Origin of the sequence: Methylobacterium sp. 285MFTsu5.1, from assembly GCF_000383455.1 — a bacterium.
In the GTDB taxonomy this organism is placed as follows: domain Bacteria; phylum Pseudomonadota; class Alphaproteobacteria; order Rhizobiales; family Beijerinckiaceae; genus Methylobacterium.
Map to the genome: position 1 here is coordinate 98,603 of NZ_KB911283.1, position 57,671 is coordinate 156,273.

Annotated in this window: 39 protein-coding genes, 1 tRNA gene and 1 pseudogene (1 of these 41 cut by a window edge); 18 read left to right on the top strand and 23 right to left on the bottom strand. The window is 74.2% G+C overall.

All coding sequences use genetic code 11. From position 1 onward, the window contains the following. Nucleotides 1-2,591 precede the first annotated feature (2,591 nt). The 7 genes from H288_RS0119930 to H288_RS0119960 form a co-directional block, all read right to left on the bottom strand. The gene (locus tag H288_RS0119930; protein ID WP_020094338.1) at nucleotides 2,592-9,158 is read right to left on the bottom strand and encodes a non-ribosomal peptide synthetase; all 6,567 of its coding nucleotides are present in this window, start codon (nucleotides 9,156-9,158) and stop codon (nucleotides 2,592-2,594) included. Further along, the gene (locus H288_RS32540) at nucleotides 9,155-12,310 is read right to left on the bottom strand and encodes an amino acid adenylation domain-containing protein (RefSeq protein ID WP_020094339.1); all 3,156 of its coding nucleotides are present in this window, start codon (nucleotides 12,308-12,310) and stop codon (nucleotides 9,155-9,157) included. The genes H288_RS0119930 and H288_RS32540 overlap by 4 nt, the downstream gene beginning before the upstream one ends. Then, on the bottom strand, nucleotides 12,307-16,791 hold the full coding sequence (locus H288_RS0119940; RefSeq protein ID WP_020094340.1) for a TauD/TfdA family dioxygenase: 4,485 nt from the start codon (nucleotides 16,789-16,791) through the stop codon (nucleotides 12,307-12,309). Before H288_RS0119940 ends, H288_RS32540 begins: the two co-directional genes overlap by 4 nt. Next, nucleotides 16,788-18,485, bottom strand: a complete 1,698-nt coding sequence (locus tag H288_RS0119945) for a cyclic peptide export ABC transporter (protein ID WP_020094341.1) — start codon at nucleotides 18,483-18,485, stop codon at nucleotides 16,788-16,790. Before H288_RS0119945 ends, H288_RS0119940 begins: the two co-directional genes overlap by 4 nt. Then, complete coding sequence (locus H288_RS0119950) at nucleotides 18,485-19,468, bottom strand: TauD/TfdA family dioxygenase (RefSeq protein ID WP_020094342.1); 984 nt, start codon at nucleotides 19,466-19,468, stop codon at nucleotides 18,485-18,487. Before H288_RS0119950 ends, H288_RS0119945 begins: the two co-directional genes overlap by 1 nt. A gap of 62 nt (nucleotides 19,469-19,530) precedes the next feature. Continuing rightward, complete coding sequence (locus H288_RS0119955; protein ID WP_199778774.1) at nucleotides 19,531-20,247, bottom strand: alpha/beta fold hydrolase; 717 nt, start codon at nucleotides 20,245-20,247, stop codon at nucleotides 19,531-19,533. Nucleotides 20,248-20,249: 2 nt separating this feature from the next. Continuing rightward, a complete protein-coding gene (locus tag H288_RS0119960) occupies nucleotides 20,250-20,483 on the bottom strand; it encodes an MbtH family protein (RefSeq protein ID WP_020094344.1) in 234 nt (77 codons plus the stop codon). Nucleotides 20,484-20,923: 440 nt separating this feature from the next. Here H288_RS0119960 and H288_RS32545 point away from each other — a divergent pair, with 440 nt between their 5' ends. From H288_RS32545 to H288_RS0119990, 6 genes are all read left to right on the top strand, one after another. Then, the gene (locus H288_RS32545) at nucleotides 20,924-22,297 is read left to right on the top strand and encodes a lysine N(6)-hydroxylase/L-ornithine N(5)-oxygenase family protein (RefSeq protein WP_020094345.1); all 1,374 of its coding nucleotides are present in this window, start codon (nucleotides 20,924-20,926) and stop codon (nucleotides 22,295-22,297) included. 103 nt (nucleotides 22,298-22,400) lie between these two features. Further along, the gene (locus H288_RS0119970; protein ID WP_106735926.1) at nucleotides 22,401-23,345 is read left to right on the top strand and encodes an ABC transporter substrate-binding protein; all 945 of its coding nucleotides are present in this window, start codon (nucleotides 22,401-22,403) and stop codon (nucleotides 23,343-23,345) included. Then, nucleotides 23,342-25,354, top strand: coding sequence for a Fe(3+)-hydroxamate ABC transporter permease FhuB (gene fhuB / locus H288_RS0119975; protein WP_020094347.1), 2,013 nt, complete (start codon nucleotides 23,342-23,344; stop codon nucleotides 25,352-25,354). The genes H288_RS0119970 and fhuB overlap by 4 nt, the downstream gene beginning before the upstream one ends. Beyond that, nucleotides 25,351-26,148, top strand: a complete 798-nt coding sequence (gene fhuF, locus H288_RS32550; RefSeq protein WP_020094348.1) for a siderophore-iron reductase FhuF — start codon at nucleotides 25,351-25,353, stop codon at nucleotides 26,146-26,148. The genes fhuB and fhuF overlap by 4 nt, the downstream gene beginning before the upstream one ends. Next, nucleotides 26,145-26,993, top strand: a complete 849-nt coding sequence (locus tag H288_RS0119985) for an ATP-binding cassette domain-containing protein (protein WP_020094349.1) — start codon at nucleotides 26,145-26,147, stop codon at nucleotides 26,991-26,993. The genes fhuF and H288_RS0119985 overlap by 4 nt, the downstream gene beginning before the upstream one ends. A gap of 435 nt (nucleotides 26,994-27,428) precedes the next feature. Further along, nucleotides 27,429-28,418 carry a helix-turn-helix domain-containing protein gene (locus H288_RS0119990; protein ID WP_026605115.1) on the top strand — a complete coding sequence of 330 codons (990 nt, stop codon included), beginning with the start codon at nucleotides 27,429-27,431 and terminating at the stop codon, nucleotides 28,416-28,418. A gap of 390 nt (nucleotides 28,419-28,808) precedes the next feature. Here H288_RS0119990 and H288_RS0119995 read toward each other — a convergent pair whose 3' ends face one another. Then, nucleotides 28,809-29,087, bottom strand: a complete 279-nt coding sequence (locus H288_RS0119995; RefSeq protein ID WP_020094351.1) for a hypothetical protein — start codon at nucleotides 29,085-29,087, stop codon at nucleotides 28,809-28,811. A gap of 414 nt (nucleotides 29,088-29,501) precedes the next feature. Continuing rightward, a complete protein-coding gene (locus H288_RS0120010) occupies nucleotides 29,502-30,140 on the bottom strand; it encodes an isochorismatase family protein (protein ID WP_020094354.1) in 639 nt (212 codons plus the stop codon). A 124-nt stretch (nucleotides 30,141-30,264) separates the two neighbouring features. Between H288_RS0120010 and H288_RS0120015 the strand changes: the two genes are divergently transcribed. The 5 genes from H288_RS0120015 (at nucleotide 30,265) to H288_RS0120040 (ending at nucleotide 35,703) form a co-directional block, all read left to right on the top strand. After that, complete coding sequence (locus H288_RS0120015) at nucleotides 30,265-31,176, top strand: LysR substrate-binding domain-containing protein (protein WP_020094355.1); 912 nt, start codon at nucleotides 30,265-30,267, stop codon at nucleotides 31,174-31,176. A 186-nt stretch (nucleotides 31,177-31,362) separates the two neighbouring features. Then, the gene (locus tag H288_RS0120025) at nucleotides 31,363-32,241 is read left to right on the top strand and encodes a pirin-like C-terminal cupin domain-containing protein (protein ID WP_020094357.1); all 879 of its coding nucleotides are present in this window, start codon (nucleotides 31,363-31,365) and stop codon (nucleotides 32,239-32,241) included. Between the two features lie 103 nt (nucleotides 32,242-32,344). Then, nucleotides 32,345-33,289 (top strand): alpha/beta hydrolase, encoded by a 945-nt coding sequence (locus H288_RS0120030; RefSeq protein ID WP_020094358.1) that lies wholly within the window; start codon nucleotides 32,345-32,347, stop codon nucleotides 33,287-33,289. A 32-nt stretch (nucleotides 33,290-33,321) separates the two neighbouring features. Next, a complete protein-coding gene (locus H288_RS32555) occupies nucleotides 33,322-34,848 on the top strand; it encodes a GMC family oxidoreductase N-terminal domain-containing protein (protein WP_020094359.1) in 1,527 nt (508 codons plus the stop codon). A gap of 438 nt (nucleotides 34,849-35,286) precedes the next feature. Further along, a complete protein-coding gene (locus H288_RS0120040) occupies nucleotides 35,287-35,703 on the top strand; it encodes an ester cyclase (RefSeq protein ID WP_020094360.1) in 417 nt (138 codons plus the stop codon). On the opposite strand, the gene H288_RS32560 is transcribed toward H288_RS0120040, so the two are convergent. The 3 genes from H288_RS32560 to H288_RS0120055 form a co-directional block, all read right to left on the bottom strand. Then, nucleotides 35,700-35,882, bottom strand: coding sequence for a hypothetical protein (locus tag H288_RS32560; RefSeq protein WP_020094361.1), 183 nt, complete (start codon nucleotides 35,880-35,882; stop codon nucleotides 35,700-35,702). The two genes, H288_RS0120040 and H288_RS32560, sit on opposite strands and share 4 nt — an antisense overlap. A gap of 179 nt (nucleotides 35,883-36,061) precedes the next feature. Then, nucleotides 36,062-36,790, bottom strand: a complete 729-nt coding sequence (locus H288_RS0120050) for a phosphatase PAP2 family protein (RefSeq protein WP_020094362.1) — start codon at nucleotides 36,788-36,790, stop codon at nucleotides 36,062-36,064. Nucleotides 36,791-36,864: 74 nt separating this feature from the next. Beyond that, nucleotides 36,865-38,091 (bottom strand): MFS transporter, encoded by a 1,227-nt coding sequence (locus H288_RS0120055; RefSeq protein ID WP_020094363.1) that lies wholly within the window; start codon nucleotides 38,089-38,091, stop codon nucleotides 36,865-36,867. Between the two features lie 278 nt (nucleotides 38,092-38,369). On the opposite strand from H288_RS0120055, the pseudogene H288_RS35960 reads away from it, so the two are divergent. After that, nucleotides 38,370-38,432, top strand: a pseudogene (locus H288_RS35960) (hypothetical protein); the annotation flags it as partial. 144 nt (nucleotides 38,433-38,576) lie between these two features. Here the strand turns inward: H288_RS35960 and H288_RS0120060 are convergent. From H288_RS0120060 to H288_RS0120100, 9 genes are all read right to left on the bottom strand, one after another. Further along, complete coding sequence (locus H288_RS0120060) at nucleotides 38,577-41,120, bottom strand: HWE histidine kinase domain-containing protein (RefSeq protein WP_020094364.1); 2,544 nt, start codon at nucleotides 41,118-41,120, stop codon at nucleotides 38,577-38,579. A gap of 184 nt (nucleotides 41,121-41,304) precedes the next feature. Next, nucleotides 41,305-41,544, bottom strand: a complete 240-nt coding sequence (locus H288_RS0120065; RefSeq protein ID WP_042671726.1) for a CsbD family protein — start codon at nucleotides 41,542-41,544, stop codon at nucleotides 41,305-41,307. Between the two features lie 697 nt (nucleotides 41,545-42,241). After that, nucleotides 42,242-42,333 (bottom strand) — tRNA-Ser (locus H288_RS0120070). 12 nt (nucleotides 42,334-42,345) lie between these two features. Further along, nucleotides 42,346-43,206 (bottom strand): glycosyltransferase family 2 protein, encoded by an 861-nt coding sequence (locus H288_RS0120075; protein ID WP_020094366.1) that lies wholly within the window; start codon nucleotides 43,204-43,206, stop codon nucleotides 42,346-42,348. Next, complete coding sequence (gene lysA, locus H288_RS0120080) at nucleotides 43,203-44,471, bottom strand: diaminopimelate decarboxylase (protein ID WP_020094367.1); 1,269 nt, start codon at nucleotides 44,469-44,471, stop codon at nucleotides 43,203-43,205. Before lysA ends, H288_RS0120075 begins: the two co-directional genes overlap by 4 nt. Nucleotides 44,472-44,636: 165 nt before the next feature. Next, nucleotides 44,637-44,984, bottom strand: a complete 348-nt coding sequence (locus H288_RS0120085; RefSeq protein ID WP_020094368.1) for a hypothetical protein — start codon at nucleotides 44,982-44,984, stop codon at nucleotides 44,637-44,639. Nucleotides 44,985-45,152: 168 nt separating this feature from the next. Beyond that, a complete protein-coding gene (locus H288_RS0120090) occupies nucleotides 45,153-45,455 on the bottom strand; it encodes a hypothetical protein (protein WP_020094369.1) in 303 nt (100 codons plus the stop codon). 143 nt (nucleotides 45,456-45,598) lie between these two features. Next, nucleotides 45,599-46,321: a hypothetical protein gene (locus tag H288_RS0120095; protein WP_042671737.1), complete on the bottom strand. Its 723-nt coding sequence runs from the start codon at nucleotides 46,319-46,321 to the stop codon at nucleotides 45,599-45,601. Between the two features lie 168 nt (nucleotides 46,322-46,489). Then, nucleotides 46,490-47,116, bottom strand: a complete 627-nt coding sequence (locus tag H288_RS0120100; protein ID WP_020094371.1) for a DUF1134 domain-containing protein — start codon at nucleotides 47,114-47,116, stop codon at nucleotides 46,490-46,492. Between the two features lie 157 nt (nucleotides 47,117-47,273). On the opposite strand from H288_RS0120100, the gene H288_RS33540 reads away from it, so the two are divergent. Further along, entirely contained in the window at nucleotides 47,274-47,852 is a 579-nt protein-coding gene (locus H288_RS33540) for a YHS domain-containing (seleno)protein (protein ID WP_020094372.1), read from the top strand. Here H288_RS33540 and H288_RS0120110 read toward each other — a convergent pair. Both H288_RS0120110 and H288_RS0120115 read right to left on the bottom strand, forming a co-directional pair. Beyond that, nucleotides 47,833-48,705: a 3'(2'),5'-bisphosphate nucleotidase CysQ gene (locus H288_RS0120110; RefSeq protein ID WP_020094373.1), complete on the bottom strand. Its 873-nt coding sequence runs from the start codon at nucleotides 48,703-48,705 to the stop codon at nucleotides 47,833-47,835. The two genes, H288_RS33540 and H288_RS0120110, sit on opposite strands and share 20 nt — an antisense overlap. A gap of 72 nt (nucleotides 48,706-48,777) precedes the next feature. Further along, nucleotides 48,778-51,783, bottom strand: coding sequence for a bifunctional [glutamine synthetase] adenylyltransferase/[glutamine synthetase]-adenylyl-L-tyrosine phosphorylase (locus tag H288_RS0120115; RefSeq protein WP_020094374.1), 3,006 nt, complete (start codon nucleotides 51,781-51,783; stop codon nucleotides 48,778-48,780). Between the two features lie 407 nt (nucleotides 51,784-52,190). Here H288_RS0120115 and H288_RS0120120 point away from each other — a divergent pair, with 407 nt between their 5' ends. From H288_RS0120120 to cheB, 5 genes are all read left to right on the top strand, one after another. Then, complete coding sequence (locus tag H288_RS0120120) at nucleotides 52,191-52,901, top strand: histidine phosphotransferase family protein (RefSeq protein WP_020094375.1); 711 nt, start codon at nucleotides 52,191-52,193, stop codon at nucleotides 52,899-52,901. Between the two features lie 104 nt (nucleotides 52,902-53,005). After that, nucleotides 53,006-55,762 (top strand): hybrid sensor histidine kinase/response regulator, encoded by a 2,757-nt coding sequence (locus tag H288_RS0120125; protein ID WP_020094376.1) that lies wholly within the window; start codon nucleotides 53,006-53,008, stop codon nucleotides 55,760-55,762. Between the two features lie 133 nt (nucleotides 55,763-55,895). Further along, nucleotides 55,896-56,414: a chemotaxis protein CheW gene (locus H288_RS0120130; protein ID WP_020094377.1), complete on the top strand. Its 519-nt coding sequence runs from the start codon at nucleotides 55,896-55,898 to the stop codon at nucleotides 56,412-56,414. 11 nt (nucleotides 56,415-56,425) lie between these two features. Further along, nucleotides 56,426-56,818 carry a response regulator gene (locus H288_RS0120135; RefSeq protein ID WP_012320961.1) on the top strand — a complete coding sequence of 131 codons (393 nt, stop codon included), beginning with the start codon at nucleotides 56,426-56,428 and terminating at the stop codon, nucleotides 56,816-56,818. 58 nt (nucleotides 56,819-56,876) lie between these two features. Then, nucleotides 56,877-57,671 carry the 5' portion of a chemotaxis-specific protein-glutamate methyltransferase CheB gene (gene cheB / locus H288_RS0120140; RefSeq protein WP_020094378.1) on the top strand. 417 nt of this gene lie beyond the right edge of the window, so the window shows 795 of its 1,212 coding nt (coding positions 1-795); it begins with the start codon at nucleotides 56,877-56,879; its stop codon lies off the right edge, out of view.

Below are 57,671 nucleotides of genomic sequence, written 5' to 3' on the forward strand. Positions count from 1 at the left end.
GGGGCGTCCGAGATAGCCGCGGGCGAGGCCGGTGCCGCCGATGTAGAGCTCGCCCACCACCCCCACCGGCACCGGGTGCAGCGCGTCGTCGAGGATCCAGGCGGTCCGGTCGCCCACCGGGCTGCCGATCGGCGCGTAGGGCGTGTCGCAGGTCGTGCCGGCGGGGACCTTCCAGACGAGCGGCGTCACCACGGTCTCGGTCGGCCCGTAGCCGTTGATGAGGCGGCGCGGCCCGAGGGCGCGGTTGACGCGCGCGAGCTCGTCGCGCGGCATCGCCTCGCCGCCGAAGGAGAGCAGGTCGAGGGTCGGCGCGCCGCCCTCCTGCTCGGCCCAGCGCGTCAGTTCCCGGACGTAGCTCGGCGGGAAGCCGGCATTCGTCACGCCGTGCCGGCGGAACGCCGCGAACACCTCCGCCGGCGACCAGAGCGCGTCGTCGCGGAGCACGAGGCTGGCGCCGCAGGCGAGCGCCGTCAGCCAGCGCTCGTGCCCGCCGTCGAAGTTGAAGGTGATGAAGTGGAACTCGCGGGAGTCCGCGTCCATCTCGTAGTGCGGCGCGGTCGCGCGGACGTGCATCGCGAGCGGGCCGTGCGCGACCGCCACCGCCTTCGGCTTCCCCGTCGAGCCGGAGGTGTAGATCAGGTAGGCGAGGTTCTCCGGGTGGAGCGCCACCGGGGGTGGAGGCCCCGCGCCCGCGTCCGGCGCGTCCGCGTCGATCAGGATCCGCGGGACCGCGGCCGGCCCGCGGCCGGCATGGGCGCGATCCGTGACGAGGACGCGCGCGCCGCTGTCGGCGACCATCGCGGCGATCCGCGCGTCCGGCAGGTCGAGCCCGAGCGGCAGGTAGGCGCCGCCCGCCTTGAGCACGCCGAGATAGGCGGCGAGCAGGCCGGGCGAGCGGGGCAGCATCACGGCGACGACCGTGTCCGGGCCGATGCTGGCCTCGGCGAGACGGTGCGCGAGGCGGTTCGCCTCGGCGTCCAGCGCGCCGCGGCTCGTGGCGCGATCGGCGAAGATCACCGCGGTCCGTTCGGGGTCCGTGCGCGCGAACCCCGCGATGGTCACGTGAACGGGCTGCCCGTCGACCTCGGACGGCGCGGAGGGCGGGTTCAGCCGCGCGATCTCGCCCGGTGTGAGCAAGGGCGCCCCGTGGATCGGCGCGTCCGGCGCCGCGACGAGGCTGCCCAGCAGGGTCAGGAAATGGTCGCGCCAGCGCGCGACGGTGGCCGCGTCGAACAGGTCGCGGGCGTAGGTGAGGTGCGCGGTGAAGCCGCCCTGCGCGTCCTCCAGCGTGGTCAGGCCGAGATCCACGTGGGCGCTGCCGGTGGCGCGGGGGACGCGCTCGACCGACAGGTCGCCGAGGCGGATCGTGGCGAGCGGGCGCTCCTGCAGGTGCTGGACGATCGCCTGGAACAGGGGATTGCGGCCCGGATGCCGGTCGGGGCTCAGGGCGCTCACGAGCCGCTCGAACGGCACGGATTGATGGGCCTGGGCTTCCACGAGGAGCGCCCGCGTCGCCTCCACGCACGCGGCGAAGCTGTCCAGCGGGTCGAACGCGAAGGGCAGCACCAGGGTGTTGGCGAAGCTGCCGATCACGCCCGCGGTCTCGGGCCGGGTGCGGTTCGCCACCGGCACGCCCAGGCGGAGAGCGCGCTCGCCGCCGAGGCGCTGGAGCAGGATCGCGAAGCCGGCGGCGAGGACGTGGAACGCGGTCGCGCCGCCGCGGCGGGCCAGGGCGCGGATGCCCGCCGCGGTCGCGGGCGGCAGCGGGAAGGTCAGCGTCTCCCCGGTGAAGCTGGGCACGTCGGGGCGCGGCCGGTCGGCGGGCAGGGCGAGGACGGGGTGCTCCGTGCCGAGGAGGTCCGTCCAGAACCCGAGGCTCGCGGCCTGGGCGCCCGCGTCCAGCATCCGCGCCTGCCAGGCGGCGTAATCCGCGTAGGTGATGGCGGGGGCCGCGCTCTCCGGCGCGTCGGATCCGTAGCCGGTGGCGACCGCGTCGATCAGCAGGTCCATCGACACGGCGTCGCCGACGATGTGGTGCAGGGTCAGGAAGACGACGTGCCGATCCGGCGCCTCGCGCACCAGGGCGGCGCGCAGCAGGGGCCCGCGCGCGAGGTCGAAGGGCGCCCGCTCGACGGCCGCCTCGATCGCGGCGCGACGCGCCCGCGCCTCGGCCGCGTCGCAGCCGGTCAGGTCGTGGCGGACCATCGCGAAGGTGCCCGCCGGGTCGACCTGCTGCACCGGCTCCCCGTCGCGCAGGGGGAAGCGCGCGCGCAGGCCCGCGTGACGGGCGACGGCGCCGGCGAACGCCCGGTCCAGCGCCTCGGGGTCGAGCGGACCGGTCAGGCGCAGCGCGCCGACGATGTGATAGGCCGGGCTCTCCGGGTCGAGCTGCCAGAGGAGCCAGAACCGGCGCTGCGCGTCGGAGAGCGGTCCCGCGTCGCCGCCCTCCGCGGGCAGGATCGGCAGGCGGTCCGCCTCGAGGCCGCGCGCGGCGAGGTCCTGCACGAACCGGCGGCGCTTGCCGTCGGGCAGCGCGGAGAAGCGCGCCGCCAGGGCGCGCAGCTGGTCGTCCCGCGAGGGGCCGGTGTCGGTCATTCGGCGTGTTCCAGCGCGTCGAGGAGGTCGCTCATCGCGTCGATGTCGGCGTCCGCGCCACCCGCGTCCCGGCCGTCGATCGCGACCGCGAGATCCGCCAGGGTGCGCGCCTCGAAGACGGCGCGCAGGGGCAGGACGATGCCGTGCGCCTCGCTCAGGCGCGCGACGACCCGGGCGACGAGGAGCGAGTGCCCGCCCAGGGCGAAGAAGTTGTCGCCGCGCCCGACCGAGGGGAGGTTCAGCACCTCGGCCCAGACAGCGGCGAGGCGGCGCTCCGTCCCGGTCCGCGGCGGGTCGGCGGCCGGGTCGGCGACCGGCTCCGGCGCCGGCAGGGCGGCGCGGTCGACCTTGCCGTTGGGGGTCAGCGGCAGGGCATCGAGCGTCACGACGGCCGCGGGCACCATCGCGTCCGGCAGCGTCGCGGCGAGCGCCCGGCGCAGCTCCGCGGGGTCGAGCGCCGCCCCGGGGCCGGGGACGACGTGGGCCACCAGCCGCGCGTCGCCGGGCCGGTCCTGCCGCGCGGTCACGACGGCCTGCGCGACGCCGGGTTGCGCGATCAGCGCCGCCTCGACCTCGCCGGGCTCGATGCGCACGCCGCGGATCTTCACTTGGTGGTCGACGCGGCCGCGGTAGTCGAGGGCCCCGTCCGCGCGCCAGCGCGCGCGGTCGCCGGTCCGGTACATGCGCGCGCCGGGCGGCCCGAAGGGGCAGGGGACGAAGCGCTCGGCCGTGAGCCCCGGCCGCCCGAGATACCCGCGGGCGAGCCCGGCGCCCGCGAGGTAGAGTTCGCCGACCGTGCCTGGCGGGACCGGCCGCAGGCCGCCGTCGAGGATGTAGGCCTGCGTGTTCCACAGGGGCGCGCCGACGGTGACGGCCTCCGCGCCGGGCACGATCTGGGCCGCCGTGGACCAGATCGTGGTCTCGGTCGGGCCGTAGAGGTTGGTGACCCGCGCCGCCCGCGCGCTCAGGGCGCCCGCGAGGTCGGGCGGCAGCGCCTCGCCGCCCACCAGCACCCGCACGCCGCGCAGGGCGTCCGTCTCCGCGAGGCCGCGCCACAGGGTCGGCGTGGCCTGCATCAGCGTGATGCCCGCCTCGCGGACGAGCCGCGCCAGACGCCCGGGATCGAGCAGGTCGTCCCGCCCGGCCAGCACCACGCGCGCGCCGCGGAGGAGCGGCCCGAACAGTTCGAGGCCCGCGATGTCGAAGCCGACCGTGGTGACGGCGAGCAGCCGGTCCGCCGGCGTCACGCCGAGGCGATCGACGAGGTCGTGCAGCAGGTTGGTCAGGCCGGCATGCGGGACCACGACCCCCTTGGGCCGGCCCGTGGAGCCGGACGTGTAGATCACGTAGGCGGGATGGGCCGGCACGAGCGGGCGCGCCCGATCCCGGTCGGTCGGCGCGCGGGCCGGCGCGGCCGCGAGCGCCGCGCGCCCGTCCGGGGCGTCGAGCACCAGGGCGGGCAGGCCGTCCGGCCGCGGCCACGCGTCGACGGTCACGAGGCCGGCGGGCCGGGCATCGGCCAGCATGAGGGCGAGCCGCTCCGCGGGGTAGCCCGGGTCGAGCGGCAGGTAGGCCGCCCCGGCCTTGAGCACACCCAGCAGCGCCGCGACGAGGTCCGGCCCGCGCGGCAGCGCCACCGCCACGATGTCCTCCGGTCCGATCCCGCGGGCGATGAGCGCGTGGGCGATCCGGTTGGCGCGGGCCTCGAGCTCCGCGTAGCGCAGCACCTCCGATCCGGCCACGAGGGCGACGGCTTCCGGCGCGCGGGCCGCCTGCGCGGCGACGAGCGCCGGCAGGGTCTCGCGCGGCACCGCCCGCGCCGTCGCGTTCCAGTCCGTCAGGATCTGCCGCCGCTCGCCGGCCTCGAACAGGTCGAGATCCCCGATTGCCCGGTCCGGCTCGGCCGCCAGGGCCGCGAGCAGCCGCGCGAACCGGTCCGCGAGGCGGATCGCGCCGGCTTCTTCGAAGAGGTCCGTGGCGTATTCGAGGTGGCCGACGACGCCCGCCTCCGTCCCGTCGGCCCCGCGCCGCTCGACGAGGTCGAAGGCGAGGTCGAACCGCGCGGCCCCGGCGCCGACCGGATCCGGGACGGCGCGCAGGCCGGCCAGATCGAACGAATCCGGCACGCCGTCCTGAAGCGCCAGCATGACCTGGAACAGGGGATGGCGCGCGAGCGAGCGCGGCGGGTTCAGCACCTCCACGAGGCGTTCGAAGGGCACGTCCTGGTGCGCGTAGGCCTCGAGCGCGACGGCGCGGGCCCGTCCCACGAGGTCGCGCCCGCTCGGGTCGCCGGACGTGTCGGTGCGCAGCACCAGCGTGTTGACGAAGCAGCCGACGAGGCCGTCGAGGGCCTCGTCCGTGCGGCCCGCGATCGGGCTCCCGAGCGGGATGTCCTCGCCCGCGCCCAGGCGGGTCAGGAGCGCGGACAGGCCGGCCTGGAGCACCATGAACAGGCTCGACCGCTCGCGCCGCGCGAGATCCGACAGGGCGCGGTGCAGGTCCGGCCCGAGGGCGAGGGGCACGCGCCGCCCGCGGTGGCTCGCCGTCGCCGCGCGCGGCCGGTCGGTGGGCAGCGCGAGGCCTTCGGGCAGCCCCGCGAGCTGCGCGCGCCAGTAGCCGATCTCGCGGGCGATCAGGCTGTCCGGGTCGGCCTCGTCGCCGAGACGGTCGCGCTGCCAGAGCGCGTAGTCCGCGTACTGCACCGGTAGGGCCGGGCGCTCCGGCGCCGCGCCGCGGCACCGCGCCGCGTAGGCCGCCGCGAGATCGCGCATCAGCGGAGTCAGCGACCAGCCGTCGGCGGCGACGTGGTGGATCAGGAGGAGGAGCCCGTGCGCGTCCGGGCCGAACCGGTACAGCCGCGCGCGGATCGGCAGGTCAACGGCCAGGTCGAAGGGCGCGCGCGCCGCCGCGGACAGCGCGTCCGGCCACGATTCCGGGTCCGCCGCGCACAGATCGAGGCCGGGCCGCGCCGCGTCGGGCGGCAGGACCTGCTGCGCCGGCGCCCCGTCGATCGCGACGATGCGGGTCCGCAGGCTCTCGTGGCGCGCGACCACGTCGGCGAGGGCCGCGCGTAGCGCGTCGGCGTCGAGCGGGCCCGTGAGGCGGAGCGCGATCGGGATGGTGTAGGGATGCGCGCCGTCGATCCGCGACAGCAGCCACATCCGGGTCTGGGCCGCGGAGAGCGGGACGACATCCGGCCGCGGGCGCGCGCCGAGGGGTAGGCGCGCGGGGCCGGCGCGTCCTGCCGCGTCGCCGCCGACCGCGGCGATCCACCCGCTCAGAGCCGCGACCGTCGGGGCCTCGAACACGGCGCGCAGCGGCAGCTCGACGCCGAGCGCCGCGCGCAGCCGGCTGACGAGGCGGGTGGCGAGCAGCGAGTGGCCGCCGAGGTCGAAGAAGCCGTCGTCGATCCCGACCGCGTCGAGGCCGAGCACCTGCGCGAAGGCCCGCGCCACGGCCGCCTCGCGCGCGGTGCGCGGCCCGCGCCGGCCCGCGCCCGCCCAGTCCGGCTCGGGGAGCCGTCTTGGGTCGAGCTTCCCGTTTGCGGAGACCGGCAGCGCGGGGAGGGCGAGGATGCGGGCGGGGCGCAGCGCGTCGGGCAGCGTGTCCGCCAGGGCCCGCTGCAGCGCGGGCTCGTCGAGCGCGCCGCCGGCCGCCGGCACCGCGTAGCCCACCAGCCGCAGCCCCCCGTCCGGACCGGGACGGGCGACCACCGCCGCCTCGGCCACACCCGGCAGCGCCCGCAGCGCGGCGGCCGCCTCGCCCGGCTCCACGCGCTGGCCGCGGATCTTGACCTGATCGTCCGCCCGCCCGCGGTAGTCGAGCTGCCCGTCCGCCCGCCACGCCGCCCGGTCGCCGGTGCGGTACAGCCGCGCCCCGGCCGGCGCGCCGCCGCGCCCGGCCTCCGGGTCGGGCACGAACCGCGCGGCGGTCAGGCCGGGCTGGCCGCGGTAGCCCCGGGCGAGGCCGAGGCCGCCGATGTAGAGCTCGCCGACAACGCCGACCGGCACCGGGTGGAGCGCGTCGTCGAGGACGTGCAGGCGCAGGTTGGCGATGGGCGCGCCGATCGGCACGCGCGGCCCGGGGACGGGCCCATCTGCGCAGGCGCTGTCGCTTGCGCCGTCGCAGGCGCCATCGCAGGCGCCATCGCAGGCGTCGTCGCAGGCGCCATCCCAGGCTGCGACGTCGCAGGCGGTGACGTCGATGGCGGCCTCGGCGGGTCCGTAGAGGTTGTGCACCCGCGCGCCGGTGCGGGCGGCGACGGCGCGGGCGAGGTCGGGCGGCAGGGCCTCGCCGCTGGCGACCAGTCGGGTGAGGCTGGCGGTGTCGTCGAGGGCGCTGGCGGCGAGGGCGGCCGAGAGCTGGGCGGGCACGAAGTGCAGGAGGGTGACGGCGTGCCGGCCGATGAGGCGTGCGATGGCGTCGGGGTCGCGGTGGGCGCCGGGGGGCGCCAGGACGAGGCGTGCGCCGGTGACGAGGGGCAGGAGGATCTCCCAGACGGCGACGTCGAAGGAGACGGGGGTCTTGTGCAGGATGGTGTCGTGGGCACCGACGCACAGGTGGTCGGCCATCCAGGCGAGGCGGTTGGCGAGGGCGGCGTGGGTGTTGGCGCAGGCCTTGGGGGTGCCGGTGGAGCCGGAGGTGTGCAGGACGTAGGCGAGCGCGTCCGGGTGGGGGGCGCGGGTGCGGGTCCGGACGGGCCGGGCGCTGTCGTCGTCCGCGTCGGTATCCGGATCGGTATCCGGATCGGTATCCGGATCGGTATCCGGATCGGCGTCGAGGACGAGGGGCGCTCGCCCTGCGGCGTCGGCGAGGGCGGGGTGCTGGTCGGCGAGTTCGGGCTGGGTGAGGAGGAGGTCGGCCTCTGCGGCGAGGGCGGCGAGGCGGGCTGCGGGCAGGTCGCAGGTGAGCGCGAGGAGGACGCCGACGACTCGCTCGGGTCGGGCGCCGGCGCGGGCGAGGCGTCGGGCGATGGCGGTGGCGCGGGCGTCGAGGCCGGCGCGGGTCAAGCTGGTCCGGGCGTCGGTCACCGCGATCGCGTCCGGGTCTTGCGCGAGATGGCCTGCGAAGGCGGCGAGGACGTCGCCGGCGCCGTCCGGATAAGCCCGGGCGGTCGCGTTCGCCGAGCCGATCACCGCCCGGTCGGAGGCCGTGAGCGTGCTCGCCGCGTGGAGGGGCCGGTCTGGCGCCGCGACGAGGGCGCGCAGCAGGGTGAGGAACCCGTCGCGCCAATGCCGGGCGGTGGCGTCCGCGATCAGGCCGGCATCGTACTCGAGCTGGCAATCGATGCCGGTCCCGTCGGCGGCGACGTCGAGGGCGACGTCGAACTTGGCGCTCGCCACGTCGACGTCGATCCGCGCCGCCGCGACCCCCGCGAGGTCGAGGGGGGTGGCATCCCGGCTGGGGCGGAAGTTGAACGCCGCCTGGAAGACCGGCGTGGTCGCGGCGTCGCGCGCGATCCCGGTCTCCGACACGAGGCGCTCGAAGGGGACGTCGTCCTCGGCCAGGAACGCCATCGCCTCGCCGCGCAGCCGCGCGCAGAGATCGCGGAAGCTCCCGCGCGGATCGAGGCGGACGCGGTAGACCTGCGTGTTGACGAGGAAGCCGACGAGGTCCTGCAGCTCGGGGCGGGTGCGGGCGGCGTTCGGCACGCCGACGGCGAAGTCCGTCTGGCCGCTCAGGCGGGCGAGCAGCACCTGCCACGCCGCCAGCAGCGCCACGAAGGGCGGGCACGCCTGCGACCGGCAGAACACGGCCACCGCGCCGGCGAGATCGGCGGGCAGGGTGAAGTCGACCCGCCCGCCCGGGCGGTTCGCCAGGGGCTGGCGGGGATAGTCGAGGGGCAGGTCCAGGGCCGGGACGGCGTCGCCGAGGTAGCGGCGCCCGCGCGCGATCGCCGCGGACCCGGCCGCGCCGTCGAACCGGGCGCGCTGCCACGCGGCGAAATCCACGAAGCGCAGGCGCGGGGCGGGCAGCGGCTGCCCGATCCGCGCGGGATCGGCGAGGGCCGCGCGGTAGGCCTGCGCGAGATCCCGGAAGAGCCGCGCCGTCGACCACGCGTCCACCGCGATGTGGTGCATCACCACGAGGAGGACGCGCCCGCCCGCCGGATCCGCCTCCGACAGGACCGCGCGCAGCGGCGGCGCGCGGGTGAGATCGAAGGGGCGGCGGCTCAGGGCGCGCAGCGCCGCGCCCGGGTCACCGTCGAGGGCCGGGACGCGCTCGAGTTCGAACGGCACGTGCGGGTGCAGGATCTGGCGCGGGCCGTCGGCGGTATCCGCCAGCGCCGTGCGCAGGACGTCGTGACAGGCGATCAGGCTCCGGAACGCGCCCTCGAGCGCCGGGACGTCGAGGGGGCCGGTGAGGCGGAAGGCCCGGGCCGAGTGGTAGGCCGGGCTCTCCGGGTCGTAGCGCTGGTGGAACCAGAGCCGCGCCTGCGGGAACGACAGGGGCGCCGGGCCGCCGGCGTGCCGCGGGATGCCGTCGGCTGCCTCGGCGTCCTCCCGCAGCAGGCGGGCGAGGGCCGCTTGCCGCGCCGCGTCGCGCGCGCCGACCCCGGTCACGCGCCCACCCCGGCGAGGCCGGCGCGCTCGGTCTCGCTCAGGCCGGCGAGTTCCAGGCGCAGGCTCGCCGTCTCCTCGATCGCGTCCGGCGGGGCGTAGGTGCCGAGCGCCGCCGCGAGGGTCGCGGGCGTGCTGTGGTCGAAGACCAGGCTCGGGGGGATCTCGACCTTGAGCAGCTTGCGGATGCGCGCCGTCAGCTTGATGACGAGGAGTGAGTTGCCGCCGGCCGCGAAGAAGTCGCCCGCGGCGCCGAGGCGCTCCGCCGGGAGGCCCAGCAGCTCCGCCATGGCGTCGGTGAGCACGGTCTCGAGCGCCGTGCGGGGCGGGACGCCCGTGTCCGCGTCCGGATGAACGTCCGGACGGGGCAGGGCGGCGCGGTCGATCTTGCCGTTGGCCAGCCGCGGCAGGCTGTCGAGGCGCAGGATCGGGGCGGGCAGCCATGCGGCGGGCAGGGTTTCGGCCAGCGCCGCGAGGAGCGCGGCGGGTGTCCGCTCGGGGTCGGCGACCACGTAGGCCGCGAGCCCGGTCGCGCCGTCCGGCCCCGTGAACGGGCGCACCGCCGCCTGGCTCACGCCGGCGAGGCCCGCCAGCGCGGCCTCGACCTCGCCCGGCTCGACGCGGTGGCCGCGCAGCTTGATCTGGTCGTCGGCCCGCCCGGCGAGCACGAGGCGGCCGCCGGGCAGCAGGCGGGCCCGGTCGCCGGTGCGGTAGAGCCGCCCCGCTCCGAAGGGGTTGGGCGAGAACGCGCCCGCGCCGCCGGCCTCCGTGCCCGGGAGGTAGCCGCGGCAGATCTGGGCGCCCCCGAGGTGGAGCACGCCGACCGCGCCGGTCGGCGCGAGCGCGCCCGCCGCGTCGAGGATGTAGGCCTCGCTGCCGGCGAGCACGCGGCTCAGCGGCAGGCTCTCGTCCGGCGGCGCGGTGGCCGCGTCCGGATGCACCAGCACGCCGACACAGGCCTCGGTGGGACCGTAATGGTTGGCGATCCGCGTCGTCGGCGCCGCCGCCCGGATCCGCCGGACCAGGGCGGCCGGCGTCGGCTCGCCGCCGAGCACCAGCAGGGCGGGCAGCGCGGGGTCCTCGACGCCGTCGAGGAGGGCGGCGAGGTGGGACGGGACCAGTTTCGCGCAGGCGACGGCGTTGCCGCGCAGGAAGCGCGCGAAGGCCGGGCCGTCGGCCATCTCGGCCTCGTCGGCGACCACGAGGCAGGCGCCGAGGCGCAGCGCCGCGAACAGCATGGTGTTGCCGAGGTCGGCCGCCACCGTGGAGGTCAGCGCGAAGCGCCCGTAACCGGACAGGTCGAGGGCGTCGATGACGGCCTCCGCGTAGGCGCGGATCTGGGCGTGCTCGATCACCACGCCCTTCGGCGTCCCGGACGAGCCGGAGGTGAAGAGCAGGCAGGCCATGTCGGAGGGGTCCCGGGCCTCGGCGGGGTGCCGGGCCTCACCGAGGCCGTCGAGGATCGCCCCGAGGGCGTGCCGGCCGGCCGCGGGGTCGGCCGCGAGCGCGACGGTCAGCGCGGGCCGGGCGAGCGCGATCAGGCGGTCGCGGCGGGCCTGCGGCCAGGCCGGGTCGAGGGGCAGGTAGGCGCCCCCCGCGCGCCAGACCGCGAGGATCGCCACCACGAGGTCGACGGAGCGCGGCAGGTCCAGGGCGACGACGCGCTCGGGACCGACGCCGCGCGCGGCGAACCAGGCGCCGAGGCGCGCGACGCGATCCTCCAGCGCGGCGTACGACAGGGTGCGGCCAGCGCCGGCGAGGGCGGGGGCGTCCGGCGCCGTCGCCGCGTGGCGGGCGACGAGGACCGGAAGGGTCTCCGCCGGCAGGGCGCGGGCGGCCGGGCGGCCGAAGGCGCGCAGGCGCACCTCATCGCGCGCGCCGACGAGCGGGTAGGTCGCGAAGGGCGTCGCGGCCTTCGCGGGCAGGCGGGCGAGCAGCGTCTCGACCTGATCGAGCAGGGTCTCCAGGGCTTCCACCGCGTAGCGGCGCGGGTCGGCGTGCAAGGTCAGCGCGGCGAGGTGCCCCTCCGCGTCGAGGGCCGGCTCCAGGCAGAGCTCGAACCCGGCGGGTCCGGGCAGGAGCCGGTCCTGCGCGGCCCCCTGAGCCGCGAGCGCGAAGCCGACCGCGGGGCGGCGGTCGCCGCCGGCCGCGTCGAGGGGGCAGAGTTCCTGGAAGGCGCGGTGCTCGTCGAGCCGCGCGGCGAGACCGGCCGCGGCCTCCGAGACGCTGGTCTCCGGCGGGAGGACGAGGCGCAGGGGCAGCGTCTTGGTGAAGACGCCGACCGTGCCGGCGAAGACCGCGTAGTCGCGCCGGCAATCGTGCGCCCAGCCGCCGAGGATCTCCGTCCGCTCGGCGAGGCGCGCCACGAGCAGCCACCACGCGGCCTGGAGCACGGCCTCGGCGCCGGCCGCGGCGAGGTCCGGCCGGGCCAACGCCCGCGCGAAGGCGTCCGTGACGGCGGCGTCGACGGCCCGACTCAGCCGGATCGCGGCGGCCGGCTCCTCCACCGCGTCGGCGGCCGCCCCGCGGCGATAGGGCAGCCGGAGGGGCGCCGCGCCCGCGCCGATCTGGTCCCGCCAGTAGGCTTGGCCCTCGCCGTCCGCGTCGTCGGCGGCGACCGCCTCGCGCCACTCCGCGTACTGGGCGTAGGTCGCGGCCTCGGGATCGGCGCCGGGTGCCGCGTCGTCCGCGCAGGCGGCCGCGACCTCCGACAGGACGCGGTCGAGGCTGCCGGCATCGACCGCGAGGGCGCTGGCGACGAGGCGCAGCCGCGGCGTCGCGCCCGGCAGGAGGACGGCCGCGAGGGTCTGGCCGCGCTCCGGCGCGAGGCCGACGGTCCCGACGTCTCCCTGCGGCGCGCCGGTATCGAGCGGGATAGCGGGCGCGCCGGCCTCGGCCTGCCGCAGGCCGCGGAAGCCCGGTTCGCGCACGAAGGCGGTGCGCAGGACGTCGTGGCGGGCGGCGACCGCGGCGAGGCCGCGGCGGAGGCGGTCCGCCTCGACCGGCCCGGGAAGGTCGATCTCGGCCACGAGACTCGGCGCGGCGCCGGCCGCGTCGAGGCAGGCGCGCTGCTCGGGGGTCAGCGCCCGGGTCGGCGCCGCGAGGGAGGCCGGCGCCCCGGTCATCGCCGCGCCGGTCATCGCCGCGCCGGTCATGCCGCCGCTCCCGTGACCGCGCCGCGCTCGACCATGTCGCCCATGGCGACGACGATCCGGCGCGGCCCCTCGTAGGGGTCGCGGGCATGGGCGGCGAGCATGTTGTCGAGCATCACGACGTCGCCGGGGCGCCAGTCGAAGCGCACGGCGATCGCCTCGTAGAGGCGGCCGACCTCGTCCATCACCGCGTCCTCGATCGGCGTGCCGTCGCCGTAGAGCACGTCGCGCGGCATCCGCTCCGGCCCCACGAGGCCGAGGAGGTCGGCGCGCACCTCGGGGTCGAGGCAGCGCGGGTGGTGCAGCTGCACCTGGTTGAAGAACGACTTCTCGCCGGTCAGCGGGTGGGTGATCACCGCCGGGCAGCGCGTGCGGGTCTGGAGCGTGTCCGCGTCGAGCCAGGCGAAGTCGACGCCCTCGGCCCGGCAGCGCGCCTCCACGGCCGCGCGATCCTCGGTGTGGAAGAACCGGCGCCAGTCGACGTCGAAGCGCTCCGTGAAGGTGCGGACGTAGATCAGCCCCAGGCGCTCGAAGCGGTCGGCGATCGCCGGCGGCAGCTGCCGGTACAGCGCGCGGCAGTCGACGATGGGCGTCGCGCCGCCCACCGGCGACGGCTGCTGGCAGAAGAACCACTGCTTGCGCGGCCAGGCATGCAGGTGGCTGCTCTCGTTGTGGTAGAGGATCATCTCCCGCTCGGGGTAGGGCGTCGAGCGGTAGGTGTTCTTCCCGCCCTCGTTCTTGGGCAGGTCGCCGTACCCGCCGTAGAGGCCGGGCTGGAGCGCCTCGGCGAAGGCCTCGAATTCCTGCGGGGTCGCGATGCCGAAGCCGCGCAGCAGCAGGCCGGCGTGGCGGCGCAGCTTGCCCTCGACCCAGTCGCGCTGGGCGGTCGCCCAGGCCACCGCGTCGACGTCGGCCGACAGCGGCTCGATCACGAGGGGGAAGTCGCGCCCGGGCGCCAGGGTCGAGATGCGGGCCGGCTCGCCCGCGGCGGCGGCGGGTTTGCCGGCGCCCAGTCCCTTGAGCTTGTCGAGCTTCGCTTCCAGGCGGCCGGTGCGCGGGAGCGACGGGGCGGTGTTCGACATGACGGGGTCCTCCGGGTCTCGTGAGGGCGGGAGCGCGGGCAGAAGGTCGGGCAGGCCGGGCAGCAGGGTCGGGAGCGGGGCCGCGGGCGCGGCGGCTGCGGCGGCGAGCAGGGTCGCGTAGGCCTCCGCGAGGCGCGCGACGCGTTCGGGGGTGAACAGGGCCGTGGCGAAGACCCACTCGGCCGCGATCCCGCCCCCCGGCGCGGGCGGGTCGAGGAAGAGCGCCATCTCGAATTTCGAGCCGTGCGCGCTGGCCGCCCGGGCCTCGGCCGCGAGCCCCGGGACACCGAAATCGCCGGGCGGCGCGTTCTGCATCACGAACAGGGCCTGGACGAGGGGTGGCCGGGCGCGGGCGCGCGGGATGTCGAGGGCGTCGACGATCCGGTCGAAGGGCAGGGTGGCGTGCTCGAAGACGGCGAGGACGTCCTCGCGGACGCGCTCGATCAGCGCGGCGAAGGACGGGGCGCCGTCGAGGCGCGCCCGGATCGGCAGCACGTTGACGAAGAAGCCGATCAGCCCGGCCAGCTCGGGGTGCGGCCGGCCCGCGACGTCGGTGCCGACCACGAAGCGTTCGGCCCCGCTCAGCCGATGGAGCAGGGCCTGGAAGCCCGCGAGCAGCACGACGAACGGCGAGGCGCCGCGCGCCCGGCCCAGCTCCGCCAGACGGACGACCAGCGGCCCCGGCAGTTCGAAGCGGACGGAGCCGCCGGCCTGCGACGGGACCGCCGGCCGCGGCCGGTCGGTCGGCAGGGGCAGCAGGGCGGGCACCTCCGCGAGGTGCCCGCGCCAGAACGCGGTCTCGGCCGCCGCCGCGCGCTCCACGGCCGCCCGGTGCCAGCGCGCGAAATCCGTGTACTGGACGGGGAGGGGCGGCGCCTCCGCGCCGCGATAGGCGGCCCCGAGTTCGGAGAGCAGCACGCCGACCGACCAGCCGTCGCCGACGAGGTGGTGGAGGGCCAGGACGAGGCGGTGATCGTCGGCGGCCAGGCGCAGGAGCCGGGCGCGCAGGAGCGGCGGCACGGCGAGGTCGAACGGCGCGGCGGCCTCCGCGGCCTCGCACGCGGCGACCCGGACCTCGCGGGCGCCCGGATCGAGGCCGGTGAGGTCGTCGACGGGCACGTCGAGGGCGACCGCCTCGGCGATCCGGGGCTCCGGAAGGCCGTCCTCGCCGGTCGGATAGCCGGTCCGCAGCACGGCGTGCCGGGCGACGACCCGGCGCAGGGCCGCGGCGAGCCGGTCGGGATCCAGCGGGCCTCCGAACCGGATATGTCCGACCATGACGTAGGCGCCGCGCCCGGCCGGGTCGCCGAGCCGCTCGGCCAGCCAGAGCCGCTGCTGGCCGAGCGACAGCAGGGGCGGGCCCGCATTCGGCAGGAGCGCGGGCGCCGGCACCGCGTCGCGGGGCAGCGCGTCGATCCGCGCCGCGAGGTCGGCGAGGGTCGGGGCCGCGAACAGGTCGCGCAGCGGCAGGGCGACCCCGAAGGCGGCGCGGACGCGGTCGACGGCGCGCATCGCCAGGAGCGAGTGGCCGCCGAGTTCCAGGAAACCGCGCCCGCGCGAGACCTCGTCCAGGCCGAGGAGATCGCACCAGATCGCCGCGAGGGCGCGCTCCGTCGCGCTCCGGGGCGGCTCATCCGGCGCCGGGGCACCCTGCGGGCGCCGGTAGAGGTGGAGGGGGGTGAGGTCGCCGGCCGCGAGGCCGTCCCGGCACGCGCCGCGCCGGAGCTTCCCGCTCGTGGTCTTGGGCAGGGTGCCCGGCGCCAGCAGGGCCACGAGTTCCGCCGGCTCGGCCAGCACCTCCGCCAGCGCGGCGTCGACCGCGGCGGCGATCTCCGGCGCGCGGGCGGCGGCGCTCCGGCCGATCTCGGCGGCGATCCCGATCGCCTCGCCCGCCGGGCCCTCGACCGCGAAGGCCGCGACCCGCCCCGGGCGGAGAGCCGGCACGCGCGCCTCGACTGCCGTCTCCACGTCCTGCGGATAGACGTTGTGGCCGCGCAGGATGATGAGGTCCTTGGCGCGCCCGGTGACGAAGAGCTCGCCGCCGTCCAGGAAGCCGAGGTCCCCGGTCCGCAGCCAGGTCGCGCCGTCGCGGGGCACGAAGGTCGCGCGGGTCGCCTCCGGGTTGTTCCAGTAGCCGCGCGCGACGCAGGGGCCGCTGAGCCAGATCTCGCCGACCGTCCCGTCGGGGCAGGGGAGGCCCGTGCGCGGGTCGACGATCCGCAGGTGCTCGGGCCGGACCGGCCGGCCGCTGCCCGCGAGGGCGGTGCCGGCCTCGTCGGCGACGGCGCGGCCGGCCGCCAGCGCCGCCGGCGCCACGCTCAGCCGGCGCCACGGCGTGCCCAGGGGCTTGGCCGCGACGAGGAGGGTCGCCTCGGCGAGGCCGTAGGCGGGGCTGAGCGCCGTCGGCGCGAAGCCCGCCGGGGCGAAGCGCTCGGCGAAGCGGGTGAGGGTCCGGGGCCGGATCGGCTCGGCACCGCTGTAGGCGACGCGCCACCCGGCGAGGTCGAGCCCCGCCAGCGCGGCGGCGCCGACGCGCTCGCAGGCCAGCCGGTAGGCGAAGTCCGGGCCGCCGCTGATCGTGCCGCCATGCGCGCCGATCGCCTCGAGCCACGAGGCGGGCCGGGCGAGGAAGGCCTGCGGGCTCATCAGCACGAGCGGCGCGCCGGCGAAGATCGGCTCGATCAGCCCCGCGATCAGGCCCATGTCGTGGTAGAGGGGCAGCCAGGAGACGAAGACGTCGTCCGGGCCGGGCGCGATCGCCTCGGCGAGCCAGCGGGCGTTGGCGACGATGTTGCCGTGCGTGACCTCGACGCCCTTGGGATTCGCGGTCGAGCCCGACGTGTACTGCAGGAAGGCGAGGGTGTCGGGCGGGCACGGGACCGGCCGCCACGTCTCCGCCCCGGCGCTGCCGACCGCGTCGACGCAGACGATCGCCCCCACGGAGCTGCCCGCGCAGGTCGCCGCCACGGTCTCGCGGTTCGCCCGATCGGTCAGGACGTGGCGCGGTGCCATGTCGGCGATCATCAGGGCGAGGCGGGCCGCGTGGTGCGGATCCCGCGTCTCCGGCGGGAAGGAGGGCACGGCGACGAGGCCCGCGTAGAGGCAGGCGAAGAACGCCACGACGTAGTCCGGTCCGCTCGGCAGGGCGATGAGCGCCCGCGCGCCGGGCTCGGCGTCGCGCTGGAGGCGCGCCGCGAGGGCGCGGACCCGCCGGTCGAGTTCCGCGTAGTCGAGGGACGCCCCGACCGCGCGCCCGTCCGTGAGGAAGCGCAGGGTCAGCCGGTCGGGCGTGGCGGCCGCCCGCGCCCGCAGGATCGCCACGAGGCTGTCGTCCGGCGCGGGCCGGTGGGGCGACGGCGCGCGGTGCGCGCGGCCCACGTGCAGGCTCTCGTGCAGGCTCACGCGCCGGCTCCCGCCTGGCGGCCGCGCGGCGGGGCGGCGCGGTGCTCCACCACGAGGCCGCGCTCGAGCTTCACGACCTGGTCGGCCCGGTCGAACCAGCGGTCGTCGTGGGTGACGACGAGGATCGTCCGGCCCTCGGCGGCCAGCTCCGGGAGGAGCGTCTCGTAGAAGGCCGCCCGGGAGTCGGGATCCTGGTCGGCGGCCCACTCGTCGAAGATCATGACGGGCCGGTCCTCCAGGCAGGCGACGAGGAGGGCGAGCCGCTTGCGCTGGCCCGTCGAGAGATCGCGGGTCGAGAAGACCCCGTCCCGGAGGCTGACGCGGCCGTCGAGGCCGAGGCGCGCCAGCCACGCGCGCGCCTGCGCCTCGCGCGCGGCGTCCGGCCGGCCGAGCAGCGTCTCGAACAGGTGGAAATCGGAGAAGACGGCCGCGACGTGCGCGCGGTAGCCGGCGAGGGCCGCGCCCGCCACCGGGCGGCCGTCCAGGCACAGCGTCCCGCCGGTCGGCGGGTGCAGGCCGGCGATCACCCGGGCGAGGCTGGTCTTGCCGGAGCCGTTGCCGCCGACCAGGAAGGTGATCTCCCCGGGGCGCAGCGTCAGGTCGACCGGGCCAAGGTCGAAGCGGTCGCCGGTCTGCGGATCGGCCCGGTGATGGGTCACGCCCCGCAGGGTCACGGTGGCGTCGCGCCGGGGCGCGGCCGGGCCTGTCCCCGGATCGCCGACCGGCTCGGGCGGCAGCTCGGCGAAGGCCGCCTCGATCCGCCGCGCGCCGACGCGGGCGAGGTTGACGAGCGGCATCGTGTTCAGCACCGCCTCGAGCGGCCCCATCAGGTAGAGCAGGGCGATGACGTACCCGGTCGTCACCGCCTGGCTCTGCGCGCCGGTCCCGGGGACGAACAGCGCGAGCCCGATCAGGGCCAGGAACAGGATGCGGCCCCAGCCCGCCGCCAGCGCGAGGAGGGCGAGGCCGCGCCGGCGGTGGTCGGCGACGCGGGCGATCGCGGTCGCCAGGACCGCGTCGAGGAAGTGGCGCCCCTTCTCCCGGTTGAGGCGCAGCTCCTTGGCGCCGCCGTGCAGCGCCTGGAAATGTCCGACGAGGCGGTCCTGCTCCGCCCCGGCCCGGGCGAGGTGGCGCGTGACGCGGCCGTAGCAGGCGGAGTAGCCCGCGGCCCCCAGGGCGATCGTGAGGGCCGAGGCCAGGAACAGGGGGAACGACAGATAGCCGAGATAGGCGAGGGTCGCCGCGACCACCGCGCAGTTGGTGACGAGCACGGGCAGCGCCGTGAGGAAGTTGGCGACCTGGTTGGCGTCCTCGGTCACCAGCGCCTGCACCCGGGCGCTCCCCACAGCCTCGAGATCCGCGAACGCGGCGGCCTGGACGCGCGCGGCGATCGCGGACCGGAGATCGGCGAGCCCGCGCTGCCCGAGATCGGCGAAGAGGGCGCGCGAGACGACGAGCGCCGCGCAGGCGAGGAGGGCGGTCGCCGCGAAGGCGGCGACCCGGTCGGCCCGGGCGGGCTCGGACGCGTGGAGCGCCCCGTTGATGAGCACGATCAGGCCCGTCGTGGCGATCCCGCCGACGAGGCTCGCCGCGCCGGCCAGCACGAGCCGGGCGCGGGCGCCCCGCGCGAGGGCGCGCCACAGCGCGGTCCCTGGCGCGGACCCGGGCTCCGCGAAGGCGAACGCCGCCGCCATCACTGCGCGCGGCCGGCTTGCGCCATCGCCACCACGACCTTGCGCGGGCCCTTGAAGGGTGTCCGCGCGTGGGCGGTCAGCATGTTGTCCAGCATCACCACGTCGCCGGACTGCCAGGGGAAGACGACGGTGTGCGCGGCGAGCACGGCGCGGATCGCGTCGAGATCCGCGTCGGGGATCGGGCTGCCGTCGCCGTAGTAGACGTTGCGCGGCAGGTCCGGCTCGTCGACGAGGTCGAGGAGGGTCGCGCGCACCTCCGGCTCGAGGTTCGAGACGTGGAACAGGTGGGCCTGGTTGAACCACACCGGCTCGCCGGTCTCGGGGTGGCGGGCGGTGCCCTGGCAGACCTGCCGGGTGCGGAGGTCGCCGTCCGGCTTCCACTCGCAGGTGATCCCGTGGCCGGCGCAGTACGCCTCGACCGCCCCTCGGTCCTGCGTGCCGAACACCTGCTCCCAGGCCACGTCGAGCCCGTTGCCGTAGTTGCGCACGTACATCAGGCCCCGCTCGGCGAAGCGCGCGCGGATCGGCTCGGGCACGGCGCGGTAGATGGCGCGGCTGTCAGCCAGCGGCGTCTCGCCCCCCTCGGGCGCCGCCTGCTGGCAGTAGAACCAGATCTTCATCGGCCAGTCGCGGGCGTAGGCCTGCTCGTTGTGCAGCGGGATGTGCTGGTGGGGCGGGTACTCGGTCGAGGTGTAGACCCCCTGGGTCACGGCGCTGCGCGGCGTCGAGCCGAACTCGTAGCTCAGGAGGTCGTGGCCGAAGCCCGCCGCGAAGCTGCGGAACGCGTCGGGCCCGTCGAGGCTGAAGCCGCGGAGCAGCAGGCCGCCCGCGGCGTGGAGGTGCGCCTCGGCCGCGGCCCGGATCGCCGGCAGCGCGTCCGCGAGCGCCGCGCCCGCGGCGCCCTCCGGCGGCGTGACCAGGAGCGGCAGAGGACCCTCGTCCCGCAGGGGCTTGGTCACGAGTTCCATCACGGCGTCCTCCATGGTGACATCCCGTTCGTTCGCGCCGCCGGCCCGCGCGCCGCCGATGGGCGGGCGCGGCCGCCTCAGGCCGCGACCTCGGCCCGCGCGCCGATCCGCCGGCCGACGAGGTCGAGCACCGGCCCCCGCCGCGCGTGGATGAAGAAGTGGTCGCCCTCGAACAGCGCGAGGTCGAAGGGGCCGCGCGTCTCGCGGCCCCAGGCCTCGAGGTCGGCGCGGGCGACGTCGTCCCGCGTCCCGCCGAGCGCCTGGATCGGGCAGTCCAGCGCCGGGCGCGCCGCGTAGGTGTAGGCGCCGCGCAGCCGGAAATCGGCCCGGAGCACCGGCAGCACCAGGGCCATCAGGGCGGGATCGGCCAGCGCCTCCGGCGGCGTCGCGCCGTAGGCGGACAGCGCGTCGCGCAGGTCCGCGTCGCTGCGCGGGCGGCGGAAATATGCCCCGTCGCACACCGCCGGTCCGGCGCATCCGGAGGCGAACAGCGCGCGCGGCGCCGCGATCCCGCGGTCGCGGAGTTCGTGCGCCAGCTCGAAGGCGAGCAGCGCGCCCAGGCTATGGCCGAACAGCGCGTAGGAGCCCGTGACGGAACCGGCGACCTCGTCCGCGAGGCGCCGCGTCAGCGCCCGCGGGTCGGTGCAGGGCGCCTCGCCGATCCGGGAGCCGCGCCCCGGCAGCTCGACGGGCCTGACGTCGACCGCGTCGGGCAGGCCGCGGCGCCACTGCGCGAACACCGCGGCGCTCGCCCCCGCGTAGGGCAGGCAGAACAGCCGGACTCGTCCCGGCACGGTCACGCCCGCGCGCCGCCCGCGTCCCGCTCCTGAGCCTCCATGTGTCGGCGCAGGCTCAGGGGCCGCATGTCGGTCCAGACCTCGTCGATGTAGGCCAGGCAATCGGCCTTCGCGCGCGGATCGCCCACGGCGCGCCACCCGTCAGGGATGTCGCGGTAGCTCGGCCAGATCGAGTATTGCTCCTCGTGATTCACCACCACGTAGAACAGCGTATCTTCGCGATCGAACGCCATCGATGCATCCCGTTCAGGTGAAAGCTGCGAGCTGCCTCGCCAATGAATCAATGAACTTCGCTTGTCGGCGCATAACATGGCCGAAAGATCGCCGGACTCAAGGGCCCTTTTACATATTTGAAATGTTCTAATTTAATTCATTACTGCTCGATCGTCAGAAGTGTTTTCCGGAGACCTTGAATCACTGTGGCGGTTCGCGCTACGCAGTGCGGCCGGCGGGTTCGGCCGGCGGGTGTTCTGTGGTCCGGGGCTTGGCGGGGGACGCGGTCAGTGGCGTGTGCGCGAACCAGCTTCCGGTCGCCTGCGAGCGGTCCCGCCGGGGGAACGCGCGGCTCCCCCGAGGGAGGCGCCGCCCCCGTGCGCCGCGGCGGCGAGGATCGCCGCGCACCTCGCCGCGCGCCCCGGCTCCCACCCCGTCGTGCGGACGAGGAGACGATCGGATGACCGCGCGCGCCGCACCGCTCTGCGACGTCATCGGGGTCGGCTTCGGGCCGTCGAACCTCGCCCTGGCGATCGCCCTGGCCGAGACCCCGGCGGCGCGCGGCCTCCGGTACCGCTTCCTGGAGCGGCAGCCGCACTTCCGATGGCACGGCGGCATGCTGCTGCCGGGCAGCGACATGCAGATCTCGTTCCTCAAGGACCTCGTCACGCTCCGCAACCCGACGAGCCCGCTGACCTTCGTGAACTACCTGCACAGCCAGGGTCGACTGCACGATTTCATCGATCTCGGGACGTTTCATCCCAGCCGGATCGAGTTCAACGACTATCTCCGCTGGGTGGCGGACCATTTCGCCGACCGGTGCGACTACGGCGAGACCGCGGTCGCGGTGGAGCCCGGGCTGGGACCGGACGGGACGGTCGAGACCCTGTGGGTCGTCACCCGCGACGCCGCGGGCCGCGAGATCCGCCGCCAGACGCGCGACCTCGCCCTCGCGGTGGGCGGCGCCCCGCACGTGCCCGCCGCCTTCGCCGCCCTGGCGCGCGATCCCCGGCTCTGCCATTCGAGCCGCTACCTCGACCACGTCGACCGGCGCGGCCCGGGCAGCCCGCTCGACCTGTCGCGCCCGGGCGCCCGCGTGGCGGTGATCGGCGGCGGCCAGAGCGCCGCCGAGATCGGCCACGATCTCCACGCCCGCTTCCCGCAGCTGCAGGTCGATCTCGTCTTCCGCGGCCACGCCCTCCGACCGTCGGACGCGACGCCGTTCGTCAACGAGATCTTCCACCCCGACCGCACCGACTTCGTGTACGCGCAGCCGAGCGAGCGGCGGGCGGCGATTGTGCGCAGCTACCGCAACACGAACTACGCGGTGATCGACGCCGACCTGCTCAAGGCGCTCCACGTCATCGTCTACCGGGAGAAGGTCTCCGGGCCGCAGCGCCTGCACCTCCGGCCGCGCAGCGAGATCCTCTCGGCCGTCGGCGACGCGGGCGGGATCAGGCTGCGGACCGTCGACCGCTACGCCGAGGTCGAGGCGGAGCGCAGCTACGACGGCGTCGTCCTGGCGACCGGGTACGCGCGCGACCCGAACCCGGCGATCCTCGAACCGCTCGCGCCCTACCGCGACGGGCCGGACCTGGCGCGCGACTACCGCGTCCCGACCCGCCCCGGCTTCGTCCCGCGCATCTACGTCCAGGGCTACTCGGAGACCTCGCACGGTCTGAGCGACACCCTGCTCTCGGTCCTGCCGGTCCGCGCACAGGAGATCGTCGACAGCCTGCTCGATCAGGACGGGCGCGGGGGCGCGGTCGCCCCGGCGCGCGCGCCCGCCGCCGGCGGGATCCGCGCCTGGGAGCGGCAGGGAGCGCATCCATGAGGCTCGCCGTCCCGCGGACCGGCCGGGCGCGGCGCGCGGAGGCGTGCCGCGGGCGGATCCGCCGCCCGCTCGCCCGAGTCGGCGCACGGGCCGGCGCATGGGGATGAGCCGCCCGCGCGGCGATCGTCGCGCCCTCCTCGCCGGCCTCGCCGCGGGCGTCCTGGGTCTCGTCCCGGGCGGCTTCGCCGCGTCCCCCGCGGGTGCGTCCGAAGACCCGCGGCGCGCGGAGACGGGCGGCGCGCCCGCCGCCCGCGTGGTCGCCCTCGACGGGTTGTTCGCCGAGACGCTCCTCGCCATCGGCCTCGTGCCGGTGGCGATCGCCAACCGGCCGCTCTACGAGAAGCTCATCGCGCAGCCGCCCCTGCCGGACTCGGTCCTCGACCTCGGCCCGCTGCAGGAGCCGAACCTCGAGTTCCTCAGCCTGATCGCCCCCGATCTCATCCTCGCCGCGCCGTGGCAGGCGCAGATCCAGGTCGCGCTGACCCGGATCGCCCCGGTCGTGGCGCTGCCCATCGTCGCGGGCGCGCGGGAGCCGATCGACCACCTCGACGCGCTGACCCGCGACCTGGGGGACCGCGTCGACCGCGCCGCGGCGGCGCGGGCGCTGGTCGCCGGGACCGACGGGGCGCTCGCCGAGGCCCGGGCCGCGCTCGCGGGCCGGACCGGGCGCCCGGTCTACATCTGCCGCTTCCGCGACGACGGGCGGCAGCTGGCCGTCTTCGGCACGCGCAGCACCGTCGGCGCGGTCGCCCAGCGCCTCGGCCTGACCAATGCCTGGACTGGCCGGCAGAGCGGCGCGGGCACGGTGCTCGCCGCGGTCGAGGACCTCGCGGAGGTGCCCGACGCGACGCTGATCCACTTCGACCGCGGCGCCGAGACCGCGCGCGCCCTCGGGCGCCTCGACGACAGCCCGCTCTGGCGGGCGCTGCCCGCCGTGCGCGCCGGCCGCGTGATCCGCATGCCGGTCGTCCATCCGAACGGCGGCCTGCCGTCGGCCGCGCGCTTCGCCCGTCAGGTCGCCGCGGCGCTCGGGAAGGCCCCGGCGTGAGCGCGGCCGGGGCCGGAGCGCGGCGGGCGCGAGCCGACGGGTCCGGGGCCTCGCCGCTCTGGCGCGGGGCGGGGCTCCTCGCCCTCGCGCTGGCGGTGAGCGCCGCGCTGCTGCACGCCAACCTGGCGGCCGTCCTGCCGCCCGGGCAGTGGTGGGCCGCCCTGCTCCACCCGACCGACGGTGACATGCCGCAGCTCGTCCTGCGCGACAGCCTGCTGCCGCGCCTCGCCATGGCGGTCCTGGCGGGCGGGGGGCTCGGCCTGGCCGGCGTGCTGTTCCAGCAGGTGCTCGACAACCCGCTGGCCGAGCCCGGAACCCTCGGGGTGTTCGCGGGCGCGAAGCTCGCCCTGGCCCTCGCGACGCTGTGGTGGCCGGCCCTCCTGATCTACGGCTACGAGCCCGTCGCGGGCGCCGGGGCGGCCCTGTGCACGGGCCTCGTGCTGCTGCTGAGCGGGCGCAGCGGCTACGCGCCGTCCACCGTCATCCTCGCCGGACTGGTGGTCGGGCTGTCCGCCGAGGCCGCCAACCGGATGCTGGTGCTCGCGCATTTCGACGCGCTCTCCGACCTCTACGCGTGGCAGGCCGGCGCGCTGAACCAGAACAACTGGGACGGCGTCCGCGGCCTCTTCCCGCGCCTCGCCCTCGCGGCCCTCGCGGCCGGCCTGCTGGCGCGCCCGCTGACCCTGATCGAGCTCGGCGATGCCGGGGCGCGGGGCCTCGGCGTCTCCACCGCCGGCACGCGGCTCGCCGCCCTCGCCCTCGGCGTCGCGGTCGGCGCCAGCGTGACCGGGTATCTCGGGGTGATCGGCTTCGTCGGCCTGGCGGGGCCGGCCCTCGCCCGCTACGGCGGCGCCCGCCGGCTCCGCGACCGCCTGCTCTGGGGGCCGGTGGCCGGGGCGGTGCTGCTCGTCCTGACCGATCAGCTCGTGCAGCGGCTCATCGGCCGCAGCGGTGTCCCGACCGGCGCCGTCACCGCCCTCGTCGGCGCACCCCTGCTGGTCGGCCTCATCCTGGGCCTGCGCACGGCGCGCGAGGCGCCGCCGGCGCCGGGGCCTATCCCGGTCCGTCTCGCCCGGCCGTGGCCCGCCATCGGGACGCTCGCGATCCTGGCCCTCGCGGCCGTCGGCCTGTCGCTCACCCTGGGGCGGGATGCCCAGGGCTGGCTGTGGAGCCCCGATCCGGGCGCCCTCCTGGCCTGGCGGGCGCCGCGCGCGCTGGCCGCCCTGGGGGCCGGGGCCATGCTCGCCTACGCGGGCGGGCTGCTGCAGCGGCTGACCGGGAACCCCCTCGCGAGCCCCGAGCTGTTCGGCGTCTCCGCGGGCGCGGCCCTGGTGGTGGTGCTCGTCCTGTTCCTCGCCCCCGGCCTCGGCCCGGCCGCGATGCTGGCCGCCTCCGCGGCGGGCGCGCTCGCGACGCTGCTGGCGATCCTGGCCCTGGGCCGCCGGGCGCGCTACGCCTCCGCCCGGATCCTGCTCGTCGGCGCGGCCCTCACCAGCCTGATCGGCTCGGTGATCGCGCTCCTGCTCGCCACGGCCGACCCGCGGACCGCCGCCCTGCTGACGTGGCTCTCGGGCTCGACCTACAACGCCACCGGGACCGAGGCCGGGCTCGCCTGCCTCGGCGCGGCCCTGGTGCTCGCGGGCACGCCGCTGCTCGCGCGCTGGCTCACGATCCTGCCGCTCGGGGCGGAGACGAGCCGGGCCGTCGGGCTCCAGGTCGCGCGGGCGCGCCTGACGGTCCTGTCGGTCGCCGCGATCCTGACCGGCGCCGCGACCCTGCTCGTCGGCCCGCTGAGCTTCGTCGGGCTGATGGGGCCGCACCTCGCCCGCAGCCTGGGCTTCAGCCGGGCCGCCGAGCAGCTGGTGGCGGCGACGCTCGCCGGCGGCCTGATCATGGTGCTGGCCGACTGGCTCGGGCGCGTCGCGGCCTTCCCGTGGCAGTTGCCCGCCGGCCTCGTCGCGACGGTTCTCGGGGGCGCCTATTTCGTCTGGCTGATGCTGCGCCGATGATTCTCTCCCCGCTGAACGCCCTGTTCGTCGGCCCCCTCGAGGGCTACCGGGATCGGATCGTGTCCGCGGAGGATCCGCGCCCCTCCGTGAGGGGCGCCGACCTGCTCGATCCGCGCGTCCTGACCGACCAGCTCGACCGGTTCGCCCGCACCTTCGCGGCGCCGGAGCCCCGCGCCGTCGCGTCGATCTGGGCGAAGCAGCACTTCTCGATGCTGGTGGTGCCCGCGCTCGCCGCCAACATCGTGCTCGACCTCGTCCTGCCCGTGGCCCTCGACGCCGTCGAGATCGTCCCGGACGACGGCGGGCTGACGCGGGCGCTCAAGCTGCGCGACCCCGCCGCGGGGAGCGACGGGCCCGGCGGGCATACCGGGGCGCGGGCGCCGGCGGATCGCTTCGGCGCGCTGATCGACGCGCACCTGGCGCCCCTGGTCGGTGCCCTGGCGGCGGTCTCGGGCGTGGCGCCGCGCGTGCTGTGGAGCAATGCCGGCAACATCTTCGAGTTCGTGGTGCGCCGCACCGAGGGGCTCCCGCAGGCGGGCCGGACCGGGCACGCGGCCGCCGCGAGCGTCCTGACGAGCCGCCGCCGGTCCGGCGCGCCCAACCCGCTGTTCGCGCCGATCCGCTACGTCCCGGAGGCGGGGGACGCGCCGGCGGGCGCGCCGCCGCGTCGGGTGCGGAAGGTCTGCTGCCTGCGCTACCTCATCCCCGACCAGAGCCTCTGCGGCGCCTGCCCCCTGCCGGCACGCCCCGAAGCGGGTCCGGCGGGAACGGACGGCCCGAGGAGGCCCGCATGAACGGTCCCGATGCGCCGGTCGTCGCGCGGCCGCGGGGCGCGCCGAAGGCGGAAGCCGCGGGCGCCCCCCCGCTCTTCACCCTGCAGGGCGCGAGCTTCGGTCTCCCCGAACGCACCCTGCTGCATCCCCTCGACCTCGTGATCCAGCCGCGGCAGGTGGTGGGCCTGATCGGCCATAACGGGTCCGGCAAGTCGACCCTGATCAAGCTGCTGGGCCGCCAGCAGGCGCCGACCGCCGGCCGGATCGCGTTCGCGGATCGCGCCCTCAGTGCCTGGGAGGACCGCGCCTTCGCGCGCGAGGTCGCCTACCTGCCGCAGGCGCTCCCGCCGGTCCCGGGCATGACCGTGCGCGAGCTCGTGGCGCTGGGGCGCTATCCCTGGCACGGCGCCCTCGGCCGCGTCGCCGACCGGGATCGCGAGGCGGTCCGGCGGGCGCTCACCGCCACCGGCGTCGCCGCCTTCGCGGACCGCTTCGTCGACACGCTCTCGGGCGGTGAGCGGCAGCGCGTCTGGCTCGCGATGATGATCGCGCAGGAGCCCGCCTGCCTGCTGCTCGACGAGCCGATCTCGGCCCTCGACGTCGCCCACGCCGTCGAGATCCTCGCCCTCGTGCGCGATCTGGCCCATCGTGACGGGCTCGGCGTCGTGGTGGTCCTGCACGACGTGAACATGGCGGCGCGCGTCTGCGACCGCATCCTGGCGCTGCACTCGGGACGCCTCATCGCGGACGGGCCGCCCGGCACGCTGATGAACCCCGACACGCTGCGCGCCGTGTACGACATCCCGATGGGCGTCATGCCGCATCCGGATACCGGTCGGCCACTGAGCTACCTGCGCGGATCGTAGGCCGGCGCGCGACGACCAGCTGCTCGCGATCCGGCACGCTCGGACCCAGGGTTCGAGCGCGAATCGGCCGGACGCTCGGGTGGCGGCGCGCCGCGGACCTCGTCGCCCGGCGGTGACCTCGTGTCGTCTGGACGATCGAGGCGTCGGGAAGAGCGCGGCCGTTGCGGCGGCTCCGACAACGCTGGCGGGGACGGAGGGATTCCGAGACGGTGACCGGCCCCCGCGGGGTGGTCCCGTGTCAGGCTTGGGTGCGATCGGAGTGGCGGCTCGGGGCGGTTTCCTGCCGGTGCGCTTACCGACGGCATGGGTTGAGACGCGGACAGAACCGCCGCGAAGCACCCGGCACCGCGGTCTTGAGATGATAGATTATATACAATAACCCTGCGGATCCGCAGTCTGCGCTTCGGGACGGCGCGCAGCGTGCCGAGGCTACGCATGCAACCGTTCTTCTCGACAGAGGGAATTCACCCCAAGGACGCGTTCCGGCGCTGGCGCGAGACGATCTGCGAGCGATTGATCCCGATCGACCAGCAACCCCTTCACGGGGTTCCGTTTCAGGGCAGGCTGGATGTCACCAGCATCGGGCCTGTGCCGATCTCCAAGATGGCACACACCGCCATGCGGACTGAAGCGACCCCCGACGCGATCCGGCGCTATGGGCAGCCCGACCGCCTCTACGCGTCCATGAAGCTCTCCGGCCAGGACGCCATCCAGCAAGGCGATCGGGAGGCTGTATTCCGGACGGGCGACTTCGTCGTTATCGACGCACGCCCGGCCGTCTGCGAGGCCGACACGGGCATCTCCCTCGTCATCGATCTGCCGCGCGAGCGCTTCGAGGCCATGCTGGGTCCGTCCCGGCTGTACTGTGCACTCACGGTCGGCGCGGACCTCGCCTCCACGACCCTGGCAAACACCTTCCTCCAGGAGCTGGTGCGCATGGGCGATCAGCTCACGCCCGACGCGGCCGTGCGCATGGCGGCGATCGGAACGGACCTGATCATAGCGAGCCTCGCCGAACGGATGGCGCAGGAGGTACCCCGTTCCGTTCACGGCAACGTCACGGTCCAGCGCGCCAAGGCCTATGTCGAGGCGAACCTGAGCGACCCGAACCTGGATCCGCCGCAACTCGCCGCCGCGATGGGCGTGTCGCTGCGCCGGCTCCAGGAACTGTTCCACGAGCGCGGCCGGCACATCTCCGACTACATCTGGGGACGCCGCCTGGAGGCGGCAGCCAAGCGCCTGAATGATCCGGCCTGCGCCCACCTGTCGATCGGCATGCTGGCTTACGGCTGCGGTTTCAGCAGCCAGGCGCATTTCGCGCGCCGCTTCAAGGATCGCTACGGCATGAGCCCGCGTGACTACCGGCAGGCGCACAGCCGAGACAAGCAACCGGGCGCGTCCGCGTCCCGGCCGTCATTCTCGTGACCTGAGTGACCGGTTCGGGTCGCTCCCGGAACGGCAGTTCGGGGTGATCTCCCGCCTATCCGCTTCTGGGCATCAAGTGCGGGAAAGCCGACCTCGGCTTCCATTCGCGCCCAATCTCGAGAAGCGGCGGACTCCGCCACGATCCGGCGCAGGAGATTTCGCATCGCGCTTCGACTGTGCGCGGCGAACGCGCACCGCGTGCGCTGGCTTGCGGTACCAGTCATCCAACCCCCATTCGCCGAGGGCTGTCGGGCGCGGTAAGGTTGATACCCTGCGGCGGGTCGCATCCCGGTCAGGGCAGGCGACGGTAGACACGGGCGAATTCCGTGCCGCGCCGGATTTCGCAGATGCCGGCTCGGCTGACCTTATCGAAGACGCGAAGGGATGACTTCACCGTGCGGCGCGGACCTTCCGGATCGGATTCGCGGCCTTCTGCTCCTCTTGGTAAGCGGCGATGGCCATCGAGCAATTCGGTGTCAGGAGGCCGGCTCTCTCGCGGAAGCAGGCCTGGACTTCCCCGCCGTCGGGCGAGAACTGGCCGCAATGTTCCAGGTAATCTCCTATGCAGTGGCGCTTCAGGTTCTCCTGGCTCGCCTGTGGCTGGGCAAAGGCCATGTTGGAGACGAGGCCGAGGACAGCGGTGAGGCAAGCGGTCTTCGAGATACTCATGATCGGCTCCGTAGGGTGAGAGATCTACCGAGGAGACGCCTTCAGGCTCCGGTCATCGCCAGATACGGGATGAGGAAGGCGCAGGCGAAGTTGCCGGCGATGACCAGCAGGATGACGGACTGCATGCCCATGACGGCTCACCTCGTCTGCGCGAGGAGACCGGCTGCGGATGCGGGCGTCAGCATCGGCGCGCAGGCGATGGCGCCGATCACGCTGATGACGATCAGCAGTCGTGCGATGATGGTGGTCATGTCGGTTCCCCCTCGTGGCCGTTCGGGCCTTTGGTTAATGAAGGATTTAAGAGCTCGGCCTTACGCGCGTGTTGCTTCGATTGTTGCGTCGAGCAGGGACCGGCAGACACCGCTGGCGCGACCGCTGTGGGACAGGCCGCAAACTGACACGTGTCGTGAACGGTCAAGCATTCGCTCCGCCGTGCACTCTGCCGAAGGAGGCGGCGACCTGGCCGACCAAGGTCGCCCAGGGCATGTCCAAGGCCGCGTAGACCGGGCCCGCCTCCGGGCGGGCGTTGTCCTTCAGGATCTCGACCATCAGCGTCGCGTAGTCGGACAGGACCACGCCCGCCTGCGCCATACGGAGAAGGCCGGCCTGGCGCTTGGTCTCGCTGAACGTCCCGGAGGCGTCGACAGCCACGTAGGCGTCGAGGCCGCGGGCGACGGCTGTCATGGCCGGGAAAGCCGCGCAGACCTCCAGCGAGATGCCGGCGAAGATCAGCTTCTCGCGGCCCGTGGCCTCGATGGCCCGGGCGACGCGCGCGTCGTCGTAGGCGTTCACCGACGAGCGGTCGATGATCTCGTTTCCGGGCAACGCCGCGACCAACTCGGGGAAGGTCGGACCCCATAGGCTGTCGCGCGCCGTCGTGGTGACCACGATGGGCAGGCCGAGCGCCGTGGCGGCCTTCGCCAGGGCGATCACGTTGTGCTTGAGCTCGCCCGTCGAATAGTCCCGCACGCCCGTCATCAGGCCGACCTGATGGTCGACGAGGACGAGGGCTGCGTTCTCGGCGGTGAGCGGTTCGTAGGCGCGAGCGGTCATCGTATCCTCCTGCTCAAGCCCCGTCGGGGCCGGCGACGAGCAAGTGCTATCGGCTGGACCGGCGGCCCAGAAGCCGCAACAATCCGAACCCAGCGTCCATAGGTTTGGACGATAAGGGGGCGGCGTGCTCGACCTGAACGACTTCTTCTACTTCGTGCAGGTCGTCGATCGCGGCGGCTTCACGGCCGCCGGGCGGACGCTGCGCGTGCCGAAATCCACTTTGAGCCACCGCCTCCAGCAGCTGGAGGCCGCCCTCGGCGTCCGGCTGTTGAACCGGACCTCGCGCCGGTTCGGCATGACGGATGCGGGGGAGGACTTCTACCGCCACGCGGTCGCGATGCTCAGAGAGGCGGAGCTGGCGGAGACGACGATCCGCCAGCGCCTGACGGAGCCGACCGGCACGGTGCGGTGCACGGCCGGCATCGCGACCATGCAGTTCGCCCTGGCGGACATCATCGCGGACTTCCTCGTCCGCCACCCGAAGGTGAATGTCGTGGCCCACGGCGCGGACCGCACCGTCGACATCGTCGGCGAGAACTTCGACATCGCCGTGCGGGCCCATACGGACCCGCTGCCGGACTCGAACCTCGTCCAGCGTACCCTGGCGCCGGCGCCCTGGTTCCTGTTCGCGGGATCGGCATACCTCGACGAGAACGGCGCTCCGGACAATCCGGACGCCCTTCGGGACCATCCGTCCCTGTTCATGATGCGGACCGGGGTCGCGCCGGTCTGGCGGCTGCGGCACGCGAGCCGCGCCGGGGACGAGGCGGTACTGCCGTTGAGCCCGCGGCTGATGGGCGATGACATGGTCGGGCTGCAGCAGGCCGCCATCCGCGGCATCGGCGTGGTCGCTCTGCCGAGCTACATCTGTCGTCAGGCCGTCCGCTCGGGTGCCCTGCGGCGCGTTCTGCCCGACTGGGTCGCGGGCGACTCCACCCTGACGGCCCTCATTCCCTACCGCCAAGGCCTGCTTCCGTCCGTGCGGGCCTTCCTCGACCACCTCGCGGCGGAGTTTCCGAAGGCCGTGCTGCTCTAGGCGCGGGCGATCTCGGCGGGGTCGGTCGAGGGGGTGCGGAGCCGGGGCCGGTCCCCATCCGCCGCGAGCGCCACCGGATGCCGGATCCCGGCGTCCAAACGATCGGACGATAGGTCCGAAAATGGCTGCCTTCTCGGCCAGCGTTTGTCGCAACACCATCGGCACATCCACGCAGCGAGGCAGGACATGACAGCTCTCGAGACCATCCACGGGGCCGACGCGCTCCACCCGAGGCTCGGCGAGACCGTTCTCGGAGCGCCCCACCGCATCGGCTCGAACTTCTCCGCGGCGCACTTCTCCGAGGAAGCCTTCGACGGGCGCATGGACCCGCTCCTGATGGTCGACCACTTCGTCATGACCGGGCCGACCTTCGAGCCGCACCTCCATGCCGGCATCTCGGCCGTGACCGTCATGTTCGAGGACGCGACCGGCCACTTCCTCAACCGGGACACGCTGGGCCGAGACGTCGCCCTCGAGCCGGGCGACCTCTACTGGCTCGCGGCGGCGTCGGGCGCCGCGCACGAGGAGAGGCCGGCCGAAGGGGCACGGGTCCACGCCCTGCAGGTCTTCGTCAATCTGCCCGCGCGCCTCAAGGCGCAGCCGGCGCGCGCGCTGCACGTTCGCGCGGCCGACATCCCGGTCCTCGAAGGCCGCGGCCATCGCGTCCGCGTCGTCCTGGGGCAGAGCGGCGACGTTGTTGGCGCGGGTGGCACCCCGGAGGAGATGACACTGCTCGACGGCTTCCTACAGCCGGGCGGCGCCTTCGCCCACGCCCTGCCCGAGGGGCGGCAAGCCTGGATCTACGCCGTGTCGGGGCGCGTGTCCGTCCGCTGCCGTGAGGAGGAGCGCCTCCTGCCGGAGGGCGGCGCCCTAGCGGTGGGCGCCGGTTCCGCCGCGGAGATCATCCTCGAAGCCGCCGAGGCTGCGCATGTCGTGCTGATGGCCGGGCGGCCGATCCGCGAGCCCTTCGTCAAGCGCGGTCCGCTGGTGATGTCCACGGTCGCCGACGTCGAGCGCGCGCTCGCCGGCTACGCCCGGGGCGCGTTCGGCCGCATCCCGGCCTGAGATCCGATCGTCCGACACACGAACCCCGCGCGGCGCCGAGCGACGCGCGGACGGCGGAGCCTTGCCCGGCGGCGGTCGGGCCGATGCACCAGCGGGAACTGCGATGCGCGACGACACCTTCGGCCCCGATCCGGCGCCAGGGACGATCACCATTCCGCTCGCCGACGATGAACGGCGGCGCGAGGACGCCCTGCGGGACCTGTTCGCGCGCTTCTGGGGCAACGCGACGGGAGAGCCGCGGGCCGTCTACGACACCTTCATAGCCGGCAGCCCGCGCGCGGACGGCGTCGCGTTCGACCCCGTGGACGAGGCCGGCATCCGCGGCTGGTGGGTGCGCCCCGCGGATGCCGCGCCCGGCCAGGCGATCCTCTTCCTGCACGGCGGCGGCTACGTCCAGGGCACGGCCGCGGCCTATCGCGGCTTCGTCAGCCAGATCGCGAGCCGGGCCGGCGTCGCCGCGCTCGCCATCGACTATCCTCTGGCGCCGGAGGCGACGCTGCCCGCTGCCCCGGAGGCGGCGCTGGCTGCCTGGGATTGGTTGATCGGCCAAGGCTACGACCGGATCGCCGTCGTCGGGGACTCGGCCGGGGGCGGGCTGAGCCTCGTCACCCTGGCGAGCCTCGCCCTGCGCGCGCGCGGCCCTGCGCCGGTGGCCGGCGTCGTCTTCTCGCCCTGGACCGACCTGACGCTGTCCGGCCCCTCCATGAACGATCCTTCGGTGCAGGACCCGCTCATCGGCCGTGCGTACCTGCAGGACTGCGCGCGCAAGTATGCCGGCGCGCGCGATGTCCGCCACCCGCTGGCTTCACCGCTCCTCGGCGACCTGCGCGGATTGCCCCCGCTCCTGATCCAAGTCGGCACCGACGAGCGCCTCATCGACGACGCGACGCGCTACGCCCGGCGCGCCGAACAGGCTGGCGTCGCGGTGTGGCTGGAGGTCTGGGAGGGCCTGCATCACGTCTTCCAGCTCGACATCGCCCACCTCGACAGCAGCCGCCGGGCCCTCGACCGAGCCGCCGCCTTCCTGCGCCGCGCCTCCGCATCCTGACCATCGCCGCTCTCGAAGAGGACATGTCCGCCATGCCCACCCGCGCCCCCATCCCGGATCAGGCCTTCGACGTCGTCATCGCCGGCGGAGGCTCCGCGGGCGCCGTGCTCGCGCGCCGGCTCAGCGAGAATCCGAACCGGACGGTTCTTCTGCTGGAGGCCGGACCGGCCTACGCGCCGGGGGCGTATCCGGACGTCATCGCGAACGCGAACTGGGTCGGCGGCGACGCGGCGCACGACTGGGGCTACCACACCCAGGACCGCTCCGGCCTCGGCCACGACGTGCGCGCGATCCGCGGCAAGGTGCTCGGCGGCAGCTCCGGCGTGAACGCCGCGGTCGCCATGCGGGCGCGGCCGTCCGATTTCGCCCGCTGGACCGCGCGCGGTCTCGACGGCTGGTCGTGGGACGAGGTGCTCCCGGTCTTCAGGGCACTGGAGAACACGCCGGCCGGCGACGACGCTCGGCGCGGGCGCTCCGGGCCCTTCCCGATCCGCCAGCGCACGATGGAGGAGATCACCCCCTCCATGCGCGCCTTCGTGCTGGCCGCGGAGGCGGCCGGCCTGTCCCGCATCGCCGACTTCAACGGCGCGGAGCAGCACGGCGTCTCGCCCTACCCGCTGAACGTGGTCGAGGGCCGACGCGTCAACACGGGCATGGCCTACCTGACTGAGGACGTTCGGCGCCGACCGAACCTCGCCATCGTCGGGGGCGCCGAGGTCGACGCCGTGCTGTTCGACGGCCGGCGGGCGCGCGGCCTCCGGCTTCTGGGCGGCGCGACGGTGGAGGCCGGACGGGTGATCCTCTCGGCCGGGGCATTCGGCAGCCCCGCCATCCTGATGCGGTCGGGCATCGGGCCGGCGGCGCACCTGCGCGACCTCGACATTCCCGTGCTGCAGGACGCGCCGGTCGGCGAGCGGCTCAAGGAGCATCCGTTCTACTACAACGTCTACGCGCTCAAGCGGGAGGTGCGGGCGATGGACCCGGTCGCGGGCGCGATCATCTGGACGCGGTCGCGTGAGGCCGCCCCGGACGAGTTGGACCTTCACATCTCGGGGACGCACATCTTCGATCCGGCGCAGAGCCCGACCGGCGGGGCCATCGTACTGGCCTGCTCGGTCACGCTGCCGAGGTCCGTCGGCTCGGTTCGGCTGACGAGCCGCGACCCCCGCGCCATGCCGCTCATCCGCTACAACTTCTTCGAGGACCCGGCCGACCTGAGGCGCATGTTGGAAGCGGTGCGCCTGTCGCGGCGCATCGGCCGGACGGCCCCGTTCAGCGACGTGGTCGCGGCGGAGCTGTATCCCGGTCCCGATGTCCGTGACGACGACGCGCTGCGGCGAGCCGTGCTCTCGGCAGTCGACGGCTACGCCCACCCGACCTCCTCCGTCCCGATGGGCGGCCGCGACGACCCGTGGGCAGTGGTCGATGGGAGCGGGGCGGTGCGCGGGGTGGACGGCCTGAACGTCGTCGATGCCTCGATCATGCCCGACATCGTCTCGGCGCCGACGAATGTGACCACGATCATGCTCGCCGAGGCGATCGGCCGGAGGCTCGGCTAGAGACGTGCCCGATCGCGTTGCAATCGGGCACGGCTCTAAACCTTTGTCTTGACGCGCTCTCTTACGCCGAACCGGTATCCACTTCGGCGGAGAGCGCTCGAGCGCTCGGCCGGGGGACGGCCGAAGTCGGGACGCCGTTTTCGAGAAGCCGGGCCGCGCGCCTCGGCGCGTCCGGCCCACCGCCTCCCCCGGCTTCACACGAGAACGGTCACAGACATGGCGCGTTCGACCTCGAAGCGTCTTGCCCCAACCCGCTCCCGCACGGGAGCGGGGGGCATGGCGCGGCTGCCTCGAACGAGGCGCCTTCCTGATCGTCGCGATACGGTCGGAAGCGGCGCCAGCCGCATGACCGTCCGCGCAGACCCTCGCAGAGGGTGCTTGCGCGGACGGCGTCCGCTACAATCGGCGCTTCCGGCAATGGAAAAGGGCGATCCAGGCATGGGCGACATCACGACGGTAGCAAAGGCCTTCTTCGATGCCTGCGAGACCGGCGGAGGCTGGGAGGCGTGCGCGCGCTACTGTGCCCCGCATGCGACCTTCTCCGCCCAGGCCGATGCCCTGGCCGGCGTGACCTCCCTGCGGGACTACACGGAGTGGATGAAGGGGCTCCTGACCTTCATCCCCGACGGTCGGTACGAGGTGCGATCCTTCGCGACCGACGAGGAGCGCCGGAACGTGATGGCCTACGGGGTCTTCCACGGGACCCACACTGGCGAGGGCGGACCCTGCCCGCCCACGGGCAAATCCACGTCGACCGACTACGTGTATGTCATGCAGTTCGAGGGGGACCGCATCATCGGATTGACGAAGATCTGGAACGACGCCCGGGCCGTGAGAGAGCTCGGCTGGGCTTAGCCATCGCAGCGGCGAGCCTCGTCTTCCGCCGAACAGCGTGACGAGGCCGCCCGACAGATGCGCATCGCGCGGACGAGCTTCCTGGCCTGTCGCTTCTCGCAGGTCTCCGTGACGGCACGACCGGCGACCTTGACCATGAAGTGCCCATCAGCGGCCATCTCCTCGGTGACGTGAGACATGCCGGCGGTCTCCTGTCGTTCGGGGCTCGGATGTCGGGCGGCCCATCTCCGGGGCTGGGTCGGGTGCGGCAAGGGCCCGTGCGCGGGTGCCCAGGATTGCCTGGGATCGCGGTCAGACAGGCGGGTTCGCCCCGCAACCCGCCTCCCGCCTTCGTGATCCTGCGTCAGGAGCCTTCGCCTCACCGACCGGAGGCGCCGCCCTGGGCCGCGACTTCAGAAGCCGCCCGGGCGAGATCGCGTTCGAAGCGCGGGTCGTGGAACAGCGCCTCGGCGATGACGGCCGCGGCGATTTTGCCGGCTTCGAGGTCGGACGGGAAATGGGTGCCGGCGATCACCCGGTTCTCCCCGTAGGTCCCGGCGAAAGCGAACAGCGCCTGGCGCTTCTCGGGCACGAGGCGCGACAGCACCGTGGCCGCGAGATACCCGAACGTGGCGTGGCCGCTCGGGTAGGACGTGCTGTCGGAGCGATGTCCGAACGTGGCGAGGTCCGGCTTCACCGTGTAGGGCCGCGGCCGCGCGATGGCGGCCTTCGCCGCCAGCACGGCGAGTTCCCCGTCCTGGAACACACTCTCGATCAGCGCCGCGGTGTCCGGCATCGTCTCCGCCGTGAAGGCCGGGCCGAGCACACCGGTGAAGCGGTCGAGGGTGCACGGCAGGTTCGCGGTGATGCGCCGCTCGTCGTCGGGCGTGCGGGCGCGGACCGCGGCCTCCACGGCCTGCATGTCCGCCTTGGCCGATTCCGAGCCGGCTTCGGGCGGGGGCGGCAGGACGCGCTGCAGCGCCATCGCCGCCGGGTCGACGTAGGTGCTGTGGAGCGTCGCGGCGGTGACGGGCAGGGCAAGGGAGAGGAGCACGGCCAGCGTCGCGGTGAGCCGCCGGCCACCCCGGCCGGAAATCCGATCTTTCACCACCCCTCCTCAAGCCGTGCCAGGTCTCACCGCTCGCAGCCACGCCGCCGGGCCGCCCCGAGGCTTCTCCGGGGCTACTCCGGGATTGTCTTGGGCAGCAGCGTCACGAGCACCCCGAGCGCGACCGCCGCGACGGCGGCGCACGCGAGATAGGCGGCATCGAACCCCGCCTGCTGGACCAAGGTTCCGGCGATCACGAACGACAGCGAAGCGCCGGCGCCCTGCACGGTCCCGATCAGGCCGTGGGCGGCGTTGTAGCGGCCGGTTCCTCGGGTGATGTCGGCTATGACCAGCGGCTTCACCGCGCTGAGCAGGCCGGCACCGACGCCGTCGAGGCACTGGACCGCGATCAGCCAGTACGGGTCGCGCCAGACGAGATAGAGCAAGGCGCGCACGGGCAGCGCGGCGAAGCCGATCACGAGCAAGGGCTTGCGGCCCCAGCGCTCGGCCCGGCGGCCGACGATGAGCCCCATCGGCACCATCACCCCCTGCGCGCCGACGATGCAGACGGAGACGATGACGGACGACCAGTCCGGGCGCGCCTGCCCGATCTCCTGGGCGACGAGGGTCAGCAGCGGCGCGTTGGCGAAATGGAAAAGCCCTACGCAGGCCGCGAAGACCATGAGCGGCCGGCAGGTCAGCAGGGTCCGCCACCGGGCCGGGGCTTGCTCCCCCTCGCCGCCGCCGCGAGCCCGGCGCGCGTCGATGGCATCGCGCGGGATGGAGTAGAGTGCCGCGGCCGAGACGATGGCGCAGGCCGGGACCAAGAGGAACACCGCGCGGTCCGGGAACAGCCAGCCGACGAGCCCGATCAGCACGGCGATGGCGACGTTCCCGGTCCGCTCCAGGGCGGCGTTGCGGCCGAAGCGCCCGGCGATCCGGTCGGATGGGAACAGGCCGAGCGTGAGCGTCGCGATGGCCGGGCTCAGCATGCCCCCGACGGCGGCCAGCACGCAGGAGGCCGCGAGCACGGGCCAGAAGTACGGGAAGAGCGCGACGAGGAGCGTGGCCAGCGAGAGCGCGACCAGGGCGCCGAGCAGGATCACGCGCTTGTCGCGCACCGCGTCGATGGCGGTCCCGATGGGCGTCTGCACCACGATGCCGACGATGCCCGACACCGTGCTGACCAGCCCGACCGAGGCATCATTCCAACCGCGGTGCACGTAGAGGTAGACGTTGAGGTAGGGCTTGATCGCCCCGTTCACATCGATGAGCAGGAGGTTGAGGAGGTCCAGGGACCTGGAGACGGATGGCCGTCGCGAAGCGGGCGGCCGCTCCCCCTCGCCGATGTCCTGCTCCATGCGGTCCGCTCCCCTTTCAGCCAACCTAGAGCGGCGCGGCACCGAACCGAGGTGACCCCACCCCGAATGAGCGTGACCGCCGGTAGAGGCGCTCCGGCCCGGCGACCGCGGCGCCGACCCGCCCGAAGCCCGCGACGCGCGCGACCGTTCCGGCCTGCCGGGTCTCGAATGCCGCCCGCGACCTGTCGGGCCCGGCGCCGTGACCCGCGCACCGCCGTCGTTCACCCCGCCTTCGGGCCAGCGGCACCACCGCCTTCGACGCGTGGCGCGACGGCGAGATCCGCCGCATCGAGGCACCGCGTCGCGATCGTGAAACCCGTCTCCGTGAGTCCGAGGGCTTCCTCGGCAAGCTGAGGCGCGCTGAGGACCGCGCGACCTCCGCGCGTTTCGTGGCGGAACATCCCACCGGGCCAGGCGCCGCGCCCGACATCGCCCCAACCACCGGTAACCCTGACCACCGACCCGTCAAGCACCGGCTCGCGGGCTCAAGCCGGGAAGGCGCGCAGGAGGTCCTCCGCCCCGTAGGGCTTCTTCACCACCGGCACGGCGGCGAGGTCTTCCGGAATGCGGAAGCCGTCGCCGTAGCCGGTGGCGAACGCGTAGGGGATGCCCAGTTCGAACAGCCTGCGCGCGACGGCGATGCTGGTCTCGGAGCCCAGGTTGACGTCGAGCAGGGCCCGGGCCGGCGGCGCCGCGTCGATCAGGCGGAGCGCCTCGCGCGTCGACGACGCCATGTCCACGTTCGTGGCGCCGAGCGACGTGAGCAACTCCTCGGCCTCCAGGGCGATGATCATGTTGTCCTCGACGACCAGCACGGACCCCGCGAGACCGCGCAGCGCCTCGGCGTGAACCGCCCTGACAGCCTTCGGCGCGGCGCGTGAGGCGTTCTGGACGAAGGCCGGGGGGATGGTGAAGCGCGCCTCGACGCCCGCCAGTTCGTAGCGCACCTCCGCCTCGCCCTTGAGCTCGTACGGGATCGACCGCTCGATGATGGTCGTGCCGAAGCCGCGCCGGGTGGGCGCCCGCACGGCCGGGCCGCCGGTCTCGCGCCATCGGATCACCAAGTGGTCGAGGGCGTCCCGCTCCCAGCGCAGGTCGACCCGCCCGAGGCTGTCGCAGAGCGCGCCGTACTTGGCCGAGTTCGTCATCATCTCGTGGACGACCAGGGCGACGGTCGAGAACGCCTGCGGTTCCAGCAGGACGTCGGCGCCGTCGAGCACGACCCGGCCGGCCTTGGGTCCGAGGTAGGCGCCGGCCTCCAGCATGACGAGGTCGCGCAGGGATCCCGGTCCCCAGTTGCTCGAGGTGATCTGGTCGTGCGCCCGGGCGAGCGCTTGGATGCGGTCGCCGACCGTGTTCGCGAAGGCGCTGTCCGCCCCGTCCGCCGGCCGGCTCTGGGTCACCACCCCGCGGATCAGGTTCAGGATGTTGCGGACCCGGTGGTTGAGCTCGGCGATGAGGAGTTCCTGACGCTCCTGCGCGACCTTGCGCTCCTTCTCGGCGGAGTCGGTGAGGCGCAGGATCACCTCGAGCAGGGTGATGCGCAGGGCCTCGGCGGTCCGCATCTCGACCTCGGCCCAGGGGAGCGAGCGCCCGTGCACGGTCTCGCGCCACGCCTCGAAGCTCTTGCGCGGGGTCAGACGGACGCCGTTCGGCCCCGGAGTCGCGGGCTTCACCGGGTTGCCCGCCCAGGTCACGGTCCGCGAGACCTCGCGCCGGAAGTAGACCAGAAAATCCCGGGGCGTGCGCGACACCGGGATGGCGAGCATGCCGGCCGCCCGCTCGGTGAAGTCGCGGCCCGGTTCGTGGACGCGCCCGATCTCGTCGGTCGCGTAGGCCTTGCTCGCGGCCGTGCGGTTGAGGAAGCGCACCAGGCCGGCGAACTCCTCCGCGGTCGGGGTCGAGCCCTGGAGCGTGATCTCGCCGTTCACCCACAGGCCGATGCCGTCGCAGGGCAGGATCGCCGCCAGGTCGTCGAGGAAGTCGGAGAGGCTTTCCAGGTTGGTGCCGCCGGTGGCCAGCGCGCCCAGCAGGCGGTTGTGCAACTCGCGCGAACGGACCTCGCGCTCGGCGTCGGCCTGCCGCTCGCGGGCCTCCAGCAGCCAGGAGAACATCTGGCCGAACAGCTCGGCGCCGGTCCGGCGCTCGAGGGAGATGTGGCGCGGCTCGGTGTGGTGGCAGGCGAACAGGCCCCACAGGCGACCGTCGCGCAGGATGGACACGGACAGCGAGGCCGCCACGCCCATGTTGCGCAGGTATTCGAGGTGGATCGGCGAGACCGTCCGCAGGGTCGACAGCGACAGGTCGAGGGGCTGGCCGGCCGGATCGCGCGGGGGCAGCACGGCGGCGCCGGTGTCGTCGACGTCGGCGATGATGCGCAGCCAGTTGCGCGCGTAGAGGGCGCGGGCCTGTTTGGGGATGTCGGAGGCCGGGTAGTGCAGCCCCAGGTAGGGAGCGAGGCCGGACCGGGCCGCCTCGGCGATGACCTCGCCCGAATGGTCCGCGGCGAAGCGGTAGACCATAACCCGGTCGAACCCGGTCAGCGCCCGCATCTGGCGGGCGGCCTCGCGGCAGAGGGGGTCGAACCCCACGGTCTGCTGGAGACGGGTGACCATGCTGCGCACGAGGTTGCCGGCGCTGAGGTGTTCGGTGGCGCTCGGCTCGGCCTCGATGACGATGGTGTCCCCGGACCGGTGGAGGGCCACGTCGAACGGCTCGCCGCCCGGCACGAGCCGGAGGCCGAAGACCCGGTCGACGGCGTCCGGCCCGCGCAGGGTCTGCAGGTGCCCGCGCAGGGTGTGGATGGCCTCGCGGTCGAGGACGGCATCGAGGGGCAGGCCGAGAAGTGCCGCCGCACCCTGGCCGAGCCAGGTCGCGATGTTGTCCGAGGCGCGGGTGACGATCCAGTCCGGGGAGACCCCGATGAGGAAGCCGAACCCCTGCACCGCGCCGAGGATGTGGATGGGCTCGCGGTCGCAGGACGAGAGGTCGATCTCCGGCGTCGGTTGCGACGCGTTCAACTGGTCCATGGGCCCACGATGCTGCGCGCAGGCAAGGGTCCGGCTGCGGTTCGGATATTGTCTTCGCAGATCAACGCGGCACGGCGCGCGGGCGTTGCAGGACCGGCCTCTGCCAGCACCCACGATCCTTTCCTTCGACGCGTTGCCGCGACCTCGGGATGCCCGGAGCGTGGAACCGCTCCGGGCGGCCGGATCAAACTTTGCCGGTGAGCTTGTCGGCCACGTGCTTGGCGCCGTCCTTGACGTTCCCGGTCGTCTTCTGGGCTTCGCCCTTCAGTTCCTGCGCCTTACCCTCGGCCTTCAGCTTGTCGTTGCCAGTCGCGCTGCCGATGCCCTGCTTCACGTTGCCGACGGCCTCATTGGCCAGGCCCTTGATCGTGTCGGTGGTGCTGCTCCTGGCGGTTCTCCTTCGCGACCAGGCCTTCGCGACCAGGCCTTCGCGACCAGGCCTTCGCGACCAGGGCGGCCACGGGGATCGGGAACGGCTCTCGCCCGGGCGCCGTTCCGCGCGGCCGGTCACGGTCACGGGAGGGTCCTGACGCGTGCCCAGCGGGTGCACGGATCGACGCGACGGCCAAGTCTCGACTGCCCGGTGGGGAAGGGCGCTCCGCGCGAGCGGGATCCGCTAGGGATGTGCCTTCGCCCTCGTGCGCGCGCTCCTGTTCAGTGCGGCTCCTTCGGACGCGACCACGCCCATGTCAGCCGGTGCCGAAGCCGGCGTACCCGCCTGGACGCCACCCGGACGGAGCAATCCGACGCGCATGCCGGGTGACATCATCCCGCCTCCGGATCGCAGGCAGCACGACGGCACCGGCGCGGCGTGGTTCTCGGAGTCGGTACCTACGCTGACGATCTGGCGACCCGGGCAGTCAGGTCTCGCAGAGAATGCTGCCGAAGCAGGATGCGACGGTTCGGTCGATCACATTTCTTCGGACGGAGCTCTTCGCAAGCGAGCCAGGAAGCAGTCGTTCCTCCGCTCAAGCTCGAATCACACGCCGTCGTGACGATCGGGCGCGCCGAGTGGGCATTCCTTCGGCCGTTGGCCGAGCCAGTTTCCGCGGGGAGAAATCAAAACTCGACGTGCGGAAAATCGCTGTCACTCCAGAGACTTAGATCGAGTTGAGCGGTGCTGGCGGAGACGGAGGGATTCGAACCCTCGATACCCATTTCTGGGTATGCTCATTTAGCAAACGAGTGCCTTCAGCCGCTCGGCCACGTCTCCGGCGCTCTGGCTCTAGAAGGTCGGATCCGGCGGGTCAACCCGATCCTGGCGGGCGGCGGCCACGCGGCGGCGCTCGACGTGCTTGGCGACGCGCAGATGCCGCGAGATCGCGTAGTTCATCGCCGTCAGGAAGCCGTAGGTGCCCCGCACGAAGTGGCGGCGGCCGAGATAGGCCTTCAGGAAATTGCCCGGCAGCTCGACGAACACCCGCCAGGTCGGGATCACCACGCCCCGCGACTCCAAGTCGTCCGCCTGCTGGTCGGAGTAGCGGTTCAGCTTGTCGAGCTGGTCGCCGAGCGAGCGCACCGAGAAATGATGGATCACGCCCCGGAGCCGGCCCGGCTTCACCCCCGGTTCCAGCGCCACCCGGTCGTGGACCGGCGAGGCGGCGTAGCGGCCCCGATCCTTCCGGTAGAGCCGGACCGGCGTCAGCGTGTAGGCGAGCGGGTGCGGCCGGCCCTCGCCGGGGAAGATCTCGGCGATGCCGATCCGCCACGCCGGCCGGCGCGGCTCGCCCGCGGCCCAGAGGCCCCGGATCTCCCGGGCCAGCTCCGGCGGCACCACCTCGTCGGCGTCGAGGTTCAGGAGCCAGACGTGCCGGCACTGCTCCTCTGCGAAGCGCTTCTGCGGGCCGTAGCCCGGCCAGGGATGGTGCAGCACCCGCGCGCCCAGCGACTCCGCCAGGGCCTGCGTGCCGTCGGTGGACCCGGAATCGACCACGACGAGGTCGTCGGTCAGGCCGCGGACCGCCCGAAGCGTCGCGCCGATCCGGTCCACCTCGTTGTGGGCGATGATGAAGACCGACAGCGGCAGGGGCCCGTCGGGTCCCGGGAGCGGCCTGGGGGCGGCGGCGCCCTCCGGAGCGCGGCTCACGCCAGCCAGTCCGGCACCCGGTCGAGGGCGATCAGGGCGTCGACGTCGAGGCGCGGGCGGACCACCGCCGCGCGGTCGCCCCGCACCAGAACCTCCGGCACCAGCGGCCGGGTGTTGTAGGTGCAGGACTGCACCGCCCCATAGGCGCCGGCGCTCATCACGGCGATCAGGTCGCCGGGCCTCACCTCCGGCATCTCGCGGTTGAGGGCGAGGTAGTCGCCGCTCTCGCAGACCGGGCCGACCACGTCGGCGACGAGGCGCGGCGTCTCGGGACCCGGCTCGATGACCGGCCGCAGGCCGTGATAGGCCTCGTACAGGGTCGGGCGGATCAGGTCGTTCATCGCCGCGTCGACGATCACGAAGGTCCGCCCCTCGCTGTGCTTCACGTAGAGCACCCGCGTCAGCAGGATCCCGGCATTGCCGACGATCATCCGGCCGATCTCGAAGACCGGCCGCAGGCCGAGCGGGGCGAAATGCGGCCGCAGGGTCGCCGCCAGCGCGGCCGGGTCCGGCGGCGGCGCGTTGTCGTCGCGGTAGGGGATGCCGAGGCCGCCGCCGAAATCGATGTGGCGCAGGGGATGGCCGGCCGCCAGCAACTCCCGGGCGAGGCCGGCGAGCAGCCGGGCCGCGTCGGCGAAGGGCGCCAGATCGGTGATCTGGCTGCCGATATGCATGTCGACGCCGTGCACCGCGATCCCCGGCAGGGCGGCCGCAGCGGCGTAGACAGCCGGCGCCCGGGTGATCGGGATGCCGAACTTGTTCTCGTACTTGCCGGTGGAGATCTTGGCGTGCGTGCCGGCGTCCACGTCGGGGTTCACCCGGACCGAGACCGGCGCGCGGAGGCCGAGGCCCACCGCCACCTCGGACAGGACCGCGAGTTCCGGCTCACTCTCCACGTTGAAGCAGAAGATGCCGGCCCTCAGCGCGGCCTCCATCTCGGCGCGGGTCTTGCCGACTCCCGAGAACACGATCTTGCCGGGGTCCACGCCGGCCGCCAGGGCCCGCTGCAGCTCGCCGCCGGAGACGATGTCCATCCCGGCGCCCCGGGCCGCGAGGGTCCGCAGGACGGCCTGGTTCGAGTTCGCCTTCATGGCGAAGCAGACCAGCGCGTCGTCGGCCGCGAACGCCTCCGCGAAGACGCGGAAGTGCCGCTCCAGCGTGGCGGTGCTGTAACAGTAGAACGGTGTGCCGACCTCCGCGGCGAGGCCGGTCAGGTCGACATCCTCGGCGTGCAGGCGGCCGTCGCGATAGTGAAAATGGTGCATCTCGGCCGTGTCTCGTCGCCGTATCTCGTCCCGCCGGAGCGCGGGCTGTTTCCCGTGAAACACTCCGCCGCCGGCCGCGGCGGGCGCGCGCCGGTGGCGGGGTCCGACCGAGTCCGAGCGGGGCCACCGGGCGCGGCACCGCGACGGCGTGCCGGCCTCCGCCCTCTACAGCAGCGGATCCAGAATGAAAGGCTGCTTCGGCACCCGGTAGCCGCGCCGCGCGCCGCGGCTGGTCTCGACCGGCGCCTCGGTGCCGCCCGGCGGGACCGCCGCCGCGGAGAGCTCGTCGCCGGCGCGCACCGAGGCCGGGTCCGGCTCCGGGGCGCCGCCGCCGAGGCCGACCGAGACCGGCAGCGTCCGCCGCCCGGTCGGCGCGTCCGCACCGGCCTGCGCACCCGCCCGCGGGGCCGCCGTCTGGGGCGGCTCCAGCGCACCCCGCCGCCCGCAGGCGGAAGCCGCCAGGGCCACGAGGCCGGACACGGCGAGGAGTTTCAGGGCGGGTTTCGACAACATCGCGCGAGGGTCCGGCGGGCTCGGCACCGGCACGCGAGGGCCGGCGGGAGCGCTACCTTAGCCGTTGCCGCGTCCCGGCGCGAGCGCCCGTCCGCCACAGGCCGGCCGCGGCGCACGGTTGGGGCCCGTTCCCGCGGTTCCCGGCCCGGCCTCGACAGCCGGGAGGCGTCAGCCCCGCCGCTCCTTGCCGCCCTGCGAGCCCTGCCGGTTCTTGGCGGGGGCGTTCTGCTGCTGCTCGGCCTCGTAGGCGTCGATCGCCCGGCGGCAGTTCTCGCTGAGCTTCTTCCAGTTCTTCTGGAAGCAGGCATCGGTGGCCGGATCGTCGGGGGCCAGGTTGCCGCAATAGGTCAGGTAGTCCCCGGTGCAGTACTTCTTCAGGGTCTCGTTGCCGCGCTTCGTCTGCTGCGCGGCTGCCGGCAGCGTCAGGGCAACGGCCGCCGCGACGGCGAGGACGATCGGCTTCAGGCGCATGGGTATCCGTACCATCTGTCGAACTTGTGAATGCAGGACGCGTCGGCGATGCGATGATGCCTTTGCGTGGTCGAAACAAGGCAGTCATCGCAGGTTTTCGGTTGCGTTCCGGTCGCCAAACCCCGTTTCGGAGGTGGATCGGCTCAGACCCGCTCGGGTTCCGGCATCGCCGCCGCGGTCCGCGGCATCCGGCCCGGGGCCGTGAGGGCTTCGGCAACCTCGACGATTCGCCGGCGGAGATCGGCGTTCTCGCGCTCGATGCCGGCCTGCCGGTCCGGCGACAGGTTTCCGGCCCGGTCGTGGCGTTCGTTCTGGCGGTCGGCCACGGTCAGGGCCAGAGCTTCCTCGGCCGCCTTCAGGCTCGCGCGCAGGTCGTCGCGCTCGGCCGCCAGCGCGGCGGCGTCCGGTGCCGGCGCCGCGCCCTGCCGGAGCGCCAGGAGACTGTCGAGCAGGTCGGCATGGGCGTCCTCGAGAGCCTGGAGCGTGGCGAGGCTCGCGCTCCCGTCCTCCCGCGCCAGCGTCAGCTCGGTCTCCAACTCCCGGGTCTTGGCCTGGGCCTGGGCGATCTCGGCGTCGCGGGCAGCGACGTCGCGCGCCAGGGCGGCGACCCGCATCGTCCCGGCCCCGATCGCCGCCATGTCGGCCTGCCGCCGCGCCTCGACGGTCTCGACCCGGCGCTCCAACCGGCGCTGCTGCACGGCAAACTGCGCGCGCAGGAAGTCGCGCTCGGCGGCGATCTCGGCCGGCGACAGGGGCAGGCGCGCCTCGGCCCGCCGACGCTCCAGGCGCGCGGCGCGGGCATTCAGGGCCGGCAGAAGCAGCAGGCCGCACAGGCTCGCCGCCAGGAAGCCCAGCGCGAAGATCATCACCGTTTCGATCACGAGGGTGCAGCCCGCGCATCCGGCCGGAAAACCCGACCCAACTCCACTCTAGCCCAGGTTGGCCGCGAGGGTGAAATCCCGCGGGGCCGGTCAATCAGAACGCGTTCCGACGCCGTCCCGGATCAAAGCCGGCTCAGGCCGGATCAGGCCGGATCAGAACGGGTTCCACGTCGGCTCACGGGTGAACTTCAGATAGCCGACATTGATCCCGAGCCGCGCGCCGACGCCGCTGCGGATCGGCACGACGATGACCCGGTCGTTGACCACCGCGGTCATCCCGAAGCCGCCCACCAAGTAGGCGGAGCCGTCGACGCCGGCGAAGCGGCGGTACAGGTCGCGCACGTTGGGCAGGTTGTAGACCAGCATCATGGTGCGGGCGCCGTCGCCGCCGACATCGAAGCCGAGGGACGGGCCCTGCCAGTAGATGCGCCGCTTGCCGGCGTTGCGGGTGTAGAGCGTGCCCTCGCCGTAGCGGACGCCCGCCACCACGGCGCCGCCGCCCTCCTGGCCGAGGATGTAGCCGTTGGGCTCGCCCCAGCGCCGGCCCGCCTCCTCGACGGTGAGCGCGAGGCCGCGCGACACCGTGCCGAAGAACCGGTGGCCGGATTCCACGATCTCGCCGGGACGGAAGGTCTCGGGCGTGTCGAGATCCTCGCCGGCCGCGCGGGCCGCGCCCGCGGCGCCGAGGAGAGAGCCGCCGAGGGGCGCACCCAGCGCCAGGCCGAGGCCCGCGCGCAGGAGGGTGCGGCGGTCGGTGCCGCGATCGTCTCGTGCCGTCATCGTTGCCTCCTCGCCCGGTTCGATTAACGGTTCGTGCGATGGACCTGAGCCGCTCTGTCCCGCCGGGCCGGCAGAGGCCGCGCCGGGCGGATGAGTCGGACCAGCTTCTGAGGGAATCCGCAAGATGTGGTTAACGCGTCCTGACCCCGCAGTCCGCATGGCCGGGCGGTCGGGCGCGGGCGTCCCGCGTGCGGCGCTCACGCTCGCGCGGGCGGTGGGGCTGTCAGCCGCGCTGTCAGCCGCGCTGGCGGCCCTGCCGGCGGTGGCCCCCGGCCGCGCCGCCGCGGAGGAGGGCCTGACGGCCCGGACGCGGATCGAGCTGCTGACGCTCAACGGCTTCGACCCGGTCAGCTACTTCCTGGAGGGCGGGCCGCAGGCCGGTCTGGCCCGGTTCGAGCTGTCCTGGGGCGGCCAGGTCTGGCGCTTCTCCAGCGGCGCCAACCGCGCGGCATTCCGGGACGACCCGCCCGCCTACGCGCCGCGCCTCGGGGGCTACGACGCCGCCGGGATCCTTGATGGCCGGCTGGTGGACGCCGATCCCCTGGTCTTCGCGGTGATCGACGAGCGCCTCTACCTGTTCCGGGATGCCGGGCGCCGCGCCCGGTTCCTGGCGGAGCCCGGCCTGGCCCGGCAGGCGGAGGCGGCCTGGCCGGCCGTGCGCCGCCTGCAGGATGTCCCGCCCGACGGCTCGCCCGACGCCTCGCCCAACGTGCCGCCTAGGGATGCGCCGCGCTGAGCGCCGCCGCCGGCCGGTCGCTCGCGCGGGCCGGCAGGGCGAGCCGCGGGGCCAGGGCGGGGTCCCCGAGGGCCGCGAAGGGACCGTTGCGGTGATCAGGTCCGTGCTGGCCGTAGCGGATCGGGCCGCCGCCCGGCACCACCACGCAGCCGCCCGCCGCCGCGACGATGTGGTCGCCCGCGGCCGTGTCCCATTCCATGGTCGGGCCGCAGCGGACGTAGATGTCGGCCTCGCCTGCGGCGATCAGCCCGAACTTCAGGGCGGACCCGACCTGGCGCGTCTCCACCACCGGCAGCGCCGCCAGGCAGGTGGCGGTCTCGGGATCGCCGTGCCGCCGGCTGCCCAGGGCGACGAGGCCCGTCCCCGGCGCCGCCCGCGCGCGGACCGGACGCCCGGACCCCGGCCGGCCCGCGATCACGGGGCCCTCCAAGGTCGTAGGGCCGGCCCACCAGACGCGGCCGAGGCCGGGGGCGGCCAGCGCGGCCGCCACCGGGCGGGCGCCAGACACCAGCGCGATGTTGACCGAGTAGTCCGGCGTCCCGGCGAGGAAGTCGCGCGTGCCGTCCAGGGGATCGACGAGGAAGAAGAGATCGGCGGGGCGGGTCGCGTCGCTCTGGGCGCGCTCCTCGGCCACGACCGCGATCCCGGGGAAGCGCCCGGCGAGGGCCTCGACGATCAGGTCCTCGGCCTCGACGTCGGCAGCGCTGGAGGGTGAGCCGTCCGGCTTCAGGGCGTGCGGGCAGGGGCCCCGGTGGTAGCGGCGCAGGATCTCCCCCGCCGCGCAGGCGATCTCGGCGAGCGCCGCGGCGATCCGCTCACGCTCCGGTCCCGAGATCGTCACCGCGCCCGTCATGATGCCTCCCGACACCGCCCTGAATGCCCGAGCGGGGGGGGAATGTCGACGGCCACTGGCCGGAGCGCCGCCTCATCGGCGCTCCGGCAGCTCCCGCGCGGCGGCCGGCATCCGAACCGTCCGCCGGATCCGCGCCAGCAGGGCCTGGCTCCGGCGGCGGTGGCGGCGCAGCTCCGCCGCGAGGCCGCGCGCGTCCGGGAGGCCCACCGCCTTGGCGATCTGCTGGGACGCGGTCTCGGACGGTTCCGCGGCGGGATCGGTCATCACGAGCCGCTGCCACTGGTAGACGGCGTCGAGGAAGCCGTAGGTCTCGGCGAGGGCCTCGCCCGCCGCCGCGGGCAGGAGGCCGCGCGCCGCCGCCTCGCGGAAGAGCGACTCCGCGCCGAGGCCGATGCAGCCGGGCCAGTCGCGTGCCTGGCTCAGCACGATGGCCTGGGCGAGGAAGTCGAGGTCGAACAGCGCGCCGGGGGCGAGCTTCAGGTCGTAGGGGCCGGCATGGCCCCGCTCCCGCGCGACCAGGGCCCGCATCGCGCCCGCCTCGGCGCAGACGGCGGCGGTCTCGCGCGGCTGCCGGAGGATCCCGGCGATCGCGGCCGTGACGTCGGCCGCCAGGGTGGCGTCGCCGGCGACGACCCGGGCACGGGCGAGGGCCATGTGCTCCCAGAGCTCCGCCTCGCCGCCGTGATAGGCCGCGAAGCCGCTGAGCTGCACGGCGGGCGGGCTGTGGCTGCCGTAGGGCCGCAGCCGCAGGTCGACCGCGTACAGCCGGCCGCGCCGCGTGGCCGTGGTGAGCGCCGCGAACACGCGCTGCGCCAGCCGGTTGTAGGCCACCACGGCGTCGAGGGGGCGCCTGCCGTCGCTGGTGCGGTTCTCCGGGTCGAAATCGTACAGGAACAGGAGGTCGAGGTCGGACTCCGCGCTGAGCTGGCGGGATCCGAGGCGGCCGAGCGCCAGGATGCAGCAGCGGCCCGCCGGCACCGCGCCGTGGTCCAGGGCGAACCGGCGCTCCTCCGCCTCCAGGCTCAGCGCCACCGTGGCCTCGGCGATCGCCGCGTAGGCCTCCCCGGCCTGGCGCGGGGTGAGGATGCCCGACAGCAGGCGGGCGCCCGTAACGAAGGCCATCTGCCGGGTGGCGTCCCGGCAGCGGTCGAGGCTCTCCTCGTGGCTCGCCGGCTGGCCCAGGAGCGACCGGTACTGCGCGCGGACCTCGTCGGGATCCGTGGTCGGCGTCACGAAATCGGCGTCGAGCACGGTGTCGAGGACGTGCGGGCTCAGGCCGACCGTGTCGGCGAGGCGCGGCGCCGTCCCCAGGATGTCGGCGAACAGCAGGCGCAGGCGCTCGTGCGAGCGCAGGATGGCGAGGAGTTCGGCCACCGCGGGCATCCGCGCGAAGGCCCGGTCGAGGGCGAGGAGCGCCGCGTCGGGGTCGGCGGTGCCGCCGAGCGCGCGCAGCAGCGCCGGGAGCATCTCGGCGAGGATCTCCCGGGCCCGGCCGGTCCGCAGGGCCGGGCGGCGCCCAAGATGCCAGCCCTGCACGGTCTCCCAGGCCAGGGGCGGATCCCGGAACCCGAAGGCGCCGAGCCGCGCCAGGGTCTCGGGATCCGGCTCGCTCTCGCCGAAGACCAAGGCGGTGCCGTCGGCGCCGGCCTCCGGCTCCGCCTCGAACAGCAGGGCGTAGTGCGCCTGGACCCGGCCGGCATGGTGGAGCAGGGCCGCCTCGAAGGCCGGCAGGTCGGGGAAGCCCGCGAACAGGGCGAGCGCGGTCAGCGCCTCGGTCCCGGTGGGCAGGCGCTGGGTCTGCTCGTCCCGGATCATCTGGATCCGGTGCTCGAGGGTGCGCAGGAACGCGTAGGCCGCGGAGAGCTCGTCCCGGGCCCGCCCGTCGATCCAGCCCTCCGCGACGAGCTCGCCGAGCATCGCCACGGTCCGGCGGCCCCGCAGGGCCGGCTTGCGGCCGCCGAAGACGAGCTGCTGAGTCTGGACGAAGAACTCGATCTCCCGGATGCCGCCGCGGCCGATCTTGATGTCGTGGCCGCCGACCGCGATGGTCTCGTGGCCGCGGACCATGTGGATCTGCCGCTTCAGGGCGTGGATCTCGGCGATGGCCGGGAAGTCGAAGTGCCGGCGCCAGATGAACGGCGCGAGTTCCGCCAGGAAGGCCTCGCCGGCCGGGATGTCGCCGGCGATCGGCCGGGCCTTGATGAAGGCCGCGCGCTCCCAGTTCTGGCCGAGCGTCTGGTAGTAGTCGAAGGCGAAGCCGGTGGAGAGCGCCACCGCGGTCGAGCCCGGGTCCGGCCGCAACCGGTAGTCGATGCGGTGGACGTAGCCGTCGGCGGTCCGGTCGGCTAGGAGCTTCACCAGCCCCTGCGCCAGCTTGACGAGGAAGGGCTTCGGATCGCCGCCGGTCGCCGCGGCGGCGGGCTCGGCCTCGTAGAAGACGACGAGGTCGATGTCGCTGGAGTAGTTCAGCTCGCAGCCGCCGAGCTTGCCCAGGCCCAGGACGATCAGGCCCGACCCGTCCTGCGGCGCCTCCGGATCTTTGGGCCGGTACCGCCCGGCCGCCATCCCCTGCCGGAGGAGCGCCTCGACCGCCCCGCTCACCGATGCGTCGGCGAAGGCCGACAGGGCGCCGGTCACCGCGTCGAGGTCCCAGCGGCCGCCGAGATCCGCCAGGGCGACCAGGAGGGCGTGGGCCTCCCGGTTGGCGCGCAATTGCCGGCCGACCTCGGCAAGGTCGGGATTCGCCCCACAGGCGGCGCTGACGGCGCGCTGCCGCGCGATGATGTCCCGGCTCGCCGCGTCCGGCGGCTGATCCAGCAGGGCGACGAGCCGCTCGGGCGACCGGGTGGCCGCCCGCCACAGGAAGGGGGAATGATCCGCCAGGCCCAGGAGCAGCTCCCGGCAGGGCGGTGTCAGGAAGCCGGCCGGCAGCGCCGGCGCGAGCTCGGCGAGCCGGGCCCCCGCGGCGTCCGGGTCGGCGAGCCCGAGCCGGGGGCGCAGGCGCGCGCGCAGCGTCTCGGCTGGCTCGGCGGCCGCTCTCTTTGCCGATCCGTTCGGGAGACCGGTCTCATCTCTCATGCCGCATCCTCCCTGGCGCGACGGGGCCGGCATCGTAGCCGACCGGGCCGCCCGTGTCCGGTCCGGCGCGCACGGCTTGCGGCGCCCGCCGCGCGTTCACGATGCGGCCAGGACCGGGCAGCGGCGACGCGTTCGCGGCCGCGCGGGCCCGGAATCGGGGGCCGTCCCGGCCTTCCGTCCGATCCGGTAACGCTTTTCAAAGCCGACCGTGGCGTCTATCCGTGCGGACCGGTCGTCGCCCCCGGTCCGGCCCGCGGGCCGCGCGGGATCCCTTCGGGCGACTCGATCGCCGCAGGGGCGGCCGAGGACTGGGCGGCCGAGAACCGGGCGGCCGGGAACCGGCAGCCCCGACCGGGGCCCCGGCCCGCAGACGTCCGCATTTCCGATCCGCCCGCCCGGAGCGCACCATGTCCTCCCCGACCTCGCCCACCCTGACTCTCGACGGCCTCGACCTCGCCGCCTTGCTCTGCTCCCGCGTCTGCCACGACGTGATCAGCCCCGTCGGCGCGATCGTGAACGGGCTCGAGGTCCTGGAGGACGACCAGGACGAATCGATGCGGACCTTCGCCCTGGAGCTGATCGGGAAGAGCGCCCGTCAGGCCTCGGCGCGGCTGAAATTCGCCCGCATCGCCTTCGGGGCCGCCGGCTCGGCCGGCGCCTCGATCGACCTCGCCGACGCCGAGAGCGTGGCCAAGGGCATGTTCTCCGACGAGAAGACCAAGCTGACCTGGAGCGCCCCGCAGGCGCTGTTCCCGAAGAACAAGGTCAAGCTCCTGCTCAATCTCGTGATGGTCGCCACCTCGGCGATTCCCCGGGGCGGCCTGATCGACGTCGTCGTCTCCGGCGACGGCGAGGCGCCCACGCTGGTGCTGAAGGCCAAGGGCTCGCATGCCCGCATCCCGCCCCACGTCGAGGAGCTGATGGCCGGCAGCCCCGAGAGCGGCACCGTCGACGCCCACGGCATCCTGCCGTTCTACGCGGGCCTCGTGGCCCGGGCCGCCGCCATGGATGTCCGCTTCGCCATCGAGGGCGATGAAGTGACTATCACCGCCACGCCCGCAGTGATCGACGCGTCCGAAGACTCCGATGGAGAAGCTTCGGACACGGCGCTGGCGTGAAACTCTGAAAAAGGTGCCGCGCGGGGCCGGGATGGAAACGCTTCCCTAACCCCGCGCGAGTAAGTAGGTTGCGCGAGACCTTCTCCGCGTAACGAGTAGCGCCTATGGACGACCTGCTTCGCGAGTTTCTGACCGAGAGCGGGGAGCATCTCGACACGGTCGATGCAGAATTGGTTCGATTCGAGCAGGATCCGAACAACGAGACTATTCTGCGGAACATTTTCCGACTCGTGCACACGATCAAGGGAACCTGCGGGTTCCTCGGACTCCCGCGGCTGGAAGCTCTGGCGCACGCCGCCGAGACCTTGATGGGTCGCTTCCGTGACGGGCTGCCCGCCACGTCGGATTCCGTCACCCTGATCCTGCTGACGCTGGACCGGCTGAAGGCGATCCTGGCCGATCTGGAGGCCACCGGCACGGAGCCCGCGGGCTCGGACGACGACCTCATCTCCGCCCTGGAGCGCATGGCCGAGGGCTCGCCGGAGCCGGAGGCCGCCGCCCCGCCGCCGCCGCCCGAGCCGGTCCTGCCCGATCCGGTGGTCCGCGAGCTGAAGCCCGGCGAGGTCTCCCTGGACGACCTAGAGGCCGCCTTCCTGGCCGCTCCTGGTCCGGACGAATCGGACTTCCTCCCGCCGCCGGCCCCCGTGGCCGCGATGCCCGCCCCCGCGGCCGCCGTCGCCCCGGCGCCCGCGCCCGTCGTCAGCGCGGCGCCCAAGGCCGAGAAGAAGCCCGAGCCCGTCGAGGCCGAGAAGACCGAGAAGGCCGAGCCGGCGCGCGCCGAGAAGGTCGAGGGCGCCGAGGGCGAGACGACCGCCGCCGCCAAGAACCAGACCATCCGGGTGAACGTCGACACGCTCGAACACCTGATGACGATGGTCTCCGAGCTGGTGCTGACCCGCAACCAGCTCCTCGAGATCGCCCGCCGGCACGAGGATTCGAGCTACAAGGTTCCGCTGCAGCGCCTGTCGCACGTCACCGCCGAGCTGCAGGAAGGCGTCATGAAGACGCGCATGCAGCCGATCGGCAACGCGTGGCAGAAGCTGCCGCGCGTGGTGCGCGACCTCTCGGCCGAACTCGGCAAGCAGATCGACCTCGTGATGGTCGGCAACGAGACCGAGCTCGACCGCCAGGTCCTCGAGGTCATCAAGGACCCGCTGACCCACATGGTCCGCAACTCGGCGGATCACGGCCTCGAATCGACCGCCGAGCGCGTGGCGGCGGGCAAGCCCGCCCGCGGAACGATCCGCCTCGCCGCCTACCACGAGGGCGGCACGATCACGATCGAGATCGCCGACGATGGCAAGGGCCTGAACCTCGCGGCCATCCGCAAGAAGGCGGCGGAGCGCGGCCTCGCCTCCCAGGCCGATATCGAGCGGATGACCGACGCCCAGGTCGCCAAGTTCATCTTCCACGCCGGCTTCTCGACGGCGGCGGCGGTGACCTCGGTCTCGGGCCGCGGCGTCGGCATGGACGTGGTCAAGACCAACATCGAGACCATCGGCGGCCTGATAGACATCGCCACCACCGCGGGTCGCGGCACCACCTTCACCATCAAGATCCCGCTGACGCTGGCGATCGTGGCCGCCCTGATCGTCCGGGCCGGCGAGCACCGCTTCGCCCTGCCGCAGGTGGCGGTGCTGGAGCTGGTCCGGGTCGATGCCGGGGCGCAGCGGGTCGAGCACATCAACGGCGCGCCGGTGCTGCGCCTGCGCGAGCGGCTGCTGCCGATCGTCTCGCTCACCGGCCTGCTCGGCCAGACGAGCCCGGGCGCGGAGACGGACCAGGCCGGCTTCGTGGTGGTCGCCCAGGTCGGGCGCGAGCGCTTCGGCATCCTCGTCGACGAGGTCTTCCACACGGAGGAGATCGTCGTGAAGCCGATGTCGGTGAAGCTGCGGCACATCCCGATGTTTGCCGGCAACACGATCCTCGGCGACGGCGCCGTGGTGCTGATCGTCGATCCGAACGGCGTGGCCCGTCAGGTGGCGCAGGGCGTCCAGGGCAGCGGCGGCCACATCGACGCCGACGCCGACGAGGCGGTCGAGATGACCGACACTAAGACCACGCTCCTGGTGTTCAAGGGCGGCCAGGGCAGCTTCAAGGCGGTGCCGCTGTCGCTGGTCACCCGTCTCGAGGAGATCGAGTGCGCCAAGGTCGAGTGGCTTGGCGGCCGCGCGCTGATCCAGTACCGCGGGCGCCTGATGCCCCTGGTCCCGGCCGACGCGGCGATCACCATCAAGTCGGAGGGGACGCAGGCCCTGGTGGTGTTCTCCGACGGCGAGCGCGCCATGGGTCTCGTGGTCGACGAGATCGTCGACATCGTCGAGGAGCGCCTCGACATCGAGATCGCGGCGGACCGGTCGGACCTGATCGGCTCGGCGGTGCTGCGGGGCCGGGCGACCGACATCATCAACATCGCCCACTTCCTGCCGCTGGCCTACGACGACTGGGCGCGCGGTCTCAAGCGGCCCGAGCAGATCTCCACGGTCCTCCTGGTCGACGACTCGGCCTTCTTCCGCGACATGCTGAGCCCGGTGCTGAAGGCCGCGGGCTACCAGGTGGTCACGGCGTCGAGCGCCGAGACGGCCCTGTCGACCCTCCAGTCCGATCCGCAGATCGAGGTGGTGGTCACCGACCTGGAGATGCCGGGTCGCAGCGGCTTCGACCTCGTCGCCGCGATGCGGCGGGCCGAGCCGCGCCTCGCCGGGCTCCCGGTGATCGGCCTCACCGGCGCGATCGGCGCCGACGCGGTGGAGAAGGCGCGGGCGCTGGCGATCAGCGACCTCGTGGCGAAGTTCGACCGCAGCGGCCTGATCTCGGCGCTGGCCGAGATCGGCGCCGCCACGGTGTCGAAAGCCGCCTGAGCCGCCGCGCCGCCCGCCCCGGGCGATCGACCCCGGCCGATCGCTCCAAGCCGATCGACCCAGGCCGATCGACCCAAGCCGATCGACCCAGGCCGATCGCGACGATCGCGACGAACGAATCCGGAGAGTTCCGATGCAGGCTGCCAACGCCAACACCAGCGGCGCCACCACCAACGGCGCCGAGACCGGCGCCACCGACGACTTCGTCACGGTCTTCGTCGGCGAGACGCTGTTCGGCCTGGCGATCGAGCGGGTCCACGACGTCTTCGTCCCGTCGGGCGTGACGCCGGTTCCCCTGGCGCCGGCCGAGATCGTCGGCCTGCTGAACCTGCGCGGCCGGGTCGTGACGGCCATGAGCCTGCGCCGGCGCCTGGGCCTGCCGGACGCGGAGGCCGAGGCGGACGGCAGCAAGGCCAGCCCGAAGATGGCGATCGGCCTGGAGCAGGCCGGCGAGACCTTCGCGCTGGTGGTCGACGGCGTCGGCGAGGTGCTCAAGCTCGGCGCCGACAGCCGCGAGGCGGTGCCGATCAACCTGGATCCGCGCTTCCGCGACCTCGCCACCTGCGTCCACCGCCTCGACGGCCGGCTCCTGGTGATCCTCGACGTGGACGCGCTCCTCGGCTTCACGCCCGCCGGCGCCAAGGCGGCTTGAGGGAGAGGTCGATGAAGGCGCCCCACGAGACCACCTGCCTGGTGGTGGACGATTCCGCGGTGATCCGGAAGGTCGCCCGGCGGATCATCGAGGATCTCGGCATGAATGTCAGCGAGGCCGAGGACGGCAGCGCCGCCCTCGAGGCCTGCGCGGCCAGCATGCCCGACGCCATCCTGCTCGACTGGAACATGCCGAACATGGACGGCTACGCGTTCCTCCAGGCTCTGCGCCAGAGCGAGGGCGGGGGCGCGCCGAAGGTCCTGTTCTGCACCACCGAGAACGACGTCGGGGCGATCGCCCGCGCCCTCCGGGCGGGGGCCGACGAGTACATCATGAAGCCCTTCGACCGCGACATCCTGACGGCCAAGCTCGAACAGGTCGGTCTCGTCGCCGACGCGGCCTGATCGCCTGTTCCCTGACCCGCGGCCCGAGCCCCGCGACCCTGCACCCGAGGCAATCATCATGGCCCTGAGTCCCGCGGTCGCCCCGCTGCGCACGCCGCCAACCCAGAGCACGACCTCATCGGCCACGGCGATCCGTGTGCTCGTGGCCGACGACTCGGCCGTGGTGCGCGGCCTCGTGGCCCGCTGGATCGGCGAGGCCGGATTCGAGCTCGTCGGCACAGCTTCCAACGGCCGGATCGCCCTGGAGCTGATGGCCAAGCACGACCCGGACGTGGTCCTGCTCGACATCGAGATGCCGGAACTCGACGGCACGACCGCGCTGCCGCGCATGCTCGCCATGAGCCCGAGCGTGCAGGTCGTGATGATGTCGACCCTGACGACGCGCAACGCCGATATCTCGCTGAAATGCCTCGCCCTCGGCGCGGTGGACTACATCGCCAAGCCGGAGAGCAGCCGCGGCGTCACCACCTCGGACACGTTCCGGGTCGAGCTGATCGAGCGCGTCCGCGTGTTCGGCTCCGCCCGCGCGCGTGGCCGGCGCCCGGCCGCCGCGCCCGCCGGCCACGCGCCCGGGTACCACGCCGCGCCGGCGGCCGCACCGGCCGCGGTGCATCCGGCGCCGGCCGCGGCGGCGCGCCCGGCGACCCCCTTCACGCTGCGGCCCAAGGTCCGCAACCGGACCCAGCCCCGCGCCCTGCTGATCGGCTCCTCCACGGGCGGCCCGCGGGCCGTGGGCGAGATGCTGGAGGGCATCGGCGCGGCCGCCCTGCGGCGCCTGCCGGTCCTGATCGTCCAGCACATGCCGCCGATCTTCACGGCGGTCTTCGCCGAGCACCTGGCCACCCGTACCGGG

What these genes read in the sequence shown, in the direction of transcription:
- H288_RS32540 (WP_020094339.1), bottom strand. Translation starts at nt 12,310, where the DNA reads ATGACCGGCGCGGCGATGACCGGCGCGGCGATGACCGGGGCGCCGGCC.
- H288_RS0119945 (WP_020094341.1), bottom strand. Translation starts at nt 18,485, where the DNA reads ATGGCGGCGGCGTTCGCCTTCGCGGAGCCCGGGTCCGCGCCAGGGACC.
- H288_RS0119950 (WP_020094342.1), bottom strand. Translation starts at nt 19,468, where the DNA reads ATGGAGGACGCCGTGATGGAACTCGTGACCAAGCCCCTGCGGGACGAG.
- H288_RS0119960 (WP_020094344.1), bottom strand. Translation starts at nt 20,483, where the DNA reads ATGGCGTTCGATCGCGAAGATACGCTGTTCTACGTGGTGGTGAATCAC.
- H288_RS32545 (WP_020094345.1), top strand. Translation starts at nt 20,924, where the DNA reads ATGACCGCGCGCGCCGCACCGCTCTGCGACGTCATCGGGGTCGGCTTC.
- H288_RS0119970 (WP_106735926.1), top strand. Translation starts at nt 22,401, where the DNA reads ATGAGCCGCCCGCGCGGCGATCGTCGCGCCCTCCTCGCCGGCCTCGCC.
- fhuF (WP_020094348.1), top strand. Translation starts at nt 25,351, where the DNA reads ATGATTCTCTCCCCGCTGAACGCCCTGTTCGTCGGCCCCCTCGAGGGC.
- H288_RS0119985 (WP_020094349.1), top strand. Translation starts at nt 26,145, where the DNA reads ATGAACGGTCCCGATGCGCCGGTCGTCGCGCGGCCGCGGGGCGCGCCG.
- H288_RS0119990 (WP_026605115.1), top strand. Translation starts at nt 27,429, where the DNA reads ATGCAACCGTTCTTCTCGACAGAGGGAATTCACCCCAAGGACGCGTTC.
- H288_RS0119995 (WP_020094351.1), bottom strand. Translation starts at nt 29,087, where the DNA reads ATGAGTATCTCGAAGACCGCTTGCCTCACCGCTGTCCTCGGCCTCGTC.
- H288_RS0120010 (WP_020094354.1), bottom strand. Translation starts at nt 30,140, where the DNA reads ATGACCGCTCGCGCCTACGAACCGCTCACCGCCGAGAACGCAGCCCTC.
- H288_RS0120025 (WP_020094357.1), top strand. Translation starts at nt 31,363, where the DNA reads ATGACAGCTCTCGAGACCATCCACGGGGCCGACGCGCTCCACCCGAGG.
- H288_RS0120030 (WP_020094358.1), top strand. Translation starts at nt 32,345, where the DNA reads ATGCGCGACGACACCTTCGGCCCCGATCCGGCGCCAGGGACGATCACC.
- H288_RS32555 (WP_020094359.1), top strand. Translation starts at nt 33,322, where the DNA reads ATGCCCACCCGCGCCCCCATCCCGGATCAGGCCTTCGACGTCGTCATC.
- H288_RS0120040 (WP_020094360.1), top strand. Translation starts at nt 35,287, where the DNA reads ATGGGCGACATCACGACGGTAGCAAAGGCCTTCTTCGATGCCTGCGAG.
- H288_RS32560 (WP_020094361.1), bottom strand. Translation starts at nt 35,882, where the DNA reads ATGTCTCACGTCACCGAGGAGATGGCCGCTGATGGGCACTTCATGGTC.
- H288_RS0120055 (WP_020094363.1), bottom strand. Translation starts at nt 38,091, where the DNA reads ATGGAGCAGGACATCGGCGAGGGGGAGCGGCCGCCCGCTTCGCGACGG.
- H288_RS0120060 (WP_020094364.1), bottom strand. Translation starts at nt 41,120, where the DNA reads ATGGACCAGTTGAACGCGTCGCAACCGACGCCGGAGATCGACCTCTCG.
- lysA (WP_020094367.1), bottom strand. Translation starts at nt 44,471, where the DNA reads ATGCACCATTTTCACTATCGCGACGGCCGCCTGCACGCCGAGGATGTC.
- H288_RS0120085 (WP_020094368.1), bottom strand. Translation starts at nt 44,984, where the DNA reads ATGTTGTCGAAACCCGCCCTGAAACTCCTCGCCGTGTCCGGCCTCGTG.
- H288_RS0120090 (WP_020094369.1), bottom strand. Translation starts at nt 45,455, where the DNA reads ATGCGCCTGAAGCCGATCGTCCTCGCCGTCGCGGCGGCCGTTGCCCTG.
- H288_RS0120095 (WP_042671737.1), bottom strand. Translation starts at nt 46,321, where the DNA reads ATGATCTTCGCGCTGGGCTTCCTGGCGGCGAGCCTGTGCGGCCTGCTG.
- H288_RS0120100 (WP_020094371.1), bottom strand. Translation starts at nt 47,116, where the DNA reads ATGACGGCACGAGACGATCGCGGCACCGACCGCCGCACCCTCCTGCGC.
- H288_RS33540 (WP_020094372.1), top strand. Translation starts at nt 47,274, where the DNA reads ATGGCCGGGCGGTCGGGCGCGGGCGTCCCGCGTGCGGCGCTCACGCTC.
- H288_RS0120110 (WP_020094373.1), bottom strand. Translation starts at nt 48,705, where the DNA reads ATGACGGGCGCGGTGACGATCTCGGGACCGGAGCGTGAGCGGATCGCC.
- H288_RS0120115 (WP_020094374.1), bottom strand. Translation starts at nt 51,783, where the DNA reads ATGAGAGATGAGACCGGTCTCCCGAACGGATCGGCAAAGAGAGCGGCC.
- H288_RS0120120 (WP_020094375.1), top strand. Translation starts at nt 52,191, where the DNA reads ATGTCCTCCCCGACCTCGCCCACCCTGACTCTCGACGGCCTCGACCTC.
- H288_RS0120125 (WP_020094376.1), top strand. Translation starts at nt 53,006, where the DNA reads ATGGACGACCTGCTTCGCGAGTTTCTGACCGAGAGCGGGGAGCATCTC.
- H288_RS0120130 (WP_020094377.1), top strand. Translation starts at nt 55,896, where the DNA reads ATGCAGGCTGCCAACGCCAACACCAGCGGCGCCACCACCAACGGCGCC.
- H288_RS0120135 (WP_012320961.1), top strand. Translation starts at nt 56,426, where the DNA reads ATGAAGGCGCCCCACGAGACCACCTGCCTGGTGGTGGACGATTCCGCG.